The 48951-nt window shown below is 50.1% G+C and carries 55 protein-coding genes and 8 pseudogenes; 25 read left to right on the top strand and 38 right to left on the bottom strand.

The annotated features are described in order from the left end of the window. From JCM10550_RS23495 to JCM10550_RS25290, 3 genes are all read right to left on the bottom strand, one after another. On the bottom strand, positions 1–457 hold a 457-nt coding region (locus JCM10550_RS23495), incomplete at its 3' end, for a hypothetical protein (protein ID WP_245619254.1). A 280-nt stretch (positions 458–737) separates the two neighbouring features. Then, positions 738–1304, bottom strand: a complete 567-nt coding sequence (locus JCM10550_RS25295) for a beta-ribofuranosylaminobenzene 5'-phosphate synthase family protein (protein ID WP_281175412.1) — start codon at positions 1302–1304, stop codon at positions 738–740. Positions 1305–1324: 20 nt separating this feature from the next. Further along, positions 1325–2293, bottom strand: a complete 969-nt coding sequence (locus JCM10550_RS25290; RefSeq protein ID WP_281175411.1) for a beta-ribofuranosylaminobenzene 5'-phosphate synthase family protein — start codon at positions 2291–2293, stop codon at positions 1325–1327. A gap of 191 nt (positions 2294–2484) precedes the next feature. Here JCM10550_RS25290 and JCM10550_RS13860 point away from each other — a divergent pair, with 191 nt between their 5' ends. From JCM10550_RS13860 to JCM10550_RS13850, 3 genes are all read left to right on the top strand, one after another. Continuing rightward, on the top strand, positions 2485–3153 hold the full coding sequence (locus tag JCM10550_RS13860; RefSeq protein WP_245619252.1) for a DJ-1/PfpI family protein: 669 nt from the start codon (positions 2485–2487) through the stop codon (positions 3151–3153). A gap of 539 nt (positions 3154–3692) precedes the next feature. Next, positions 3693–4004, top strand: coding sequence for a hypothetical protein (locus tag JCM10550_RS13855; protein ID WP_245619250.1), 312 nt, complete (start codon positions 3693–3695; stop codon positions 4002–4004). A gap of 22 nt (positions 4005–4026) precedes the next feature. Next, positions 4027–4290, top strand: a complete 264-nt coding sequence (locus JCM10550_RS13850; RefSeq protein WP_062399986.1) for a type II toxin-antitoxin system RelE/ParE family toxin — start codon at positions 4027–4029, stop codon at positions 4288–4290. 218 nt (positions 4291–4508) lie between these two features. Here the strand turns inward: JCM10550_RS13850 and JCM10550_RS13845 are convergent, their stop codons facing one another. Both JCM10550_RS13845 and JCM10550_RS13840 read right to left on the bottom strand, forming a co-directional pair. Beyond that, the gene (locus tag JCM10550_RS13845; RefSeq protein ID WP_062399982.1) at positions 4509–5090 is read right to left on the bottom strand and encodes a hypothetical protein; all 582 of its coding nucleotides are present in this window, start codon (positions 5088–5090) and stop codon (positions 4509–4511) included. 154 nt (positions 5091–5244) lie between these two features. After that, positions 5245–5658, bottom strand: a complete 414-nt coding sequence (locus JCM10550_RS13840; protein WP_157200299.1) for a hypothetical protein — start codon at positions 5656–5658, stop codon at positions 5245–5247. Between the two features lie 826 nt (positions 5659–6484). Here JCM10550_RS13840 and brxF point away from each other — a divergent pair. From brxF to JCM10550_RS23480, 16 genes are all read left to right on the top strand, one after another. Continuing rightward, complete coding sequence (gene brxF, locus JCM10550_RS13835) at positions 6485–6934, top strand: BREX-3 system P-loop-containing protein BrxF (RefSeq protein WP_218185229.1); 450 nt, start codon at positions 6485–6487, stop codon at positions 6932–6934. Then, on the top strand, positions 6927–10565 hold the full coding sequence (locus JCM10550_RS13830; protein ID WP_062399977.1) for a DUF6079 family protein: 3639 nt from the start codon (positions 6927–6929) through the stop codon (positions 10563–10565). Before brxF ends, JCM10550_RS13830 begins: the two co-directional genes overlap by 8 nt. A gap of 67 nt (positions 10566–10632) precedes the next feature. Next, positions 10633–10905: a hypothetical protein gene (locus tag JCM10550_RS20835; protein WP_218185228.1), complete on the top strand. Its 273-nt coding sequence runs from the start codon at positions 10633–10635 to the stop codon at positions 10903–10905. Then, positions 10902–11594, top strand: a complete 693-nt coding sequence (locus JCM10550_RS20830) for a DNA methyltransferase (RefSeq protein ID WP_218185227.1) — start codon at positions 10902–10904, stop codon at positions 11592–11594. Before JCM10550_RS20835 ends, JCM10550_RS20830 begins: the two co-directional genes overlap by 4 nt. Before the next feature lie 5 nt (positions 11595–11599). Then, positions 11600–13168: a DNA methyltransferase gene (locus tag JCM10550_RS20825; RefSeq protein ID WP_218185226.1), complete on the top strand. Its 1569-nt coding sequence runs from the start codon at positions 11600–11602 to the stop codon at positions 13166–13168. Further along, on the top strand, positions 13165–14388 hold the full coding sequence (locus tag JCM10550_RS13820; protein WP_218185225.1) for an ATP-dependent endonuclease: 1224 nt from the start codon (positions 13165–13167) through the stop codon (positions 14386–14388). Before JCM10550_RS20825 ends, JCM10550_RS13820 begins: the two co-directional genes overlap by 4 nt. Before the next feature lie 255 nt (positions 14389–14643). Next, positions 14644–14898: a hypothetical protein gene (locus tag JCM10550_RS20820; protein ID WP_218185224.1), complete on the top strand. Its 255-nt coding sequence runs from the start codon at positions 14644–14646 to the stop codon at positions 14896–14898. Between the two features lie 91 nt (positions 14899–14989). Continuing rightward, entirely contained in the window at positions 14990–15883 is an 894-nt protein-coding gene (locus JCM10550_RS19895; RefSeq protein ID WP_062399975.1) for a DEAD/DEAH box helicase, read from the top strand. Positions 15884–16346: 463 nt separating this feature from the next. Then, positions 16347–16724, top strand: coding sequence for a helicase-related protein (locus JCM10550_RS19890; protein ID WP_172673923.1), 378 nt, complete (start codon positions 16347–16349; stop codon positions 16722–16724). Then, entirely contained in the window at positions 16721–17497 is a 777-nt protein-coding gene (locus JCM10550_RS19885; RefSeq protein ID WP_062399972.1) for a hypothetical protein, read from the top strand. The genes JCM10550_RS19890 and JCM10550_RS19885 overlap by 4 nt, the downstream gene beginning before the upstream one ends. Positions 17498–17535: 38 nt before the next feature. Continuing rightward, on the top strand, positions 17536–17832 hold the full coding sequence (locus tag JCM10550_RS19880) for a hypothetical protein (RefSeq protein WP_062399969.1): 297 nt from the start codon (positions 17536–17538) through the stop codon (positions 17830–17832). Beyond that, entirely contained in the window at positions 17810–19150 is a 1341-nt protein-coding gene (locus JCM10550_RS13795; protein ID WP_083475535.1) for a PglZ domain-containing protein, read from the top strand. Before JCM10550_RS19880 ends, JCM10550_RS13795 begins: the two co-directional genes overlap by 23 nt. A 135-nt stretch (positions 19151–19285) precedes the next feature. Further along, a complete protein-coding gene (locus tag JCM10550_RS13790; protein ID WP_062399965.1) occupies positions 19286–19990 on the top strand; it encodes a hypothetical protein in 705 nt (234 codons plus the stop codon). A gap of 390 nt (positions 19991–20380) precedes the next feature. Next, entirely contained in the window at positions 20381–20809 is a 429-nt protein-coding gene (locus tag JCM10550_RS23490; protein ID WP_245619248.1) for a hypothetical protein, read from the top strand. Between the two features lie 48 nt (positions 20810–20857). Beyond that, positions 20858–21106 carry a hypothetical protein gene (locus JCM10550_RS23485; protein ID WP_245619246.1) on the top strand — a complete coding sequence of 83 codons (249 nt, stop codon included), beginning with the start codon at positions 20858–20860 and terminating at the stop codon, positions 21104–21106. After that, positions 21103–21240, top strand: coding sequence for a hypothetical protein (locus JCM10550_RS23480; protein ID WP_245619244.1), 138 nt, complete (start codon positions 21103–21105; stop codon positions 21238–21240). Before JCM10550_RS23485 ends, JCM10550_RS23480 begins: the two co-directional genes overlap by 4 nt. A 142-nt stretch (positions 21241–21382) precedes the next feature. On the opposite strand, the gene JCM10550_RS20815 is transcribed toward JCM10550_RS23480, so the two are convergent. From JCM10550_RS20815 to JCM10550_RS13755, 7 genes and pseudogenes are all read right to left on the bottom strand, one after another. Then, complete coding sequence (locus JCM10550_RS20815; RefSeq protein ID WP_218185223.1) at positions 21383–21712, bottom strand: hypothetical protein; 330 nt, start codon at positions 21710–21712, stop codon at positions 21383–21385. A 71-nt stretch (positions 21713–21783) separates the two neighbouring features. Next, the gene (locus JCM10550_RS13780) at positions 21784–23220 is read right to left on the bottom strand and encodes a sodium:proton antiporter (RefSeq protein ID WP_218185222.1); all 1437 of its coding nucleotides are present in this window, start codon (positions 23218–23220) and stop codon (positions 21784–21786) included. 335 nt (positions 23221–23555) lie between these two features. Continuing rightward, a complete protein-coding gene (locus JCM10550_RS13775; protein WP_157200297.1) occupies positions 23556–24335 on the bottom strand; it encodes a hypothetical protein in 780 nt (259 codons plus the stop codon). 49 nt (positions 24336–24384) lie between these two features. Further along, entirely contained in the window at positions 24385–25233 is an 849-nt protein-coding gene (locus JCM10550_RS23475; protein WP_062399958.1) for a hypothetical protein, read from the bottom strand. 177 nt (positions 25234–25410) lie between these two features. Next, entirely contained in the window at positions 25411–25950 is a 540-nt protein-coding gene (locus tag JCM10550_RS13765; RefSeq protein WP_218185221.1) for a DUF4352 domain-containing protein, read from the bottom strand. 358 nt (positions 25951–26308) lie between these two features. Next, positions 26309–27040, bottom strand: coding sequence for a hypothetical protein (locus tag JCM10550_RS13760; protein ID WP_062399954.1), 732 nt, complete (start codon positions 27038–27040; stop codon positions 26309–26311). Beyond that, positions 27030–27302: pseudogene (locus JCM10550_RS13755) on the bottom strand (V-type ATP synthase subunit D); the annotation flags it as partial. The gene JCM10550_RS13760 and the pseudogene JCM10550_RS13755, both read right to left, overlap by 11 nt. A 37-nt stretch (positions 27303–27339) precedes the next feature. Between JCM10550_RS13755 and JCM10550_RS13750 the strand changes: the two are divergent. Then, the gene (locus tag JCM10550_RS13750) at positions 27340–27525 is read left to right on the top strand and encodes a hypothetical protein (RefSeq protein ID WP_062399950.1); all 186 of its coding nucleotides are present in this window, start codon (positions 27340–27342) and stop codon (positions 27523–27525) included. Positions 27526–27814: 289 nt separating this feature from the next. Here the strand turns inward: JCM10550_RS13750 and JCM10550_RS13740 are convergent. Further along, positions 27815–28206 (bottom strand): annotated as a pseudogene (locus JCM10550_RS13740) (V-type ATP synthase subunit D); the annotation flags it as partial. 332 nt (positions 28207–28538) lie between these two features. Here JCM10550_RS13740 and JCM10550_RS13735 point away from each other — a divergent pair. Beyond that, complete coding sequence (locus tag JCM10550_RS13735; protein WP_172673921.1) at positions 28539–29264, top strand: PEGA domain-containing protein; 726 nt, start codon at positions 28539–28541, stop codon at positions 29262–29264. Here JCM10550_RS13735 and JCM10550_RS13730 read toward each other — a convergent pair. From JCM10550_RS13730 to JCM10550_RS13660, 20 genes and pseudogenes are all read right to left on the bottom strand, one after another. Further along, complete coding sequence (locus JCM10550_RS13730) at positions 29220–29906, bottom strand: V-type ATP synthase subunit D (RefSeq protein ID WP_062399944.1); 687 nt, start codon at positions 29904–29906, stop codon at positions 29220–29222. The genes JCM10550_RS13735 and JCM10550_RS13730 overlap by 45 nt on opposite strands. A gap of 6 nt (positions 29907–29912) precedes the next feature. Next, positions 29913–31310 (bottom strand): V-type ATP synthase subunit B, encoded by a 1398-nt coding sequence (locus JCM10550_RS13725; protein WP_062399942.1) that lies wholly within the window; start codon positions 31308–31310, stop codon positions 29913–29915. Beyond that, positions 31307–33069 (bottom strand): annotated as a pseudogene (locus JCM10550_RS13720) (V-type ATP synthase subunit A). Before JCM10550_RS13720 ends, JCM10550_RS13725 begins: the two are co-directional and overlap by 4 nt. Further along, positions 33060–33365: pseudogene (locus tag JCM10550_RS13715) on the bottom strand (V-type ATP synthase subunit F). Before JCM10550_RS13715 ends, JCM10550_RS13720 begins: the two co-directional pseudogenes overlap by 10 nt. A gap of 6 nt (positions 33366–33371) precedes the next feature. Continuing rightward, positions 33372–34441: pseudogene (locus JCM10550_RS13710) on the bottom strand (V-type ATP synthase subunit C). Between the two features lie 20 nt (positions 34442–34461). Continuing rightward, entirely contained in the window at positions 34462–35040 is a 579-nt protein-coding gene (locus JCM10550_RS13705; RefSeq protein WP_062399940.1) for a V-type ATP synthase subunit E family protein, read from the bottom strand. Between the two features lie 10 nt (positions 35041–35050). Beyond that, positions 35051–35299, bottom strand: a complete 249-nt coding sequence (locus tag JCM10550_RS13700; RefSeq protein ID WP_062399938.1) for an ATPase — start codon at positions 35297–35299, stop codon at positions 35051–35053. Between the two features lie 3 nt (positions 35300–35302). After that, on the bottom strand, positions 35303–36613 hold the full coding sequence (locus JCM10550_RS13695) for a V-type ATP synthase subunit I (protein ID WP_245619243.1): 1311 nt from the start codon (positions 36611–36613) through the stop codon (positions 35303–35305). Continuing rightward, positions 36610–37281, bottom strand: a complete 672-nt coding sequence (locus tag JCM10550_RS23470; protein WP_245619241.1) for a hypothetical protein — start codon at positions 37279–37281, stop codon at positions 36610–36612. The genes JCM10550_RS13695 and JCM10550_RS23470 overlap by 4 nt, the downstream gene beginning before the upstream one ends. Further along, positions 37274–37597 carry a hypothetical protein gene (locus tag JCM10550_RS13690; protein WP_062399936.1) on the bottom strand — a complete coding sequence of 108 codons (324 nt, stop codon included), beginning with the start codon at positions 37595–37597 and terminating at the stop codon, positions 37274–37276. The genes JCM10550_RS23470 and JCM10550_RS13690 overlap by 8 nt, the downstream gene beginning before the upstream one ends. A 272-nt stretch (positions 37598–37869) precedes the next feature. Further along, complete coding sequence (locus tag JCM10550_RS13685) at positions 37870–38265, bottom strand: hypothetical protein (RefSeq protein ID WP_062399934.1); 396 nt, start codon at positions 38263–38265, stop codon at positions 37870–37872. After that, the gene (locus JCM10550_RS19130; RefSeq protein WP_157200295.1) at positions 38244–38396 is read right to left on the bottom strand and encodes a hypothetical protein; all 153 of its coding nucleotides are present in this window, start codon (positions 38394–38396) and stop codon (positions 38244–38246) included. Before JCM10550_RS19130 ends, JCM10550_RS13685 begins: the two co-directional genes overlap by 22 nt. Further along, positions 38393–38545, bottom strand: coding sequence for a hypothetical protein (locus tag JCM10550_RS19875; protein ID WP_172673920.1), 153 nt, complete (start codon positions 38543–38545; stop codon positions 38393–38395). Before JCM10550_RS19875 ends, JCM10550_RS19130 begins: the two co-directional genes overlap by 4 nt. Before the next feature lie 178 nt (positions 38546–38723). After that, entirely contained in the window at positions 38724–38939 is a 216-nt protein-coding gene (locus JCM10550_RS13680; RefSeq protein WP_062399932.1) for a hypothetical protein, read from the bottom strand. Between the two features lies 1 nt (position 38940). Beyond that, positions 38941–39216, bottom strand: coding sequence for a hypothetical protein (locus JCM10550_RS13675; RefSeq protein ID WP_062399930.1), 276 nt, complete (start codon positions 39214–39216; stop codon positions 38941–38943). 108 nt (positions 39217–39324) lie between these two features. Beyond that, a complete protein-coding gene (locus JCM10550_RS23465) occupies positions 39325–40518 on the bottom strand; it encodes a type II secretion system F family protein (RefSeq protein ID WP_245619239.1) in 1194 nt (397 codons plus the stop codon). Positions 40519–40650: 132 nt separating this feature from the next. Continuing rightward, complete coding sequence (locus JCM10550_RS23460; RefSeq protein WP_245619237.1) at positions 40651–40821, bottom strand: hypothetical protein; 171 nt, start codon at positions 40819–40821, stop codon at positions 40651–40653. Continuing rightward, positions 40818–41186, bottom strand: a complete 369-nt coding sequence (locus JCM10550_RS23455) for a hypothetical protein (RefSeq protein WP_245619235.1) — start codon at positions 41184–41186, stop codon at positions 40818–40820. Before JCM10550_RS23455 ends, JCM10550_RS23460 begins: the two co-directional genes overlap by 4 nt. After that, positions 41183–42720, bottom strand: a pseudogene (locus JCM10550_RS13665) (type II/IV secretion system ATPase subunit); the annotation flags it as partial. The gene JCM10550_RS23455 and the pseudogene JCM10550_RS13665, both read right to left, overlap by 4 nt. Continuing rightward, complete coding sequence (locus JCM10550_RS13660) at positions 42716–42988, bottom strand: hypothetical protein (protein WP_062399926.1); 273 nt, start codon at positions 42986–42988, stop codon at positions 42716–42718. The gene JCM10550_RS13660 and the pseudogene JCM10550_RS13665, both read right to left, overlap by 5 nt. A 156-nt stretch (positions 42989–43144) precedes the next feature. Between JCM10550_RS13660 and JCM10550_RS23450 the strand changes: the two genes are divergently transcribed. From JCM10550_RS23450 to JCM10550_RS19125, 4 genes are all read left to right on the top strand, one after another. Next, the gene (locus JCM10550_RS23450; RefSeq protein ID WP_245619233.1) at positions 43145–43486 is read left to right on the top strand and encodes a hypothetical protein; all 342 of its coding nucleotides are present in this window, start codon (positions 43145–43147) and stop codon (positions 43484–43486) included. A 106-nt stretch (positions 43487–43592) separates the two neighbouring features. Continuing rightward, positions 43593–43982 (top strand): hypothetical protein, encoded by a 390-nt coding sequence (locus tag JCM10550_RS23445; RefSeq protein ID WP_245619256.1) that lies wholly within the window; start codon positions 43593–43595, stop codon positions 43980–43982. 3 nt (positions 43983–43985) lie between these two features. Beyond that, on the top strand, positions 43986–44681 hold the full coding sequence (locus JCM10550_RS13650) for a KaiC domain-containing protein (protein ID WP_083475531.1): 696 nt from the start codon (positions 43986–43988) through the stop codon (positions 44679–44681). A 109-nt stretch (positions 44682–44790) separates the two neighbouring features. Then, the gene (locus tag JCM10550_RS19125; RefSeq protein ID WP_062399924.1) at positions 44791–45021 is read left to right on the top strand and encodes a hypothetical protein; all 231 of its coding nucleotides are present in this window, start codon (positions 44791–44793) and stop codon (positions 45019–45021) included. On the opposite strand, the pseudogene JCM10550_RS23440 reads toward JCM10550_RS19125, so the two are convergent. From JCM10550_RS23440 to JCM10550_RS23435, 5 genes and pseudogenes are all read right to left on the bottom strand, one after another. Beyond that, positions 45003–45673: pseudogene (locus tag JCM10550_RS23440) on the bottom strand (metallopeptidase TldD-related protein). The gene JCM10550_RS19125 and the pseudogene JCM10550_RS23440 sit on opposite strands and share 19 nt — an antisense overlap. Further along, positions 45673–46308: a hypothetical protein gene (locus tag JCM10550_RS13635; RefSeq protein WP_157200293.1), complete on the bottom strand. Its 636-nt coding sequence runs from the start codon at positions 46306–46308 to the stop codon at positions 45673–45675. The pseudogene JCM10550_RS23440 and the gene JCM10550_RS13635 overlap by 1 nt, the downstream one beginning before the upstream one ends. Further along, positions 46301–47658: pseudogene (locus tag JCM10550_RS13630) on the bottom strand (TldD/PmbA family protein). The gene JCM10550_RS13635 and the pseudogene JCM10550_RS13630 overlap by 8 nt, the downstream one beginning before the upstream one ends. Before the next feature lie 80 nt (positions 47659–47738). Next, on the bottom strand, positions 47739–48074 hold the full coding sequence (locus JCM10550_RS13625; protein ID WP_062399918.1) for a PKD domain-containing protein: 336 nt from the start codon (positions 48072–48074) through the stop codon (positions 47739–47741). 201 nt (positions 48075–48275) lie between these two features. Then, a complete protein-coding gene (locus tag JCM10550_RS23435) occupies positions 48276–48572 on the bottom strand; it encodes a hypothetical protein (RefSeq protein WP_062399916.1) in 297 nt (98 codons plus the stop codon). Positions 48573–48951 lie beyond the last annotated feature (379 nt).

The raw sequence follows: 48951 nt of genomic DNA, 5'->3' as shown, positions 1-48951 counted from the left end.
CCAGGCGGCGGCGGACGATGTCGGCATCGGCGGTGGTGGCGTCGCTCCGGGAGAGGCGCTGTTTGACGCGGTTGGCCCGGCGGGAGAGCAGGGCGGGGGGGTTCACTTCGTTCAGGGTGACGTAGACACCGTGGACATCGGTGAAGCGGTTCATCGCCGCCGCCCGCTCTGCCATCTGATCAAAGTCGTTGAAGTAGCCGCTGTGCACGCCACCGTCGCCGAGGGCCCGGAGTTCGACGACGTCCCCGTCAAAAAAGAGGAGGGAGAGGGCATTGCGGATGGCGGTTTTTCTTTCGCCGACCGCAGCGGATACGGGTTCAGCCGCGAACGGTTCACTGGCGGTTCCGGACAGAGCGATGGTGGTACATGGTCTCCTGATGGGGCTGCCGTTTTTTGTTCCGGGTTCTGTTCCGGGTTCGGATTCTGTTTCGGTTTTTGTTTTTTCGATTTCGTTCATGGGATTCTTCTCCTGTGCAGAAACACAGAGTGTCCACTATCGATGTGGGGATAGCAGCGGGGCATACAGAAGAAGTCTGTGATGATATCACACGCATACACACACTTCTGCCAGTCGGTTGCCCGGTGGCGACTGACGTATGAAACTATTACTTAAGGTAATATTAATCTGTCCTATCAATGGATGGTTTTTGGAAAAAATCGTGGTGGGAGAGACATGCTCTGAAGAGTGCTGGTATCGGTATAAAAGAGGAGGAGGCGCCGCGAGTTAAAAACAAAATTCAGGGGGGGGAGGCCCGAATCTCTGCCCCCCCGTGGTTCCGGGCCTGAGTGAGGAGAACCGACCCTCCGGTCTCTGCCATCACCTGTTCTGCAGCTCTGAGAGAGTCCTGCATACCGGTGTCGCCGATGGCATAGACGGTCGGGCCAAAAGAGCTCAGCCCGACTCCTGCGGCATCGGTGGTCATGAGCGTGGCGATGAGGTCGTGGATGAGAGGGGACTGCAGGCGGTGTTCGACCTTTTTGAGACCGAAGCCCTGAATGGTGTTCACTGCCGTCCCGAAGAGGTCAAGGTCTTTTTCGATAATTCCGGGGAGCATCTGCATCAGAATGGTGTGACAGATTGCCTGCACATCGCCAACGGGCACCGGGCAATACTGCCGGAAGATGTCAACTTCGGCCTCCCCGTTTGCACCTTCAGGAATGGCCGGGGGGGTCGCGAGAAGAATCTGCCAGTCCTCGGGGGGGAACGGGTGCCGGAAGAGGACCGGTGCGGGTTTCACCCCGTCTGATGCGGAAGACGGTCTGAAGTCAGACTTCTCCTGACGGGCCAAAACGGTGTCCGCCATCAAGAATAAAGCCGCCGGACTCAAAGGCCGCAGTCCCGATACCTGATGTTCCCCCCTCTCCCGGCAATCGCCGCGATCTCTCTGACGGGGGGGAGGGGGGGACGGTAGAGTTCGCAGACGGCACGGGCGGTGGCAAGGCTGATCTGGGTGCCGCTCCCGAGGCCGATGTGTCCGGGATACGTGCGGTGCAGTGTGATTTCGGCACCAGCCTGCACTCCCAGTGCGGCGAGGGTATTTTCCACGGTCTTTTTTATACGGTCCGTGTTTTCGCTGTCGCCTCTGACCCGTATTTCATCGCTTCGTTTCGCCTCGAGGACGACGGCCGGGTCTTCGAGCGAGAGGCCGATGCCGCCATCGACTCTCCCGGAGCTCCCGTTCATGTCGATGAGGCCCATGTGAATCCGTGCCGGTGCCTCCACAATCACCCTGGCCTCTTCGGTGAAGTTGGAGTACGGGAAGGTCTCTCTGATGCTGATCAGGGGTTCTTTGCCGGTGATGATACGGTAGCGGCGGGAGAGCAGAGGCTCATGGCGAAAGACCCCGAGGATATCGCTGATGCCGGTGCCGGCCCGGCACACCTTCACGTCGTCAAGTTCACGCCGGGCCTCGATCTGGTGCATCCGCATTATTCGCCCGATAGGGATGTCGGCTTGCATCAGGTCGTCTTTGAAGGAAGGTTCAAGACGGGAGAGAGGGGGGGTATCTGATGTGGCATAGAGGAGAACCCTTCCGTCTGCACCCTCGTTTAACGTAACAATGCGATGGTTGACCGGCTCTCCCGCAGGTATCCCGAGGGACATTGCCGCGTGGCTGTCGGCGGGCACGACCTCCTGGGAGAGGGTATGCACCGTCACCTCGCAGTCCAGGGCATTTTCCAGAAGGGTGGTCACCGAACCATCGGTGCCGAGGAGGATCTTATGCATCGGCGAAAGCGTGCCGACTTCTGTTTCCAGCTTCCGGAGTTTATCAGCGATATTGAATGATTTCATAGGTCTTCAGGGTAAGAGCTTCAGGAGGTGTTCTGTCTTCAGACAGTTAATGGTATGGCCAATCGGGAATCAGATATCCGGTAAGGTTTCCGGCATTATGCTTTGAACCGTCCCGGCTGTCGTTTCCGCACGTTTCCATTCATTTTTTAATGGGAACGCTCACGTATTACCTACCGCAAAAGGGTGATAAAATGGACAAAAATGTATACCTCTATGTATGCCCGAATCTTGCTGACTGTGAGGCAGCTCTGGCGATAGCGATGATATCAGATCTCAATACCGACATCCCCCCCAAAAAAAGAAGTTACCATATCATCACCTTCGGGCTTACCAAAGAGCCGGTCACAACTACCGGGGGCATTACCATTCTTCCGGATGCTGATGTTGATTCTGTCAAACTCAGCGATGCGGCGATGGTCATTCTTCCCGGTTCATCGCAATACGAACACGATGATCCCACGCGGCTGGTCCCGCTCATCCGGGACTGCATCCACCATACTATTCCGGTGGCAGCAATATGCGGTGCCACGCTCTTTCTTGCCAACCACGGGTTTCTCGATACGGTGCGGCACACGAGCTGCGGCGCGGGGGGGTGGCTGAAACAGCGTGCCCCGGATTATCACGCGAGCACCGGTATGTGCCTGCGCCGAGTGTATGTGACGGGGGGGCATCATCACGGCAAACCCGCTGGGTTTTGTCGATTTTGCCTACCATATCATACAGACGCTGGAGGTGTTCCCGCCGGAGTTTCTGGAGATCTGGTATGCGGCGGTGAAAAACGAGTATCTGGATGCGGATCAGTTTTAGAGGGGGGGAGAGGTTGGTCCGAGAGGGATGAGGCGGGATTCTACATCGGTTGAAGGGCAGTAGATAACGTGAGGGACGGCCATCCCTCTTATGCTCCATGACAAAGCTGAACACGTCTTCGGTGTGCTGTCTGCTTGTCTCTTTTCCCCCCCGTTGCAACCAAATCACGTGCTAATCACGTGCTAATTATCCTTAAACCGACATTCTGCCGGAAAAAACGCATCCACACAGACGGCCGGAGCGGGGGGGCGATCACCTTCAGAGACACCCCATACATCCTCTCAGAATTGTTTCGAATGGCGACCCCCCCGTATTAGTCCGGAATTCACCGTTTGTTCGGGGAATAACCGGCAGAGTGTCCGGATATTTCCGGCATAGGAGAGGGGGGGTCATAAATGAGGCAAAAATACGTTCATTTCACGCCCCGATTCACTAAAGAGAGGAATGGTATGACCTTGCAATGGGGGGGATTATTCTTGTAATGCCACGGTTATCCTTGCAATGGAGATCATGTGAACTCCGCCCATTCCTGCGCCTGCCCTGGGCAAAGGCACGAGTGTTCGTTTGGAACCGGTTCGGGTCGGGCAGACGGATGGGCCCGGCAGAAAAACTGAGGGATGGATGTTCCATAAAATTAAATAATTTTAATGAAGATTACCTAATCAGGGGAACCAGTATGGGTGTCAAAAGCTTCAGCATAACAGATAGTGTCTATGAGAAATACTCCGCAGAATGCAAACGTCTTGGTCTTAATATGAGCAAACAGATTGAGAATTTCATGAAGTTCCAGCTCGAAGAAGAATTTGCCGTGAGAGAGGAGTATATTGAAAAGCTGGCAAAAATCCGAAAAGAACGGTTCACACCGGTGGCGGATTTCGAGAAACACTTTAAAGAAAGTGTTTGAGATTATTCCGGGAGGGGGTTGTGTGTATCGTCTGTATATTTCTGAAACACTTGAGGCAAAACTCAGTAAACTCAGGAAGACGGATAAGAATACCTTCACCATCATTTCAAAGAAAGTGCACGAGATTCAGATCAATCCTTACCACTTCAAGCCGCTCCGCCATGATTTGAAGGGAATGCGGAGAGTTCACATAAACAAATCATTCGTTCTGATCTACGAAATCATAGAATCCGAGAAGGCCGTCCGGCTCCTGGATTTCAGTCATCACGATACTGTTTACCGGTAGAGTTTATAACTCATTTTCATTCCGTCATCCGTTTGACAGCATGGTAATCCAGATGAAAAAGATAAGCGATTGGTATTAACTCAGGGCATTCTCCGGGTGAAAAAGAGAGGGAGTTTTTGCAGCCCCGCTGCAATACGCGTTGTGCAAAACCGGATGGGAATCGAAAGACTGGATCCTTTCAGAACCTCTATCGACCATCCCTGCACGCTACGAAGCATTCAGAAATAAATCGAATTTCCGAAGATAGCAAATCCGCCGTCTGCCGTCTGAATGATTGATGTAACGTATCGATCATTCCCGATATTAAACGATTGATCCCATGTGACCTCGCCGTCATTGTCAAGCCTGACGACCTGGAGGGGGGGAGTGCCGCGATGGCCGGACTCATGCAGTTGGTTATATTTTGGGTTAGAATACCCGGCATATGCATATCCGCCGTCTTCAGTCGCGACGATGAACGGGGAGGCCTGCACGGGCCTTTCCGCGATCAGTTCGCCTTTTGCAGAGAGGGAGACTTCGGTTGTCTCTGTTACAAAACTATATTCCGGGCCTCTGGTAATAACTTGTTCGGTAGCATAGATGATGTCATATGTGCCTGCGGGGGAGAGACGGACGGTATAGAGACGGGTAAGGAATTCGCTCGGAAACGTCCTGTTCCATACGCGGTCTCCTTCGGCATCAAGCATGGTGACCCACGCACCTTCACTGCAGGTTCCTCCGGTGACAAAGCCTCCCGTGGGTGCTGCGATTATCGTTCTGGCGTTCTTGTCCGGAGCAAATGCGGTCTCCCAGAGGATCATTCCATTCTCGTCAAGTCTGACGGAATGATTGCCCCCCCACTACCGCATATCCGCCGTCCGGTGCCCTGACCAGCACCAACCGCTCCCCCCCCGTTCGCTTTCGTCACCGATTGATGTGTTCCAGAGGGCGTTTCCCCCCCTACATCCATCCGTGTTAAAACTCCCGAATGTCCGGCGACGACATAACCGCCACCCGGAGCCTCGACAAGTGATTCACCCCCCCATTCCTGATTTGTATCAGTGGTGATATCTGATACAGCGTCACCCCCCCTGCATCAAAGGTAAAAATGCGGGGGATTAAACCCTCTGTGCCTGCGACTGCGTAGCCACCATCACGCGTCTGGATAATCGCTGCACCGGTTATTTTTGGGTCGCCATCAATGATCGTGGTCCACTGCCTGTTCCCGTCTGCATCGACTTTGAGGATCCAGAAGCCAGCGGTTATATCTCTTTTGCCGTACTGTCCGTTATTGACACATCCGGCGGTGAATAGTATGGTTAGTATGAAAAGAACGATGATGATCACGGTGGCCGTATTCCGTATTCTTTGGTGATCCTGGTTCAGCATACTCTAAATTTTTGTTCTTTTGGTATAGATTAGTACGTTCGCCGAATATTCAGTGATCTGATGAACAATAAGGGATGAAAGGGATATTTTTCGCCGGGCTGCCGGGAGACAAAACCCATACATCTTCTCAGAATTTTTACGAATGACGACCTCGTATTAATCAATAATTCTCTGTTTTTTGGGGGGGGATATATTTCATCACAAACACAAGGGAGGTGAGACAGTCAATGGGAAAAGGTGGTGGCGGTGGTGGTGGTGATGGCCGCAGTTCAAATGATGACCGGTCAGATTCAATGAATCCAAACAACTCTGCATACGATGATGCGAGGGATAATCGTTCAGATCAACTGAACCTAACAATGAACGATTCCAGGGGGGGAAGAGGAAGATGATGAGGACTGAAGTTCTCATTCTTTTTTAAGGGGGGGAGATTCCGGGTTCAAAATTTGGATTATTTAAATAACAGCTCTGTTGAATCCTTCAAATATAACAACAGATTAAACCGCTTTCGTAAGTTTATGGAAATTTATTTTGATCTTGATCTCCCTGACCTGACACCAATTTCACTTTGATAATAAATGTAGGCAACAGGGTTTCAACAGAGCCAGATTTTCAAATCTTGTTAATCCAAATTTAATGTATATGTTTGGGGAATCCCCCCCCAACTTGAGAATGAAATAATTTTAGGCAAAATTTGTAAAATTATATGTCTTATCTGTATGTGGAATTTTTTAAAGCAGACTAACTTATTGTTGATACTGGCACATATTAATAATAGCTTTCGTTTATTCAGGATTCAAACAATATTGGAGATATAATCATGCTGTTGGACAAACTACTGGGTGAGAATCAGAATAACCACTATAAAATGCTCGTAATTATCGATAACAATAATCAATATGAGCGAATTACTTCCAGACTCGACGGCGATGGTTGGAGTTGCTATGATGTTACGAAGAATGTGATATCCTTAATAGAGGATATTCCGGAAAATAAAAGAAAAGTTCGGGTTGGTTCCAAGATCAAGACATGGTTCAGTCAGCTTCCTGACAAGGTCATTCTCTATAATACCAATATTCTCTATTCGCCTGAGTTAGGCAAACTCAATCCCATCGGGGCCTTCAAATACAGATCAAGAACAAAGGAGATCATTGTTTTTGTTGAAGGCCACATTTCCGGAGACAGAATCCAATATTCTGAATACGGACGACCTGACTTTGTTGAAATGGATGTCAGTGAACTGATTCATGCAAAACTGGAGGATATAGATGACTAAAATTTGTGACCTGGTTAATTTTGAAAAAATAAAAGACGTCATTGATATCGATGCACTGGGTGATGAAGAAAGTAAGAAAGGGCTGGTTGAAAAGTATCTTATTTCTTCAGCAATAGAGGACCATCTGGTTGATTTATGCAATGATTTTGCATCCGAAACCCATAAAGCTGCACAGATAATTGGTGGATATGGTTCAGGTAAATCACATCTTCTTGGATTAATAATCTCAATATTATCAGATACCAATCTTGTGCAATATATTCAGAATGAAAACGTCCGTAATGCATCCAAAAAAATTGGCCGTGATTTCATCGTTGTTCACTGGGAACTTCAGCCAAATGATGTTGAACTTTCTGAATATTTTTATGACGCAATCGAACAGCAACTATCAGAAAATTATGGAATTGAGTACCGGTTCAAAATTGATGGTGTTGTTGACCATAAAAAGAACATTCTTGATTTACTGTATGAAATCAAGAAAAGTCAGCCTACACGTGGATTGGTAGTTGTTGTAGATGAAATCTCTGATTTCCTGAAACAAAAGACCAAAGAGAAAATTACCCGGGATATTCAGTTTCTCCGTGTCCTTGGACAGGCAGCTCAGGAATGTGATTTTACCTTCATCGGTGCGATGCAGGAGCATATTTTCACCAATCCCAAATACGTAGATGAGGCAGAGAGTTTTGGAAGGGTTTCAGAACGGTTCCAGATAATTACGATAAAACGTGAAGACATAAAGAGGGTTATTGCCAAAAGGGTTGTTGGCAAAAGTCCAGAGCAGAGACTGGAGCTTGAAAGCCTCTTCTCTGAGTATGAGAAGTATTATCCCACAATCAGAAATAATCTGGACGATTATATCAACCTCTACCCTGTTCATCCATATGTAATCCAGATATTTTCGGAACTTCCCTATTTTGAGAAACGTGGAGCCATCCAGTTCACCATGCAGGAAGTTGAATCGATTCTGGGAGAAGATTTCCCTTCCCTTATCACCTATGACCGAATCTTCGATGAGATTAATTCAAAACATACGGTGAAACATCTGGATAGTGTATCACCGGTTGTAGATGCGGTCCAGACGCTTGATAGTAAAATTGATCTGCTGGATGCCCGACACCAGAATACAGCAAGAAAACTGGTAAAAGCGCTTGCAATTTTGAAATTGTACGGAAAGAGTACAAATAATGGTGCAACCGTTCAGGAACTTTCAAACACGCTTCTGCTCCTTCCACAAAATCAAATCATGGAGGCGACCGACGAGGTTGAACTGGTATTGACCAATCTCCGGAAGGTCACGGATGGGCAGTTTATCAGCAGAAGTAAGGATGGGTATTATTTCCTGGATCTGGAATCAAAAGTTGATTATGAACAGGTCATCGAGAGAAAGACAGATAATCTGTCTGAAGATGCTCCCGATCACGAAATTCTGGAAATTGTAAAGGATCAGTTATTGCTGGAGACAAATGGGACTTCGTCTTCTTTTGCCGATACCTGCCGCTGGAATTCACGGCGTTCCTTCAGGGAGGGGGGGCAGTTCATTTATGAGAATGGGAAGGGTGATATTGTTCATAAGAGCGGTGATTATCAGATTGTGTTTGCCTCACCGTTCTGTGCCAATAAGCGGTACCGTCCCGCTCAGGACTGTGTAGTAATTGAAGGGACACTTTCAGCAGAAACACAGAAGGTGCTCAGGAGACTTGCTGCAGCACGGGCACTTATTAATGATAATTATCAGCGAAGTATCATCCAGAAATACCAGGTCAAACTCAGGAAGCAGTTTACTGAGATGCTGGTGAGTGATTATCTTCAGTTTGGGACCATTGACGATGGTTCTGGGAAAAAGAAGATCACCTCACTGATTTCACGGGAATTTTCTAATTTTGAGGAGTTATTCTCAGAGATTAAACCTGATCTGTTTGATGATTATTTTGATGAGAAATATCCGGACCATCCGCGATTTGGTCAGCAGATTACCCGTGACAATATTAAAGGTGAATTTTCGAGGATTTTCGCAAACCTTACCGTACGCAGCGGAACACAAACTGCACTTGTTTCGAATACAGCCTCACTCCTGAATGCGATGAATCTGGTCGATGAAAGAGGGAACCTTTCAACCGGGAATTCTGACGTGGCTCAATCGATCATCAAAGAGGCAAAGAATAACGCCGGGCAAAATGTTGCGGTCCAGGGATTTGTTGATACCTATGCGGAGAGTCCATATGGATTTGATCCGGTAATGACCCGCTTCGTTTTGGCAGTTCTTACCTTTAATGGTGAAATTGCCCTGAAGGCACGCGGTGGAAAGACTATAACATCATCGGATGTGGAGGGTGTATTCAAATCCGGGTTTGATGCCTTTGAAAATATTCCATACCTGACCCTTGAAAGTGAGTTTGACATTCAGCCCGTGATCAGCCTCTTTACGGTTCTTGGAATCTCAGGAGATCCTTCCCGGAAACTGCGGAGTTCTTCAAAACGCTCTGAAGCAATCCAGGCATTCAGGACGAGATATCTTGAAATTATTGATATGGTCACATCTGTGAATCGGAAAATTGAGTCACTTTCTCTGGCTCCGTGGAATCCGTTGGATGTTGAATCCCTCAGAGAGAAACATGAACTGCTGAATGAGATTCCCATTGGTATATTCGACAAAGTTCGCACACCCAATGATCTCAAGAAAATTGTCTTTGATAAAGAAAAGATTGACAAGATTGCAGATGCAGTTTCCCTCTTACACAAACTGAATGCATTCTATGAGATATATACCTCGGATATTGAACGTGAGGCTGGTTATGTCGTTGAAGTGAGAAGGATTCTTAAAGAGTATCCTGACATATTCATCGCTGACACGCTTCTGGAGGGAATTGAGGATGCATTTGCTCTGATGAAGAATCTGGACCTTGTGATTGAACCCGACGGGTACAATCAGTTGCGGGGGGGAAAACTGCAACAGATTATGCGGAAGTACCGGGCAATTTACTACCAGGCCCATGAGATGTATGTGGGCGGAAAAGTGGACTGGTCCTGCCTCTCGGATGTGTCTTCTGGCGAAACCTATCAGAAACTCAGGATGCTGAAAAGTGTTGATATTCTCAATCGTGTCCGGTTTAATAAGATTGAGGATGAACTGTCGTCGCTGAGCCGGCTTCGCTGTACGGGCCTGAATGCTGACATTCTGGAGAAAAAGGTACAGTGTCCAAACTGTTCTTTCCCGAACGGACTGAAGGTCTGGGACATTGGCACGAGAATCGGAGCGATTGAGTCAGAGGTCACATCTATTTACACCGACTGGGAGGAGACAATTCTTGCAGAGGTTGGAAATTACCGGGATAATATCCAGTTCCTCTCTCCCAAAGGACAGTCTGCGGTTAATGAACTGATACAGAACGGCAGGCTCCCGGACCAGATCACAGGGACGCTTGTTATTGCCCTGAATAATCTCTTTAAAGAGCTTGAGATGGTTGAAATAACACCGGAGCAGTTTGTTGAATCGGTGTTTGGGTCAACAACGGTGATGGACTATAGCACGTTTAAGGACCGTCTTGATGCCTGGAAGCAGGCACTGGTTGCAGGAAAGGATCTTGACAAGACCCGGATCACGCTGGCACAGCAGAGAGACGACGAAAGCTGAGATGCTTAGCTCAAATTTGCACATGAATTGGAATATCGAAAACGAGTATGGTGAGGAGTGAAAAACAATGGCAGGCTATGGTAAATATGCAGGAAAATCAGAAGACGAACGGCGCAAGATGTTTGAAGAGGAATGTGCAAAACATCCTCTTGCAGACCAGCTGGAAGAACTGAAAAAGATTGAGGGATTTCCCATCGGAAAGGACGAAGACATCATCGCCCTCTCTGACACTCCATACTACACTGCCTGCCCCCCAATCCCTATATCAATGAGTTCATCGAGGCCTTCGGGACATCCTATGATCCCGAGACCGATGACTATGAGCGGACACCGTTTGTGAGTGATGTGAGTGAGGGGGGGAAGAATGAACCGATTTATATGGCCCATTCATATCATACCAAAGTTCCATACAAGGCGATAATGCCGTTTATTGAGCATTATACTGAAGAAGGAGATATTGTTTTTGATGGGTTTTGTGGTACCGGGATGACTGGTGTTGCGGCTCAGTTTTTAAATCGTAAAGCGGTCCTATCTGACTTGTCACCAGCAGCAACATACATTGCTTTCAATTATAATATGCCTGTAAATATCCGTGAATTAGAAACAGAAGGAAAACAAATTGTTACTGAATGTGAGAGAGAATGTGGTTGGATGTATGAAACCCTTCATACAGATGGTAAAACAAAGGGAAGAATCAACTATACTGTCTGGTCTGACGTACTTATTTGTCCCTATTGCAACCAGGAACATATTTTTTGGGATGCAGCCGTTGATAAGAAAGAAGGCAAGGTAAATGATGTATATTCCTGTCCATACTGTAGTGCAAATCTTACGAAGCGTGAATGCAAGCGTTCTTTTGTAGATTTTTTAGATGCTAACATCAACCAACAAATGACACAGGCATTACAGGTGCCGGTTTTAATTAATTATCGTGTTGGAAAGAAAAAATACGAAAAGATTCCTGATGAAAATGATCTAAATTTGATAAAAAAATCGAGAAGAATGAAATACCATATCATATTCCAATAAATCGGATGCCCAATGGCGATGAATCGAGAAGAAATGATAAATATGGCATAACCCACGTTCACCACTTCTATACTAAGCGAAATTTGTGGGTACTTGCCGCCCTTAAGGATAAAATTGATAAATCAAAAATGCATGGGCAATTGGGATTAGTTTTCCAATCTGTTTGCGCAACACTTTGCACAAAACTTGCACGATATAATATGGGACACCGAGGTAATGGACCGGTTTCTGGAACACTTTATGTTGCATCATTAATCGCTGAAACAGATGTATTAAAAGTTTTTTCTGGGAAAAGTAATGATTTCCTTAGGGCATTTAAATCATTAAATGGAGGCAATTGTATCTCGTGTTCTTCTATTACAAATGTTAGGAATATTGATAATAATTCTGTTGATTATATTTTCACAGATCCTCCTTTTGGGGGGGGCAATCTAATGTATTCTGAGTTAAATTTCCTCTGGGAATCTTGGCTAAAAATTTTTACAAATACCAAACAAGAGGCAATAATAAATAAAACTCAAATTAAAGACCTCAGTGATTACAAAAAATTAATGCTTGATAGCTTTAAAGAAATGTATCGTGTATTGAAGCCAAATCGCTGGATAACTGTAGAATTTCATAACTCTAAGGCATCGGTATGGAATGCAATCCAGGATGCACTTACAAAAGCCGGTTTCATCATTGCACAGGTAACGGTTCTTGATAAAAAACAGGGCAGTTTCAAACAGGTTACATCTGCCGGTGCCGTGAAAAACGATCTCGTTATTAATGCCTACAAACCCCCCCGGCAAAAATTCGAAGATCGCTTCCTTAAGAAAGCCGGTGTCGGTCTTGAGAAAGATTTTGTTGCTGAACACCTATCTCACCTGCCCATAGAACCAAATATCGAGCGGACCGAGCAGATGCTCTTCTCAAAGATGCTTGCCCACTATATCCAAAATGGCTTTGAAATTCGTCTCAATGCGCCTCAGTTCTACAATATGCTCAAGGACCATTTCAAACTCATCGATGGGTATTGGTTCCTTGATGATGAGGTTTCTGCATATGATGAGTGGAAAAAGGAGCATGGTCTTCAGGCAATCGAAGAGATTGCAAAGGGCCAGCAGACGCTCTTTGTGAGTGATGAGAAATCAATGCTTATCTGGCTCTACAATTACCTATCTGAACCAAAATCGTATAGCGAAATCTATACGGCGTCAATGCAGGTAATTTCAACGGTGGAAGACCAGCTTCCGGAACTAAAGAATCTGCTCGAGACAAATTTCATCTCTGAAAACGGGAAATACCGCCGACCAGAGAGTGAGGATGAGCGGAGTTCTGTTGAAATTGGCCGTGAGAAAGAACTCCTGAAGGCGTTTGAACGGGTCCTTGAAGAAGCCCAGACCGGGAAAAAGAAGATCAAAGAAGTGCGTAAGGAAGCAGTTGCACTTGGGTTTACCAAGGCTTACCAGGAAAAACGGTATCAGGACATTCTGACGGTTGCAAAGCGGCTTGACAAGAAAATCCTTGAGAACAACAGTGAGATCAATGACTTTGTCGAAATTGCTGAACTGAAGGTTGGCGAAGGGATATGAGGATAAAAAATATCCATATTCACAACTTTCGTTCGGTAAAAGATACCACCTTTCATCTTGATGACTATTCTGTTCTAATTGGTGCAAATAATCAGGGAAAATCCAATATCATTCGGGCATTGAGAGTTTTTTATGAATGTGACAAATTGAAATACAGAAAACCTGACGATTTTCCAAAATTTGATACTGATGACAGAGATAGCTGGATTGAATTAGAGTTCCAATTGACAGATGACGAAAATGAGACTCTCAAGGATGAATATCACCTTCCGGATAATACCCTGAAAGTAAGAAAATATTTGCAATCATCTGCCGGATTGGTGAAAGGCAACCAAAGCAATATCTATGGATACACTCCAGAGGGAATCTCTGACACACTTTTTTACGGTGCAAAAAATATATCTCAGGCAAAATTGGGAACAGTTTTGTATATCCCGGATGTGATGACAACAGAAGAGGCGTTCAAACTAAAAGGGCCATCTCCCTTTCGGGACGTGCTCAATTTTGTTGTGGGAAAAGTTGTAAAAAAGAGTGCATCATATTCAGCATTACAAAGCTCATTTCAAAAATTTGATGACCAATTTCCACATGACAAATCTGCTGACGGCCATTCTGTAAAAGGGATTCAGGAATCATTGAATGAGAATATCCGTGAATGGGATGTGGAATTCAATCTCCATATTAATCCTATCGACACTGATGAAATAATAAAGAGTCTCGTTACGCATTCTCTCACAGACAGCGATCTTGGAAAGGATGTTGACATAAAGCATTTTGGGCAGGGCCTTCAAAGGCATCTGATTTATACGATTCTAAAAATGTCAACCGAATATGTTGACGAAGACGAGCCAAAAAAGAAGGAATTCAATCCTGATTTTACTCTCATCTTATTCGAAGAACCGGAAGCGTTCCTCCATCCCAGTCAGCAGGAGATCCTGAATAACAGTCTTCATACCTTATCAGAAATCGAAGGAAATCAAGTTCTCGCTACGACCCATTCACCCACTTTTGTGAGTAAAAATATTGAATTATTATCATCTCTGATCAGAGTTAAACGGAAAGAAGGAGGTATATCAAATATTTATCAGATATCAGATGCTGAAATGGATAAACTGGTGTTGAATAATGATGGTTTGTACAAACATTTAGAAGTCACATATAATGATCCACAAACACCTCCGGAAGATAAAACAGCATTAGGGGGGAATGCTTCATTCTGATACTGAATTAATCAGACTTCAGAAAGAATCGATTCGGTATTTATTGTGGCTTGATACCGAGAGATGTTGTTCTTTTTTTCGGACTGTGTGTTAATCTGTGAAGGGCCTACAGAAAAACGGTTTATCGATTACATGATTCGAACAGGATGGAATCAGGAATTTGGTTCAAAAAAAGTGTATGTCCTCGAAAGCGGAGGGAAATATCACATACACAAATTTATGAATCTTTTCAATTGTTTGGGGATTCGACATTCTGTGCTTTTTGACCTGGATAGCGACAAACCGCACCAGAAGTACATAAATGATTATATAAACCATACAAAAAATGAGCAGACATACAAAATTGACTCATTTAATGGAGATATTGAATCCTTTTTAGGTGTTCATAAACCCCCCCGCGGCACAAGAAATGACCTAAAACCGCTGAATCTCATGTGGCAGTATCATGATGGGCAAATTGACGAAGCAAAGATTACTCAATTGAAGAATAAAATAATTGCATTAATATAATTGAGGAGTTGGTTTTATTTTTATTGGTGATGTCGTAACCAGCACAACCTATCCGGAAAAAGGAACCGGAACTGTCATCAGCATCAACGAAGTGTTTGGTGAAACCTATGCCGATGTCTTCTTTGAGAAGTCAATGGAAAAACTCACCCTTCCTGTCTCAGATCTGATGGTCCGGGACACGCCCGATGCGGCCTTTTCTGCCGGCAGGTTTGTGTCAGCGGACCAGTTCCTCCTTCGGTTGTTACATGATCAGATTACCGCAGCATCCACACAGGGACTCATCCAGTCTGCTGCCAATTTCAAGATCATTCCACTTCCCCCCCACCAGATTCTGGCAGTAAATTTTGTCCTTGACCAGTTCAAACCGCGGGCACTCATTGCCGATGAAGTGGGTCTGGGAAAAACCATTGAAGCAGCACTGATATTTGAAGAACTAAAAGCCAGAAATATTGCTAAACGGGCACTTATTGTAGCTCCGTCCAGTCTCTGTCTGCAGTGGCAGGACGAGATGAAATCAAAGTTTGGAGAAGACTTTGCCATATATGACCGTGATACTATCAAAACGCTTCAACAATTACATGGCCAGGAAACAAACATCTGGAAACTCACGGATACCATCATCACATCAATAGACTACCTCAAACCCAGGAATATGAATGAGGAACTCGGTGAAAGAACGAATGAAAACCGTATGCGGCATAATACCAGTGTCTATGAGGCAGCAGTACATGTGGGATTTGATGTTGTCATCATCGATGAAGCTCACAAGCTAACAAAGGATGAATCCGGGAATGAAACCGCACGTTACCGGCTTGGAAAAGCATTGGCAGAAGCGACCCCCTTTATGCTCCTTCTCTCTGCAACACCGCACCAGGGTGATACAGCAAAATTCAGAAATCTTCTTACCCTGATAGATCCCTACCAGTTTTACAAGGAATGCGATATTACCCCCGGACAATGTCCGGAGTGTCACGGTCCGGAATAACAAACGGGCAGTTGTTGATTTCAAAGGAAACCGCATATTTAAACACCGTCTCACATCACTCAAAATAATTAACTGGGATGAAAAAGACGACAAAATCGAAACTGAACTGTATGAATCCATCACGGATTATGTCTCGCATTTTTACGATCTTGCGGTCAGAGAACAGAACAGAACAATGATGTTTCTCTTGTTGATCTACCAGAGGATGGCAAGCAGCAGTTCACGTTCAATATACACTGCACTTTCCAAAAGGCTCAACATTCTGGAGGATACACATACCGAATCCTGTGAAACTCTTCAAACGAATATAGAATTCATAGACGATATTGAAGAGCATAATCCCGAACATCAGCTTGCAGAATTGTCTCAGTCTGCTGTATGCAAAACTGTTTTCAGAGAGAATAGTGCCATTGAACTGGAAATCTCTATGCTCAGGAACTGTGTGTCTTTAGCGAAGAGAGCAATGACCGGCAGAAATGATGCCAAGTTCCGGAAACTGCTTGATATTCTGGATGAGTTCAAAATCCGTGAGAATGAGCCAACTCTCAAGTTCATCATCTTTACCGAATTTGTTGAAACACAGAATTATCTCAATGAAAATCTGCAGAATCTGGGATATACAACCGCTTTGATTAACGGTGGTTTGTCGCTGGAAGAGAAGACAAAAGAGAAACTGAATTTCCAGAATTCAGCACAGATTCTGATATCAACCGATGCAGGAGGAGAAGGTATCAACCTGCAGTTCTGCCGGATAATGATTAATTATGACCTTCCCTGGAATCCAATGCGGCTGGAACAGAGAATTGCAGAATTGATCGTATTGGGCAGGATCATGATGTGAAAATTGTTAATTTCCTGATTGGAGAGACTGTTGAACAACGAGTCCGGGAAGTAATTGAGACAAAACTTGAAAAAGTGAAAAGTGAATTCAACGACGGGGGGGAAGACAAGCTTGCAGACATATTAAGCACGCTAGAGGATGAATTCAGTTTTGAAAAGATTTACATTGATGCCGTACGGAAACGGAAATTTGAGGCACAGGACCTTGATGCAATAGCAGAAGAGATCTACAATCGTGCTAAAGAAATTATCGCCAGCGGTGATTTGACACTGCCATACTCAAACCTCGATGAAAGCCTGGGGATTTCTGAACATGACCTCTGTCAACAGGGACACTGGGTAAGGCGTTTGATTGAGTCTTATCTCACCATCCAGAATAAAGAACTCACCGAGTACAAAAAGAAAAACCAGGTCTACTATTTTGAGGATCCCAAATCACGAAAAAAGATTTCAAATGTTATTTTCGATCAGAATCTGTCTCTCGAAAATGAAGAGTATGAATTATTCAGTTTTGCACACCCGTATATTAAGGGAATAATTTCAGAACTCGATTCTTCTCTTGACGATTCAAAAGCCTCAAAACTTGTTATTGATGAAAGCAAATTTTCAGCCAGAAGGGCTATCTTTTCAATTATACTCTTACCATTACCAACAACCTGGATCCGGAAAAGCGGTATATTATTCCCATTTTTATGGATACTAAAGGGAAGTTCAACAGTCGCATCTCACATTATTTTTCAGATGCTTCACACATTCAGGCACATACTCTTGTAAGCAATGTAATCCCTCTGAATCTGCAGTCATTTCCTGAAGTGGTTCAAAGCAGTGCAAATCAAAATGCTGAGAGTATATTCTACGAATATAAAGTGACCCTGGAAAATAACCTCAAAAAAAGGGAAGAGAAAATGCAGCAATATTTCCTTGATAAGGAAACTTCAATTCGGAGGATTGCTGTTCCAAATATTCGTGACAGCAAGCTCAGGGAACTATCGCATGATAAATTCCGCCAAGAAAATCTCAATTTGCAGAAGAGACAGCTTGTTCCGGCGTTGCCTGTAATCAAATTGCATATGTGGAGTTTCAATAATGACAGACAAACATTGGTATAAACAGTTGCTGGAAAAACTCCGCGAAGCATATAATGATATTATCATAATTGTCGACCCTGATAATCTGGTTTCGGCTGATGACCTCAGGAATAAACTCAGTCAAACGTACGTCATCCATCACTACAAAAATGATATTGAACTCGAAAAGGCACTTTATACTTTGGATAACAAGCCTGTTCTCATAATTTTGTCTGAAAATAGGCAGTTGCAGTATCATATTGAGAGACAATCCGAACGAATAGAATGGAGTCTAACAGATGTTTTTCCGAATATTGACACGACAGTAATCAAAGAATTTCCTCTCAATTTACTGGACATAATTTATCGGGAATATACTTCTCAAACCATTCCTAAAGGTGTTTTCAATGAAGATGAAACACGGAACCTTGTTCAGGAATGGGTTGAAACCGGAACAAAAGGCATTGAGATAAATGAACTCATTGAAACCATCAGGGTTCTTCTTGCGGATGAAAATCCGAATTGGATGGAAGTAGCACAATACTGGGGGGGGAAGCTCCTGTACATTTGCGACACCAATGACATTACGATTGATGAATATTCTGAACTTGATTCTGCCATTTGTGAAAAATTTGAGACTCACATCTTATCTCATTACAAAGATCAGTTCTTTGCAACAACTCACGAAGGTCCGGTTACCATTAACAAGGTCATGGAATATATTGGCCATCAGAATGAAGAGAAGAATGCTCTTATCTGTTTTGACGGAATGGCATTCCAGGAATGGTATCTGATAAAGGAGTATCTCGTACGGCATGGAATTAACGGGTTTAGGGAACACTCTCTCTATGCACTTCTTCCAACATTGACACATACTTCACGAAGAGCACTGTATTGTGGAGAAAAGACTATTGAGAATTTAACATACGAAGACAAGGGTTTTCGTAACTATATAATCAAAAACTGGAAAAATTTCGATCCAAACGCAATACATTTCTATTATAATGCAAAGCCTGAATGGAATCCGAATTACATAAATTACGACAATATTGGAATTATCATCAATATTGTTGATGATTGTGCTCACGCTGAAAAATATGTTGGAAATTCGAAGCGATTAATGCAGAAAAAATTGTCCATTGCGATAAATGAATCCAAATTATTTGAAATTTTTCAAAATTTGTTAGACGAAGGTTATCGAATATTTGTTGGATCAGATCATGGAACGATATGGTGCAGGGGCAATGGTTCACGTGCTGAAAAATATCTGAAAGAAGATGGAGCACGTAGAGCATTGCTTTATCCCAATGAAGAACTTGCTGATGATTTTGTCTCCCATAAAATGTCCACAAATATTTGAAAAATGACATTTTCGGTTCTAGTGTAGTTGTATTTCCAAAAAAAGGGAGATGTTTGGGAAAGAAGGGGAATATGTCATCAGTCATGGTGGAATTAATATTGAAGAAGTAATTATTCCGTTTGTTGAGGTGACGAAGTGATAGGATTTGATCGACCATTGCGGCCGCATTGGATATATGAAAGTCTCCTTTTGGCAAAACCTGGACAAAAGCTATCTGAACTCACTCTTCCATTTGAAGATATTGCCTGTGAATTGACCGGGAAAGAGGGAAAACGTAAGGTTCGAACGGTATTATTCCGTTGCTTCATCAGAGATCCTAATAATCGATATTGCGTTAGGAAAAATCTTGAATTAAAAAAATTAAGTGAGAAATATGATCCTGAGTTTATGAAACCAATATACTTGATGTATCTCATCGGGAATACCGATACTCTCATCAAAATATCTCGTCACATATTCAGACTATATGACTTTGGTGATACGATTAATCAGACGCTCTTAAAGGAAAAAATGGTAGACTCGTTTGGTGAACGGGATATTGTTACACGGGCATTGCGTTCATTCGTCCAGACGCTCGAGCATTTTGGAATTGTTGAACGATCTGATAATGGAGTCCTCCTCAAACAAAAATTAACGATTAACGAGGAGCAGATGCAAATTATGTTCCAGTTATTTGCAAAAGAGATTCATCATACACCGCAGGTATCCTTGAATCATCTTCCGAAATCGATTTTTAACTATTTCCAGGGTCCTGATGTGAAAGAGGTTGCGCAAAAATATAATGGGGTTTATTGGGACTATCAACACCGGATGAGTGATGATTATCTGATGATGTTTTGATATGTATGTCATATAATATATTGTTAGATTATTTTTTATTCGGCTCTGTTGAATTCATCAGATATAACAACGAAAGCAACTGTCATTGGCACTCTAATAATTCGAACAATTCCAACAACCCAAACCTCACCCCCCCATCACCACCCCCCCACCCATGCAATCCACGGGCCGGGGTGAGCCACCCATCCCCGGAAGAAACCATCGTCCCAAAACCCACCCTCTCACCAAAACAATCCCGGAAAATTAACCCGCCGTTGACCGTATTAATACCCCATAATTAATACCCATACCGCCCCCCCCACCCCCCCCGTCAATTATTCAACACCCATCAATCATTCAACCAATCACCCCCCCATACCACTTAGTATCACAAAAACGAAAGACAAACATATGACTCCATCCGGTTTCATGAACAGAAAGCAGGAAATCCGGGACGCCTTTGTATACCTGCTCATTGTTCTTGCAACCTATTTCTCTTACCAGACCCTCATCGTCATCATGCACGAACACATCCACAGCATAACCGCATTCTTCCTTGGAAACATGGCCGATCCTCTTGCAATATACTGGGGGGGAAATCCCATCACCCTCACCGGCTGGGACGAAGGGGGGGTTGAATATTCAGCCCTCTTTGCAGCAGGAGAGGGTGTGCATGCTGCAATAATCGCGGTGATGCCGCTGATCTTCCACGCGATTGTTGTCACCGGGGGGGGATATATCTCCTGCTGTCCCGCACAATGCTGTCCAAAACTCTGCTGTCCCGCACGCTGCTTCAGAAAAAGTGGGCGTATCACCTCGTATTCTGGTTCATCGTCGTGAACCTGGCAGAACTGATTGCCTATATGCCGATACGGGCATTTTCCCTCCATGGCGACATCGGCAACATCAACCATGGCCTGGGACTCAACCCCCCCTGGATTACCCTTGTTGTGGGGGACTCCTCTTGTTTTGATCATGCTCTACTACCTGCTCCGGCACGTCCTTCCGGGAATGTATGTGATGGTTGCACGGGATTCACCCCCCCTCAAACAATACGTCGTCCTCATCACCATGGCCTTCTTCCTGTTCTTATTCACCAGTGGAATACGGATGGCACAGGCACAGGAATGTTCATGAGTCTCATCAGTTTTCTCGCATTCGCCCTGGTCATCCTGTCATGCAGGCCGGGCCTGCCATGGGTCGTTGCAGAAGAGCAGCAGTTCACGGAGAAGATAAAACAGGCAGAACAGGAGCGGAAAACAACAGAATAACAATGGATGTGCCGCTTAGACCGGAGAACATCGTATGACCAGTACCGGTCTTCCCTCATCTACCCAACGGAATAGAGAGTTCGGTTCTTTTTTGCTGCCGGAGCGGGATTTCAGCCGATGAACCCACCCGGTCAGATTTCAATCAATATCTCTCATTTTTGTGGCAGATCCTGTTTTGGGGGGTGACGATAATCAGGAACTCTCCGTCCTCAAGACGCGAATCACTTCCGGGCACGGCAAGCGTTCCGTCACGGTTCACCCTCATAAACGGTTCTGTTCCTTCAGGAGTTCCGCCCTCTTCCGGCTGTTCTCTCCTGTCGATGGCCCTGAAACGATAGCCATTGTCAAGCATGTCCAGCAGTTCATCCTCTTTTCGACCAAAAAGGCCGTAGGGAGTTTTCGTCAGAATATCAACTCTCCCTCCAAAAACCCATCTGTCCTGCAGATCCCGTTCCCTTCCGAATATGATCATCTGTTCAAATCCAAGAGAATCGGAAAATGCTTTCGCAGCCGACCCGATGCTGTCTTTATTAGAAGACGCGATCAGGAGCCACTGAATTTTCTGTTTAAACAGATGGGCATCGTCCGGAATTTCTTCATCCCCCCCAGATCAACCAAAGAACCGGTATAGGATTCAAACGGTATTTTTCCGGAGTCCGCGACACTCTGGAGTCCCTTACTGCCCGGTGCCAGCAGCATAACCGTTGCTCCTGCCGTATGCAGGGCCGATGCCAGATCAAGAGCCCAGAGTTGTTCCCCATAGATAGCAATGCCAGTGGGTTCCGGGTCTGCAATCTTCAGCACACGGGAGAGAACCGGAGTGCCCAGTCCGTAGATCACGACAGTCGCCAGTATCACAATGAAGACAACGGGAACCATCTCAGGAAAATCAACCCCCCCCACTTCGGTTAAATTCAGGGCGAACAGGGAAGCAGTAGCCGCCGCCACAATCCCCCCCCGCGGGTGCAGCGCTCCGATAAATATCCGCTGTGCATGACTATACCCCCCCAGACCACGGGTGGCCAGGAAACCCACCAGCGGTCGGACAACGAGTACATATACCCCCACCAGAGCCAGAGCGGGGGGGAGAAGATACTGGCCCATGGCAGAGAGATCAACCATGGCAGCCAGCATGATGAACAGAATACCGATGATCAGCGGTTCCAGGGTTTCCGTCAGGACGCGTATGCTGCCAAATGGTGTCAGGCGCTGGTTTGCGATGACAAACCCCATGGTTAACGCGGCAAAGAGACCCGCCTCTGAAAAGATCAGCTCTCCCACGGTGACAGCCACTATTACCAGCATCAAAGCAATGAGACTGCCCAGTCCTTTGGGTATATTGCGGGTACGATCCGAGTAGGTGTAGCACAAGGCTGCCACAATACCAATAATCACGCCCACCACCATGGTCAAAAATATATCCAGGAACGGGTCAGGATTTTCAGCAGTAATAAAACTGATCGCGGCCACCGCAAGAGCAGCGCCAATCGGGTCGATGATAATCCCTTCCCAGAGCAAAATTGTGCCTACCGGTTCCTTCGGGCGGGCAAAGCTCAGGATTGGCCCGACCACGGTGGGGCCGGATACCACCAAAAGAGCGGACAACAGAAATGCCAGCGGGAACGGGACATGAAAGAGTAACAGTGCAGCAACAGTGCCGATGGCCAGTGTCACAACCGCCCCCCCGACCGTTACCAGACGCCAGACCGAACGGCTCATACTGGGTTTCAGATTATTCAGACGAAGCTCCAGTCCGCCCTTCAACAATAAAATTCCCACACCGACGGTCACCAGGGGAAATAAGGCATCTCCAAAGATTTCCTGTGGGTCTACCAGCCCCCCCAGTACCGGGCCGACAATCATTCCGGCAGGCAAAAGCAGGAGAATCCCCGGAACTCTGAGGATCTTTGCCAGCCACTGCATCGAGATGCCAAGACCGATGATCAGGCCCAGACCGATATAAATCAATTCACTACTCATTCATTCCCTCCTGTTTCCGTTACCATGTCATCATTTTCATTTGCGGGTGGCCCGGGTATTCCCCATTCTTTTGCCTTCCGGCATCGTTTTTCAGAGGGAATTCTGTCTGAATATACTGATGCCCAATAGTTTTTTGATGTTTTCAATTTCAGCGGAAGTATATTTTCTCCGGTTTTTGATGTTTCATCTCAATCAAAAAATTCCTTCATGAGATTCATCCACCACACCAACAGAACTGCCGGAAAGCCTGACCACCGGTTTTCCTGTTACAGGCACCCCTAACACTCACGGATACAGCAGAATTCTGCCGGAAAAAAAGATAAGATCAAAAATTATCAGGCTTCTGCAACGGAAACCGTCCAGTTTCCGTCACAGATGACATTAAAGAGATAATTGTTGCTCTCGTTGATTTTCATCGTCACCACATCATCGTAGGCACCTTCGTGGAACGCCAGAGGCATCTCACGGTCGTTTTCCTGAATGTCATTTCCGGAGAAATCCATCAGGTGGACGCCGACAACGTCATTGTTTGCTGCAATGATGGAGAAGTTGTAGGTTCCCTCGTTGATCTGGAAGAAGGGTGTTGCCTTGTTGGCAGCTCCGGTGAATGTCTGGGGCACAATGCCGTTGATCTGCTGGGGGAATCCGAAATCAATGGTCCAGTTTCCGGTGGTCTCGACCTGCACGGTGGCGTCTGCATCCTCTTCAAGCATAAATGCCTGGCTCCAGTAGTATGCGCCATCCTTCATGGTCGCTTTCATCGACTCTTCAGAAACAGCTTCATTGAAAGTATTCTTCACGCTGATGTAGTCCTTCTCTGTCTCGACAGAGACAGTGCTCTCGGCAGTGGTCTCCTGTGTGAAGGTCAGAAGATTGGCACCCTTCGCAAGGGGGACGGTGATGGTGACGTTTCCGTTGCCGGTTCCGTCGAAGGTGGTTGCGGATGCTTCAATTGGCACTTCGGTCGGTGTGGCGGTCACATTGGCAGTGACTGCCGGGGGGGTCACGTTGACGGTCGGGGGGGTCGCATTCACGGGGGGGCGGAATTGTCGGTACATCCTGCGGTGATAATGCTGCCGCAAAGAAAAGAACCAGAAGGGCAACGGAAATTGCACTGATACGTTTACTCATCCGGAATTATTTGTTAACGAAGTATATTTAATTTTATTTTCGAAATGCCGGAAACGTATCGGGACGCAATCGCAATAGTCCCCGGCCGCCGCCCATCAGAGGCGGAAAGAATCCTAAAACCGGGGACAGCCGGTCACACACTCGCTGCATGGCATCGTTGCAACCCGTGCGATATACGGGGGGGCGAGGGGAGCCACACACCTGAGGAGCATCGGGCGTCCCAGCAGCCACTTTGCCAGCGGAACAACCACGGGAGGCACCCACGGCCGGATGGTCAGGCAGCGAAACGCGTCCACCCCGTCGGGCCCGAAGGCGTTTCCGGGACAGTGCTTCACGCAGAGCCCGCAGCCGGTGCAGAGCGGGGGGGGCAGGAACGACCGTTTCTTTTTCGGCATCACCATTCTGTGTTCCCGGAACCGCATGCCCGGTCACCACCCCCCCGCTGATAAAAACCCGTGGCCCGTATTGCGGGGGGGTGAGGAGCAGAGAGCTTTTGCCAATCTCCCCCAGCCCTCCGGCAGCGGCGATCTTTTTTAACCGGACGAGCCCCCGGACTCTCCCGTCGGTGATCGTTACCGGCAGATACAGAGGAACCGGCCGGGCGGGGGGGATACCTGATTCTTTCAGGAGACCGGACAGGCTGACCGCAGTTTTGTCCAGCGCCTCGGCGATCTTCAGCATCTCCCCCCCCGTTTTTTCTTTCGGCGGCATCCGGTAGACGGGAGCAGGAATCTCCCTGGCGAATATAATCACCGAGCCTGCACCGGGAAGAAATTCAGATACGTAATCCCGGTCGGGAGCGGGAATATCGGCAATACCCACCTCGGCGAAGACCTCGATTCCCTCCCGGTGGAAGAACCCATCCATGTCCGGACCATTCATCTATCCATCCCGTTTGACAGATTCAGATATAAAGGGATGGGAGACAGGAAAGGCCACCGGCAACCCTGCCGTGTGGAGAGATCACGATGGCTCACCAAGAGGCACGATAACGCATACGATCATAAAGATGGAAGAAATAGTGCCGGATAAAAAGATGTTATCCGGGAGATTCAGACATCAGCTCAGGCGAATGAATCCCAGAGGTTCATCCGGAAGGAGAGGTTCATATGCCAATTCGGCACTCTCCCCCCCAACCGGAACCATATAGACCATCCATCCGTGTATCTCTTCATTGGAAAGGAGAGTCGTTGGTTCCAGCACCGGATACCCTTCGAGCTCAAGATTTTCCTCATTATAACTGACCCCGGACACATATACCGGGAGATCAAAATACGGACTTACGGCCAGGGAATAATCATCAGTATTTTTGATACGGATATGAACCATCAGATACTCATACCCGTGAACGGGTTCTGAACTGAACAGATTACTTTCAGCATCACTTTCAGCAACAATGGTATCTGCACGGCTCCCCCTGATGACCCCCCCATCTACGGAAACCTGAGCATTTACCTGTGGATTTTGAACCGTAAGGGTTTCATCCGGTCCAAGAGTTACGACATCCATGGTATTCGCAACGGTCTCTGATGGCTGAGGATCTGATTCAGCAGGGGGGGGAACGGGAGTGGTAGCTTCCGGGGGGGGAAGATGAATCACCCGACCCCCCCACACACCCGGCAAAGAGAATACAACAGAACGCAACAAGAATAACGGAGAACTTTACCGCGGACAATGAAACAGCACCCATACTCATGACTTGGATATACTCGAAATAAACAATTTGTTTTCGTGATTTTTAAGGAACAGGAGAGCGGATAAATCCTTTCGGGAAGAATCCGGGTATTCAAAAACAGAAATTCGGGTTCATGCAGTCTTCACCGCGACAGGATATCCCCCGATGAAAACGGGAAATGAATCAACGGGAAAGCTGACTGCTCTTCCTCAATCGCCGTGTTTCCCGGATGAGTGCACGCACCGGCTTCATACACCCTTCAAAAAATGATGGGGGGGAATCCTAATTCAGGATATTTTCCGCATGTATCTTTCCGGGAACCGTTCTTACCAGACCAAATGATCCCCCGACAGACGGACGAACCTCAAGGTTGAATTGTTGGTTTGCAGGCAGTGCCGTCGTAGGCATGACACAAAGGGTAAAGGTATCATTTCCTTCAAGAACCAGATCATCTGATGGAGCACCATCAGCAATCGTCCAGTGTCCCGCCGTTGTGGTTTCACTGACTATCGGACTGCTCGGATTTAGGATTTCAACACCATTGCGGGTAGCAAACACCATCTGCACCCTGCTGAAATCCACCGGAGAACCACCGTCAGTAAGTCCGATGGTAAATCGTATGGTGTCAACCGCCGCTCCCCCCCCGTCGGTATCCAGACCGGATACCTCTCCGATTAATTTCAAACCGGATGGTTCCGCGTTGACCGGGGTGTAAACAACAGTCCTCGGGGGGGGAGTATCCGTCCTCACATATTGGTCTAAGTACCCCTCTAATTCAGATTCGGTAATCCCCTGCACATCGACAACGTCAGCACCCTCCACCCATATTCTGGCATCATATTCGGGTTCCATGAATCCAAACAAGTACTCATGCTCGACAACAGCAACACCTAAATCAGTATCTCCGACCTGTTCTGACGCTGAACCAGTTTCAATACAGCCACAGCTTGTTGAGACAATGATTCCCAAAAAAAGCAAGGACAAAACAAGCAACGATATTTTTTTACTGACCATTGAATGAGACATTCATTCCCCACCGGATATATCTTGTGAAATAAAAAAGAGACCAGGCCCTACTCTTTGCTTTGATCTTCTTCAGGCGAACCTTTTCGTTTCGTTCTATTTCGTCAGGTTGCATGGTGATGAATGCAGTGGCTTCCTTGAGCTCCGGAATAACCTTGAACTCAAGTGCGTTGACACGGCGTTTCGTACTTTCGATCTCATGTAAGAGACGTTTCATCGTCGTTTCAATCCCGACCGCCCGGACGATCCCTTCAGAAATATATATATCATTCAGAACATGATACTGATTCATGCAATCTTCACCACAACAATATATCGTTGATGAAAACGGGAACAAAATATCAGTGATTCTGCCGTTTTCCGAATATCAGCAAATGCAGGAAGATTTGCACGATCTTACGGTTATTGCAGAGAGGAAGGATGAAGATACCCTTTCCATAGCTGAGATGAAAAAGAGGCTCGGAAGAAGTGTATGACTGAATATTCAGTTGAATTCAAATCCAGTGCTGAAAAAGATTTACGCAGGATTGACACAATTCATCTCGAATCAATATTTTCCAGGATTGGAAATCTATCAGTTGATCCCATCTCCCACGAATCCAAAAAATTATCCGGCTCCGAGAATCTTTACCGAATTCGTTCCGGTGACTATCGCATTATTTATTCAGTAAACCATAACGAAAACACCGTCACGATCTATTATGTGCGTCACAGAAAAGTTGCCTACAGGAACTTCTAACGAATAATTACAAAAAAAAAAGAAAATCAGGCCTTACTCTTCGCCTTAATTTTCTTCAGGCAAACGTTTTCGTCCCGTTCCATTTCGTCAAGCCGCATTTTGATGAATGCAGAGGCTTCCTTGAGCTCCGGAATCACCGTGAACTTAGATGTGTTGACACGGCGTTTCGTGCTCTCGATTTCATTTAGGAGACGCTTCATCGTCGTCTCAATCTCAGCAGCCCGAATGATCTCAATAGACCAGTTCCTCAAAGGCATTCGCAGTCTCATCAATGACCGCGGATGTCCCGAGCACGCCATAGCCGCGCTCGGCAAGGTTCTTCCTGGACCTTGGAGGACTCAATCTCAGGGACCACAACGCCCATGATATTCTTCTGTTTTAAAGTGAGCTGGGGGGGGTTCTCACGGACAGACATTGCAACACCAAAGTTGTCATTAACTGGATTCATAAGGACACCATAAAATGGTGATTTGAAATCCTAATACAGGAGATTCACACTATTTATCCTTGAAGGAACGCTTCTTTTCAGAGCAAATGATGCCCCGGAAGACGGACGGATCTCAATATAGAACTCCTCGTTTGAAGTCAATGAATTCGATGGCTTAACAAGAATGGTAAATTTGTCTTCCCCGCCAAGGACTGCACCATTTGCGGATGCACCATCAGCAATTGCCCGGCTACAGCAACAATTATTGTGCATAAGATATATTACAAAAAAGAATGATTTCCATGAAATGGGGGGGGAAATGTGTGACTGAGAATACATCTGATTCTGAAACAAATAAAACCGGAAATATCATAGTTAACTCAATACCTGATGGAGTATCTGTTAAGCTTGACGGAAAGGATACAGGAAAAAAAACTCCTGCAACTCTTGAAAACATAACGCCGGGGGGGTTACATAAAGTAGAAGCAAATCTGCCAGATTGTCGTCAGATATCAAGAAATGTTTCTGTAAGTGCCGGCAATACTTCAACAATTTGCCTCAAAAAATATACTGAAGAAGAAGTAAATAAAATACGAAATATTGGGATATATATCGCATTGATCCCTATCATTTTGATTGCAATAATTCTCTACTTGATTTATGGATCCTTTGATGATTTGGCACAGATTATTCCATATATAGCCTGTTCGGGTGGTCTTGGAGCATGTGCGTACAGCATATTCGGATACACATACCATCTTGGGAAAGATGACTTTGACTTGAATTTCTGCTGTTGGTTTATGTTGCGTCCTATATTAGGAATAATATTTGGAATTTTTTCATTCCTTTTTGTTGCCGGCGGCCTCATGACACTTTCTGGTGTTCCTGCAAGTACAGAACTTTTCACCCCCCCACAAACAGTCATGTTTTACTGTGCACTGGCATTTCTTGCAGGTTATTCCGAGCATTCCTTTTCCGCCCAGTTAAAAGAACTTGGTGAGGCCCTATTTAAAAAAGCAGACACGAGTAAAGAAATTATAATGAAATAAAAAAAGAAAATCAGGCCTTACTCTTCGCTTGATCTTCTTCAGGCGAACGAGCTCGTCCCGTTCCATTTCGTCAAGCCGCATTTTGATGAATGCAGAGGCTTCCTTGAGTTCCGGAATAACCTTGAACTCAAGTGCGTTGACACGGCGTTTCGTGCTCTCGATTTCGTTTAAGAGCCGCTTCATCGTCGTCTCAATCTCAGCAGCCCGGATGATCTCATCGACCAGTTCCTCAAAGGCATTCGCAGTCTCATCAATGACCGCGGATGTCCCGAGCACGCCATAGCCGCGCTCGGCAAGGTTCTTTTTCACCTTGGACGCTTCGATCTCAGGGACAACAACGCCCATGATATTCTTCTGTTTTAAAGTGAGCTGGGGGGGTTTCTCACGGACAGACATTGCCGCCGCTTTTACCCCGATTGCTCCCTCAACGGTGTTGGCAAGGGCAATCATCTGCTGGGCACGCTCGTACTTCTCGCCGACTGCGTCCCGGCTTCCCTTCGCCTCTTCCAGCACCTTGAAGAACTCAAGGATCAGCCCGTCGCGCTTCATTTTAAGGATGTTGTAGCCACGCTCCGAGAGCTTGACCCTCCTCTTGAGGCCAATCAGCTCGGACCGGGTTGGTTTCACATCTTTCAGCGCCATGGGTGATTATGCCCCCCCCTGTTTGCGGTACTTCGGGTGGTATTTCTGAATCAGGTCACGGTCGATACGGACAAGCAGCTCTTCCGGCAGAGTGGACAAGAGTTCCCATCCGAGATCGAGTGAGTCCTCAATCGTCCGGTTCTCGTCATGGCCCTGGCGGACAAACTTCCCCCCCTCGAAGAGATCAGCGAACTCAAGAAGCCGCTGGTCACGATCCGAGAGTGCGTCCTTACCGACAATGGCGACAAGTCCACGGAGATCGTTTCCTTCCGCATAGCCTGCATACATCTGGTCAGAGACCTTCTTGTGATCGTCACGGGTCTTGCCCTCGCCGATACCGTTGTTCATCAGACGGGAAAGGGATGGCAGCACATTGATCGGCGGGTAGATACCCTTCCGGTGGAGATCACGGTTGACCACAATCTGGCCTTCCGTAATATATCCGGACAGATCAGGAATCGGGTGCGTGATATCGTCACCGGGCATCGTAAGGATGGACAACTGGGTCACGGATCCCTTCTCGCCCTTGATCAGACCGGCACGCTCATAGAGCGATGCAAGATCGGTGTACATGTATCCCGGATATCCACGACGTCCGGGCACTTCCTCACGGGCCGCTCCGATCTGACGGAGAGCCTCACAATAATTGGTCATATCGGTGAGGATAACCAGCACATGGTAACCCAGCTCGAATGCCAGGTACTCAGCGGTGGTCAGTGCCAGACGGGGGGGCGTGATGATACGCTCGACTGCCGGGTCATCTGCAAGGTTCAGGAACACCACAGCGTGTTCGAGAGCACCCGTGCGCTCGAAGTCAGCCATGAACTGGTTCTCTTCTTCCTTCGTGATACCCATTGCAGCGAATACCACCGCAAACTCCTCAGTGGAGCCGGGCACCCGTGCCTGACGGGCAATCTGCAGCGCAATTTCGTTGTGGGGGGGCAGACCGGATCCCGAGAAAATCGGGAGCTTCTGACCACGCACAAGCGTGTTTGTCGCGTCGATGGTGGAAATACCGGTCTGGATGAAATCCGCAGGTGACTGACGGGCGTAGGGGGGGTTAATCGCCGCTCCGCCGATGTCGAGGCGCTTCTCCGGAACAATCTCCGGGCCGCCGTCCTTGGGCTTACCTGCACCGGACAGGATACGTCCGAGCATGTCACGGCCGACAGGCATCTTGATGGTCTCGCCGGTAAAGCGGACACCAGAGTCCTTACCGATACCGGCAGTGGACTCAAAGACCTGAACAACCACGAAATCATCAGACGTATCGAGCACCTGACCACGCTTCACCGTACCATCTGACTGGACGATGTTGACAAGCTCTTCGTAGCCGACCGGCTCGGTCTTTTCTACAAAGACGAGCGGGCCTGCGATCTTGTTGATCGTGCGATATTCTTTCATTTCTGGTATGCCTCCCTGAGGGTGCCGACTTCAGCTTCCATTGCCTTGGTAATGCGGACAATCTCGCTCTTGTAGTCCTTCATGAACTTCACCTGTGGCAGATCGTTCTTCGAAACGATTGTCACGATCTTTGCCGGTGGCACGCCAATTCTCTGGGCGCCGTAAGCAAGTTCTGCGTAGACCTTGATGGACTTCATGATGTCATACTGCTTTTCCGTCGAACAGTAGGTGTCGACCGGGTCGAACGCATTCTGCTGAAGGAAAATTTCACGCAGCATACGAGCCACTTCAATGGTGATCTGCTCTTCATCAGGCAGTGCGTCGGAACCGACGAGCTGCACGATTTCCTGCAGTTCTGCTTCCTTCTGGAGGACTTCCATCGCCCAGACACGCAGACCATTCCACTCCGGTGACACATTCTCGTCATACCATGAGGACAGAGTGTCCAGGTAGAGCGAGTATGAGTTCAGCCAGTTGATTGCAGGGAAGTGACGGCGCTGGGACAGCTTTGCGTCCAGTGCCCAGAAACACTTCACGATACGAAGCGTGTTCTGTGTAACCGGTTCAGAGAAGTCACCACCGGGCGGGGGGGAAACCGCACCGATAACGGTAACCGATCCGGACTCATGGTTCAGAGTCTCGACATGACCGGCACGCTCATAGAACTCGGACAGACGGGCTGCAAGGTATGCAGGATATCCCTCTTCACCGGGCATCTCTTCAAGACGTGAAGAAATTTCACGCATTGCTTCTGCCCAGCGGGAGGTTGAATCTGCCATCAAAGAGACATCGAATCCCATATCACGGAAGTACTCTGCGATGGTGATACCGGTGTATACACTTGCTTCACGTGCGGCAACAGGCATGTTGGACGTGTTTGCAATGAGCACCGTTCTCTCCATCAGAGGCTTTCCGGACTTCGGGTCCTCAAGCTCAGGGAACTCGGTCAGAACTTCGGTCATCTCGTTACCGCGTTCACCGCAGCCGATGTAGACCACAATCTGTGCGTCAGACCACTTTGCCAGTGCCTGCTGGGTGACCGTCTTTCCGGATCCGAACGGACCGGGAATAGCGGCGGTACCGCCCTTTGCAATGGGGAAAAGACCGTCGAGGATACGCTGACCGGTGACCAGCGGAATGTCCGGATTCTGCTTTTCTGTCACCGGACGTGGAACACGTACAGGCCAGACCTGCATCATCTTAATCTCTTCACCAGTGTCGAGGGTGCAGACCACATCGTCGATGGTGAACTCACCGGACTTGATCTCGGTTACCTTACCGCCTTTCGACCGCGGGGAGACCATGATCTTGGTGAGAATGTTGGTCTCCTGTACTTCACCGATGACCATACCTGGTACCACGGTGTCGCCCTTCTTGACCGTCGGGACAAATTCCCAAAGCTTCTCATGCGAGAGACCGGGTGCGGTTACACCCCCCCGCTCAATGAAATTGCCCATCTTGTCAACAAGGACCTCCAGCGGACGCTGGATTCCATCATAGATACTGGTCAGAAGGCCCGGTCCGAGCTCAACTGCCAGAGAGAGGCCGGTGTTCGAGACAGGTTCTCCCGGTCTGATACCGGAGGTATTCTCGTAGACCTGATGATGGTTCTGTCTTCCTCAATCCTGATGACCTCACCCATAAGCTTCTCGTCTCCGACCTGCACCACATCATACATGTGTGCATTCAGACCGACTGCGGTGACAACCGGCCCGGAGATGCGCTTAAGTATTCCGTTCGAATTTTCTTTCACTTCCACAAATCAACACCCACTGCTCTCTTAATTTTATCACGCATTGATACCCCCCCGCCGACCTCTCCGCCGATTGACACGACGGTTGGCTTGACAGACTCGCCAAGCTCCGCCTGCAGCGCTCAGGAAGGCGTCCCCATATCGCTGCTGCGGATGACCAGTATCGCCACGGTCTCATCCGCCATCAGCCGGGTCACGGCATCCGTGAGTGAAGCGTCATCCTCGGCGGCCACGGTCTTTTCGACACCCGCAAGCCTGAACCCGAGAATAAAGTCACTGTTTCCGACTACTGCTATCTCCATTACCTATCACACCACCAGAAATTCGGCGATCGTCTCTCCGGGAAGTCCGGACTCCTTACCACGGGCAATCGCCCGGAGGTTTGCCACCTCGTAGCGCTTGCGCTTCAGGTAGACAAGGGTCGGACAGATAGAGAACGGATATCTCTTCGAGATACGGTCCATCTGATCGAGCATCACCCGCGTGAGAGCATTCTCCATCTCATGCAGCGGCATGCTCTTGTCAGCCGCATCCATCAGCTCCCCCCCAATGGGGGGGCCTTCCGGATACCGCTTCTTGATCCCTTCAAGAATCTCCTCCATGCTCTCTGAAGAGGCCAGACGAACCAGTTCATCAACCGATAAACTGCCGCCTTCGACCATCAGCACACGCACATCTTCCCGGACATTGCCCTTATGGAGGCGAACGACCGTCTTGATGTTCAGGAGGTCTATCTCAAGCTTCAGGTAGTCGCGGAACGGTTTCCCGCCCTTCACTCCACTTGATGTCTGCTTGAGAATATAGCGATAAAACGCCTTGAAAAGTTCATTTTCAAGATCGCCGAATGCACCCTTCTCCATTGCAGCAGGGAACTCACGCTCGAGTACCGGGTAGAGGGACCATGAAGACAGGGCCTCTACGATACGCTCGGGTGAATCCTCCGCCAGGAGACGGTCGAGAACGACACGGTCAAGGCTGCCTGCCGGGATAAGGACCTCTTTTATTTTCCCCCCCGCACGGACCCCCCCTGGGTCTTGCCGCGGAGAATGGTGAGGACATTATAGATATCCCAGTGCTGCAGGTAGCTTGCCGTGAACTTCTTGATCAGACCGGGCATGATACCGAGGACATTCTGGAACTCCTTTGCAAGGTTCCAGGAAAGAGCGACCTCAACAAGGTCAAGACCGGAGAACGATGAGGCAAGCTCATCAATCTCCGCCTTATACTCCATCTCCTCAATAGCACGGGTGATCTCGGGCAGGCTCATATTGAGCATCCGCATATATTCGTCGTGACCGATCAGCTTTGCCTTCCGGACACGCATACGGGTGCTCGAATAGATGTAGGGAGCAGGGCCAGTTGTGCTAACTGAACTCATGTATATATCCCCCCCCATACCTACCGAAACAGGATATCTGATGCATCCTTTAATCCGGACTCCCATACTTCGGAGATGAAGGTGGAGTAACTGCAGTCAAGCTGCAGCGCTCCGTCCGCACTCTCCGCGATGATACCGCCGGATATGTCTTTTGTTCCTGCCAGTGAGAACCCGGACAGGGTCTTCAGGCTCGATAGCGCGTCCTCAACCGCATGAACGTCACGTTCATTGCAGTAGAAGACTCCTTCGCCAAGCTCTTTTGCCGCGGACTTGCAGAGTTCGCGGACGGCCTTTCGGTGGAATTCCTCCGGCAGCGCCGCAATATCTGCGACGACCCGGGCGTAGACCTCATCGAGGACGTCCTTCTGGGCATTGAGCGTCTCACGCTTCACGGACAGATTGGCGGCGGCAACCTCCTGGGCCATGATATAGCCCTTCTGGCGATTAACCTCCTCTTCCACTGCCGTCTTGATCGCGATGACCTGCTCCTGTGCCTCTGCAAGGATTACGCTGACTTCCGCCTTGGCTTCGCTCTTGATCGCCTCGGACTCCCTGATGCCCTTGTCCCGGATTTCACCGACTACAGCATCCAATGCCATTCGTCAGTCCTCAGAATAAGAGCAGGAGTGCGATAACAAGACCAAAGATAACGACTGTCTCCGGAATAACCGTAAAGAGCAATGCGAGACCGAACATCTCTTTGTTCTCTGCGGTTGCACCAACTGCTGCGCCACCAATACCGAGCTGTGCGAGACCGGTACCCATACCGGCAAGGCCTACTGCGAGACCTGCACCAATTGCCTTAAATCCAACTGCCGATGCCTGTGCGACTTCAATGGTCATAGTTTCAACTGCCATATTTTAATCCTCCGTAAATTTGCGTAATTTTCCAAATGGGTTGTATTTTTTGCCTCCACCAGTGTAGAACTTGGTGAAGAATTCGACGTAGTGTAAACGAATTGAGTGTAAACCGCCGCCCATAATACCCAGTGCGGTATTGAGGACGTGGCCGATCAAAAAGATCACAATTCCGACTAAGATGATAACAATTCCGAAAATGCTCAGACTTGCGAGCTGTGGCTCAATGATCAGTTCGATTGCGATGTAGTTTGTGACCATTGCAATCGCAACGGATGACAGACCCACTGCGGCAAGACGTGTGTAGGACAGCACGTGACTGATAACGGTCGGAAGTTCCATGAGTTCAAGCACGGAATCCTGCCCGATTCCGACAACACCCACCAGAAGAAGAACAGCGCCTGCTATTCCAAATCCATTGATACCTGCAAAGACTGCAGGGTATCCGGCGAGCACCGGCATCAGCGGCATCTCGAAGAGAGACCACAGCATCAGAAGTATACCCCACATCACAAGAATCCAGCCGAGCTGGCCGAAGATAACTTTGCTCCGGTGTTTGCCCGGCTTCATCATCTTTGATGCGTTGTACATATGAAGCATTCTGCCGAGTGTGATGTGAAGAATACCGATCCAGGCGGTAAGAACGAGCATCAGCACTGCATCGGGCCCATGGCCGCTTGCATGGCTGCCGATATTCAAGTGACGATTAATTCCAATCGGGTCCCACGGAAGGGCAAACCCAAGGAACTCACTGTATATCAGACCAAAGATAATACTCGAAATACTTGCGTTTCTGAACACATCGAGAAGTTTTTGTCCTGCATCGTCCTTCAGGAATTTCCTGAGATAGTATCCGAGTGCGAGGAGAATAATACCGTATCCGACATCACCAAGGATGAAACCGAAGAATATCGGGAAGACGATAGAAACGAAAATGGTCGGATCAAATTCACCATACTGCGGACGGGAATAGATGTCCATCAGCATCTCGGTCGGCTTCGAGAAATCTGGGTTGTGGTACTCGACCGGAACAGCTTCTTCAACGGGGTCGAACTCGGCCTCGGAGATGAAGATTTTACCGTCGGTTGCCGACTGCAGATCTGACGTGAGTGCCGCTACCGTATCGGCAGGAACCCAGCCTTCTGCTACAAACGTCTCTTCTGTGGTGGCGAACCGAAGCGGTGCTTCCGCACGCTCCACTTCTGCCGTGAGAAGTTCATCGCATGCCACCAGAAACGTTGCGTTTTTCTCTTTCTGGGCAATAATTCGCCCGGAAACCGCCTCGAGGTCCCCCCTCCAGACGGGTAATCTCATGAGTATACCATACCGTCCGTTCCCCCTGCAGTGCCATCCTCGTCCGGAATCGGAACGGGCTGGAACCCTGCATCGAAGAGTTCCTTCTCGGTCTCTTCAGCGTTTTCACGGAGGACAACGGCAATCAGAAGATTGCTCTTATCAAATGCGGTGATGAACGTCTCATTCGGAACGCTGAGACTGACATGTGCAGGAACAAGCCCTGCAAAGACTGCAAAATTCTCAAATCCCTTCAGGTCGGCAAGGTTTGCCGGAAATACGGTAAAGGGTTTCAGTTCTGCAATCCGTGTCTCGTAATCACGAATGGTGCTCTCAAGCGAGATTCTCTCCTCGGAGAATGCGGCTGCTTCCTCTTCAATGGTCGACAGCTCGCGCTCGATACGCTGCCGGACCTCGGATGTCAGCACCTTCTGTTCGCCTGCATCCATGTCCTTGGAAGAGACACCATAGGTGTTCTCAATCGACCGGATACGAACGAGCTCGGATGATGATTCACTCGCTCCAGACAGAGGCATGCCAATCTTACATCCCTCCAGTCCCTGTGCATTCGATTCCACAAAATCTTCGATATGGAAGACGTTGTGGCGGTACAACTCACGTACTACGGCCTCAAGCTGGTCTTTCGACGCTGCAATAAGCAGCTTGCTCATCCTTTGCGCTTCAAACATTGAGCTTCACCTTGAAATGGTTCACGAGCTGGTCAACCGCTTCTTCAAGGTTCTTTTTCGAATCTGCCCGCACCGCTGCTGCCTGTTTTTCACCATCTGCGATGATAACAGCACTCTTTTTCACAGCCCCGGCGTGCGCGTCAGAAATCCGCTTGGCTTTGTACTCTTCAGCACCTTCAGTCTCTTTCGCAATCAGATTTTCGGCTTCCGTGCGCGCATCAGCCAACATTTTGGCTTTCTGCTCACGCGCAGCCTGAATCAAGGATCTGCTTTCTTCTTCTGTCTTTTTGATGCTTTGTAAGACCTCGGTCTTCATCCATCCCTCCTCTCACGGCAATACATTAACTCATGAAAAGGAAATGTATTAATGGTTGTTATTTTCGGCTCAGAACAGGGCCGTATGCCTCTTATCAGAGAATCAGTCGGATGGTATCTGTCTGTTTTAAAAAAGCGGGATTTTAGAAAATCTTCAGACCAATGTCCGGGACATACCGGAAGGGAGACCCGTCCCGGTCTGGTAGATTCGGGTTGGCATACCGACCCCCCACCCCCCGTCCGTCACTTCTGTTGTCTAAACGAACAGGTCAGTCATCTGCCGGGAGAGAAGAGATACTCGTCCATGGATGCAGACCCCGTCGGCAGAGGTCCCAACGGAAATACCCAAAGCGTCATCGTCTCCGGGTCAAACCCGGAGAGGGAGACAGATTCCCCCTCCGCCGCCATCTCCAGACGGGAGAGTTCCCCGGACGAACAGATCACATCCTGATCGGGGGGGTGCGTGCCCCGCACGATATCCGTCCGCGGCATGATACGGGGGGGGCGACCGAGAGCACCATCCGCAGACGCGATGTGCCCGGATGCCCTTCGGCAGCACCACCAGCGGCTGACGGTAGCTGCGCACCAGTTCACAGAGCAGCCGTGCCTGTTCGGGGTCTCCCCCCCCTCCGGTGCCGAGACGACGATCAGGTCTCCCCCCCGGTGCACCCCCCCTGAAAGACCTCGGCATCCGACGTCTCGATGGGCAGGGCGAAGGTCTCCTTTGACCGGGCGACCAGAAAAAAAGAGGTATCTCCCCCCCGGATGAGCAGGTAGCCGGAGGAGAGCGGGACCTTCATACCTCGGTCACATTCTCGGACTGACAGGACGGACAGACCGGGTGGCGGCCGACCGCCTCAAACACCGTCCCGCAGTCATTACAGCGATATTTTTTTCCTTTGAGTCCCTCGTCGAGTTCGACGTCAATGGGACCACCTGTTGAACACATCTGGTATCACCAGATGATCTTACGGCATCAGCGAATATAAGCCTGATCACCCCCCCCTTCGTTTCCCCCCGCGTTCAGGAAAGGATCATCACCGGATCGGTCTTGGAAGGGACCACCCCCCCGGCAAACCGCCAGGTGCTTCCATCCGCCAGAATTACGGAGAGCACATATTCACTTTTCACCGGGATCTCCTCTCCTGCCGGGAGAGAGACTTCGATGGTGAACCGTTCGTTGTCCTCCAGAAGCAGATCTCCCCCCCCGCAGGCACCTGGCGGATGATGCCCCCCCAGCTGCCGGCCGCAGGCGACGCCGCCACCAGCGGGTCGGCGGCGGGAATGGCAAGAATTTTGTCCGGCACCGCCACGGTCACCTGCACCGCAGAGAAATCAACCATATCACTGCCCGCCGGGATGACAAAGGTCACCCGTAAGGCACCCAGACTCTCCCCCGCGTTCCACGCCGTGAATGCTGCCCAGCGTTACGACCGTCGTCCCCCCCACCTGGCCGACCCCTTCATAAGCCACCGAACGGGTCTTCTCCGCCGAGAAATATCCCATATGCAGCAGAACCCCCCCTGCAAGCACCGATGCCGTCACAATGGCGGTAATCAGTATGATCGCCGCCTCAATTCCCATCATACCGTCTTCATCCGTCCGTGTCAGCCGTTTCATCGTCCCGCCTTTAGAATGCCAAGTTGAATATAATAAGTGAGATGACAAGCATTATCACGGTATGCTTCACTCCCGCCGGTATCGAGCCCTCGCCCATCTGACCTGCGATCAGACCGGAGAAGATGGCATTGATGATACAGGCATGAAAGAGCAGACGGGATATGATCGCGAGCGTGCCCGCCTCGGTGATCGCCAGCATCGAGGAGGGGGGGATATTCTCCATACCCCCCGCCGGCCCCCGATATCCCGCAGGGTGGAAAGGAAATTCCAGTCTAACACGATCACCACAAAGACAAAGACGGCAAAGGCGAGGTAGATGACGATGATGTAGATGATCATGTCAGCGAGACGTTCGCGTTTCAGGGTCTCGGACATCCTCGCATCGTTTGCGGAAATCGAAAGGATCTCGGCGATATCCCCGGTCATCTCACTCGCCTTGGTGATCAGCGTCACGTTCCGGGCGATGGCCGCCGTCTGCACCCGGTGTTCAAACCGGATGAGGGCATCCGTAAAGAGACCGCCCCAGTCCAGATCCCGTTTGATCCGGTGAATCTCATAGGAGATGAGGCCCAGATTGGTCTTCTCAAGGACCGCGATCGCCCGTGCCGGGGTCAGCCCGACCCGGTTGATGCCGGAGAGACGGGAAAGGAATTCCGGGATGCTCTCTTCAATACCACGAACCTTCCGTCTCCAGAGTTCAAAGAGCAGCGCATAGGGCACCAGCACGATCAGGAGGGCGATGATCAGGTGATCGTCGACCACATTCAGGTAGAGCTCAAAGTCCCGATACTGCGGCACCATCAGGTAGATGGAGGCGAGATAGCAGAGCATCAAAGGAACGCTGACATAAAACGTCCGCCTCACATCGGTCATAAACCAGGCGAAAGGGTGGCGGACGAATTCCCGGACATGCTTCCACTGGTCTTTGCGGCGGAGATGGGACAAGTGCATTTTATCGCTCTCCTGTACTACTACCCGCACATCCCGGTACTCGTGCAGCACCACCTGCCGGGTCGTCCGCCGCACATTATCGGTTTGCAGGGAGATCAGGTCCACAAAGATGATGAAGATCAGGGAACCGATGGGAATCAGCCCATAGATAATGGCACTCAGCTGGACCGTGGAGGTCTGCCCCCCCATCAGACCCAGCACCACCATGATAATGATCAAAAAGAGTGGACCTGCCACAAAGAGGGTCACATAGGACTCCGCCACCAGCTGGAGGGTGGACAGAAACTGTTTCTGCTCGAACTGGGCGTCGTCCTGATAGACCCGCACCCGCGAACCGAGGAAGTTCGCCACATTTCCCCCCGGACTCGATGATCGAGACAAAGTCCTCGAGAAAGTCCTTGAGTTTCTCGGACGGGGGGGTCGAAAGGGAGAGGTTGCGTATCGCGCTGACCACATCCATGCCGAAGTACTCGGTGTCCCGCATCACCTGCCGACACTCATAGGCCACCTCCCGTAGATGTCGGCGTTCTCAGAGAGGGATTTGAATATCGGGAGGATTTCCGCCCCCCCGGCCCCCCGGCGCATCGCATACATATAGCTGACCGCATTGTGGAGTGTCAGGTTAATCCGGACCGAGCGGTTGTTCTTCATCATCCCGGATAGCGGAGCAGCAGCTGATATATCAGAAGGGCGGCAGTGACAGAGAAGATCAGGGCAACAAGGCTGCGCTGCAGGATCTCCGGCAGAGGGGGGGGCTGACTGATCGTGACCGCAGGAATTGTGGTGCCAAAGATATTGAAGAGGCTGGTATGCATCTCGGGGGGGAAGAAGAGCATCATCGCGATCAGGTAGCCGATGATGCCGAGGACCGCCCCGAAGGAAAGGGAAATCAACACACAGTAGGTGAGATACTGCTCAATCGTCAGCCCGGCCCGTGCGGAGAAGAGGTCCAGACGCACCGCCCGGTACTTCTCCGGATGCCGCCGGATTGCCCAGTGTGCATACCAGTCTATGATCATATCATTGCCTGTTTCAGATCGTCAATCGAGGCCATCACGGAGTCCGCATCAATCCCATAGGCCATGAGAATGCGTGATACCTCAATATAGTCGATAATATTCTGGTCCTTCATCGCATTCAGCACCGCCACACGCCGGCCCACCTCACGGGTGAGGGCGTCATACGTCCAGCCCCCCCGCTGCTCCATGATGGCCGCATAGACGAGCGACCGCCCGCTGTAGCTGAACTGATCCGCCACCGGTCATAGGAAAAGACCGTGTTCACCCGGAGGTTGCCCGTGCCGGGATCAATACCCGCGATTTCCACGATCTCGGTTGACCGGCGGACCCGTTCCCGCCCGATGTAGGTGAGCGCCTGAATGCTCACGATGTCCAGCGCCTGCACCATATTCCGGGGGGGCACATTGAGCGGCTGGTTTTCCAGCCGGTGGATGGCGGAGTCCACATCATTCGCGTGCATCGTTGAGAAGGTGGTATGCCCTGTGTTCATCGCCTGGAACAGGGTCTGCGCCTCACTGCCACGCACCTCGCCCACGATGATATACTCCGGCCGCTGGCGCATCGCCGCCTTCAGCAGGTCGAACATATCAATTTTGGACGCGGAGGTATCGGTAATCGCATCGCGGGTGACCGATGCGATCCAGTTGTCGTGAAAGAGGGTTATCTCACGGGTATCCTCGATGGAGACCACCTTGGAGAGGGTGGGAAGAAAGAGAGAGACGGCATTCAGGGATGAGGTCTTCCCGGACGCGGTCCCGCCCACAAAGAGCAGATTCTTGTTATTCTCGATACCCAGCCAGAAGTAGGCGAGCGCTTCTGCCGAGAAGGTACCCCGCATTATCAGTTCAACCGGCGAGAAGGGTTCATGACGGAATTTGCGTATGGTAAACGAGGTGCCCCGCGTCGTCACCTCACTGCCATAGGTGAGCTGCAGGCGTGACCCGTCCGGCAGAGTGGCGTCGAGCACCGGGTTTGATATGGAGACGTGCTTCCCCGACCGCTGAGAGAGACGGATGGCAAGCGAGTTCAGGGATGCCTCGTCAAACCGGACATTGGTCTGCACATTCCGGTAGATACGGTGGTAGAGAAAGACCGGTACCCCCCCGATGCCGTCACAGGAAATGTCCTCCAGTTTCGCGTCCTTCATCAGCGGGTCAAGACGGGCCCAGCCGAGGAAGTTGCGGTCGATGTAGTACATGACCCGGTAATAGGACAACGGGGGGGTGAGGGTGATGCCGTAGTCGTCCAACAGACCGATGCTCTTGGAACGGAGCACCGCATCATGGTTCTGCCGCACCTCGTCATCGGTGAGAATGAGCACATCACGCAGGTCGGCGTGCAGGCGTTCGACAATTTCATACTCAAATTCACTCAGCTCGGGTTCATTGAGATGATATTCATACTGCCGGGTCACCCCCCCGTTCTCGACGATCATCACCTCGGAACAGCCGGGCACGATCCAGTAGCGCTCCACCAGAGTGTAACCTTCCGGGACCAGCGCATCCACAAGCGGCCCGTGGGTCTCGGGATCATAGGGGGGGGAGCCGTCTTCTCACCCGGTGCAGCAGACCCGCCAGAAGCCCGATCCACTTCTTTTTTTGTTTCGGGTCGGTGATCACATCAGCGGATGCTGCCGCACCCCCTGCCGTGGCGGGTCTCCCTGCTGTCTCCGGCAGGTCCCGGACATCAGGAATATCCACACTCTCCGGGGGACGGAATTCGAGGGATGCATCCGATGCCGATGTCACCGGTGTTGTCGTCCCTTCCACAGCCTCTGCCGGTATCCTGCCCTCTTCAGCCATATTATATCCTCCCTATTTCTCCGCTACAATCACGGCAAAAACCAAAACAGGTCTTCTTATCAAAACAATAGATCCCCCCCTGTGCTATAAAAATGTCCCAAAGGGAACATCACAGAACAAGATTAATGAATCTGTAAAGAAAGAAAGAGCAGTAGTATGCAGGATTCTCGAATGAAGCACATGCCAACAGAGATTCCTTCCTTCGACCCGGTCCTCAGCGGAGGAGTTCCTCTCGGGTCACTGATCCTTCTTCCCGGCGAGCCGGGCGGTGGAAATATGGAGTTTGTGTATAGCTCGGTCCTTCATCACGCCCAAAGAAAGAAAAACGGACAACAGGACAATCAGGACCGGATTCGCCACCCGGAGGAGATCGTCTACATCACCTTCACCAAACTTGCGTCTGCGATTCGCCGTGAAATTGAACTCTCCTTCCGGGCGGATGATGAGTCTTTGACGGGGGGCCGTACGCTTCATCGATCTTTCCAAGATCTACTTTGACGCCTCGGTCGTCCCAAGGGAATGGTACAGCAAGACTGATATCGTAGAGACCCTCCGGAGCAGGCACCGGGAACCGGAGAGCCTGCTCGCGGAACTCACCAATCAGCTGGGAACGATTACCGAAGGCAGTCTGATCGTCCTTGATTCCCTCACCGAAATCGCCACACAGGCGACCACCGAGAATGAATGGCACCAGTTCATCAGTTTTCTGCGGGGGCTGCAACGGGTCTCAAAGCACTGGAATACGACCTATTATCTGCTCATATCGAATTCCATCCTGGAACCACGGAGAATGGCAGAGATCAAGGACTGCTGTGACGCGGTGATCAACTTTGAATGGGAGGAGACCGGCGGCAGACGGCGGCAGCGGGTGATGTTCATCGAGAAGTTCCGCATCGTTATGCCTTCTCTTGAGGAGCATGACTTCGTAAAGTTTGCCGTCAGAATTACCGCCGACGGCGGGTTTGAAGTAAGCAATATCAGGATGGTGATATAGAACATGGAACGCATACCGTTTGGTATCAAAGGTCTGGACGAGATGTTCGGCGGAGGGCTTGTCCGCAAGAGCATCTGCTCTTTAATCGGCACATACGGCACCGGCAAGACGACCTTTGCCCTTCAGTTCATCTACGAAGGGCTGCGTCAGGGTGAGAAGGTGATATATTTCAGTCTGGAGGAGCGGGAGGACCGTATCTATGACATCATGGCTGACCGGCGGTTCAGGGTTGACAAGTACCGGGATGAATCGCTCTTTGTGATAAAACTCGATCCCACCGACTTTAATCTCTCCATCAACTCCATCAAAAAGGACTTGCCGGAGCTGATCACCACCATCGGTGCCACCCGAGTGGTCATCGACCCCCCCATATCGCTCTTTGAAGGTCTCTACGACGACCCGTCCGAGCGGCGCCGGGAGATGTTTTATTTTATCGAACTCCTCCGTGACCTGAATGCGAACTTCCTTTTGACCAGCGAGACCAGCACCACGGACTCGTACGCGAGCAAATACGGGCTGATCGAATACCTCTCGGACACTGTGGTCGTTCTCCGCTACATCCGGCCGGAGGACTTCACCGAAGTGCATATGTCCATCGAGGTGGTCAAGATGCGACGGAGCAATCACTCCCGCGAAATAAAACCCTACGAGATTCTTCAGGACCGGGTGAACGTCTACAACGAAGCGAGCGTATTCTGACACCCGTTCTCTTTTTTAAAAAATACGGGGGGGGCATGCCCCCCCTCGGTTCAGATATTATACGTTTATTCCCAGTGCATTGAGCAACAGCAGGATGACAAATCCCGGAATGCCGCCGAGTGCACAGATGAGGATGGATGCAAGGGAGACGGGGGATGTCCCCCCCCATCCCCCCCATGATATTAAAGAACTTGAAGGCCAGCAAAAGGATGATACCCACCACGGAGTTGATGATCAGTTTGCCGACATTCTTGAGGAAGTACCAGAGGGCCACTGCGATCGCAACGGCGATACCCAGTGTGAGTATGGTTTCAATCATTCCTATTTACCAATGATATGAAGGCTCTTGAACCTTACTTCGGGCAGGGTCATCCTGCCGATCTCCCGCTGTTCTTCACCGGCACCGGCGATATCCGCGAGCATCGCAAAGAGGTTGCCGGAGAGCATGCCGGAGCGGATGGGTGCGCCGTACTCGCCATCCTCCACCCAGGCGGCGTTGGAGAGTTCAACCGAAAAGTCACCGGTGATGGTATTGGCGGTATGGGCGCCAATCAGGCCATGGGCGAGCACCGCCTTCTCTTCGCGGACCGCCTCGCGGCGGGCGTCGAGTTTCAGGCAGTGCACGCCGATCACGGGAGCACCACCGGCGCCGCCGCGTACCGCACTGCCGGTTGAGGTCTCCCCGTAGCGGTATGCGGTACGCAGGTCGTAGGCAAAGGACTGCACCGTGCCTTCCCCGATGTAGTCGAGCCTGCGGGTGGCCACGCCGTCGGCGTCCCAGCGGGTTGCCTGGTGCCCACGTAGGGATCGTCGTAGACGACAAGGGAGGGATCCATGCAGGCGACACCCTTTTTGTCGGCTAAAAATGACCGCCCGGCATGGACCGTCCGGCCCGAGAGAGCGGGCAGAAGGATGCCGCCAATAAGCGATGACAGCGCCGTCGGGGGGGTGAGGACAACATCCGCGGTACAGGAGTCGATGTCCCCCGGCATCAGCAGTAGTCCGCCTGGAAAACCGCCTCTTCTGCCACCCGTTGGGTGTCGATATCCCGGAGGTGGCTGACATGGTCAAACTCATAGCCGGTCGAGGTTCCGTTAATGACCTCAAGCGAGGCGGAGGCCGACGTGCTCTCACGAGTGTAGAAGACCCCGTTTGTGTTTGCGATCAGGGAAGATCCCCTGCCAAGGGAGACACCGCCACCGGCAATATCCGCCGTGCCGCACTCTGCAGCCGTGCACAGGGAGGTGATCAGACCGGTTGCCGTTTCGGCGTCTACTGTGAGGGACGGGTCATACACGTCGATCTCACGGGAGAATTCCACCGGTTCCGGCAGACCTTCCCATGGCTGTGGGTCGGCGATACGTCCGGAGGCGAGAGCTGCCGCAAGACAGTCCTCCCAGCGGGCGGGGGTTGTTGTCATCGAGGCGCCGATACGCCCGTCGGTGATGGTGCGGATGGCCAGTGCCCAGCCGACCGCCTTCTCCGCTTCTCCCACCTGACTGCGACGCAGTTCAAGGGAGACGGAATCCGAGACCCCCCCGATATAGACCTCGGCTTCGTCTGCCTCATGTCCGGCCTTTGCAAGGATGGTCTCCACGAGATCCGTGTAGTCGGCTGCATTATGCATGGCGACCACCTACCACCGCGTTTCGTAAGAGAATATGCGGCGCCCCGTCGGTGACGGGCACACTCTGCCCGCCTTTGCCACAGTATCCCGGTGTCATCTTCCGGTCGGTTCCGCAGAGGGTGATGTTGTGCATCGTCGAGAGAATATCTCCCGACAGGGATACATCCCGCACCATGCCCTGCTGTTCGCCGTCTTCGATCAGATAGCCATATTCGGCGTTGAACTGGAAGACTCCCCCCCGGCCCGGATCCACCTGACCGCCGCGGGAACCTTTCAAAAGAATGCCGTTCTTACAGCCTTCCAGGAGTTCGTCCATCGTGGCATCCCCCCCGTTCTCAATAAAGGTGTTTGACATCCGGACGATGGGTGAAGCACCTCCCTCGGCACGGGCATGCCCGGCCTCACCGTTACCGACGGCGGCAAGGGTCTCCCGGCTGTGCAGGAAGTTTTTCAGCACGCCGTTTTGGATGATCTCGGTTCGCTTCACGGCACTGCCCTCGGCATCCACCGGCATAAACCCGAACTCCGGTAGGTGGGGGTCATCGATGACGCTCACCACGGTGTTGGCAATTTCTTTGCCGATCATATCCTTGATCACCGAGACCCCCCCTTCCTTGACAAGATCCCCCCCTCGCTGGCATGCCCGATGGCCTCATGGGCAAAGACTCCGGCAAGTTCCTGGTCAAGGATGGCATGCATCGTGCCACCCCCCCGTGCGGGTGCCGCGTCCAGGAGCAGCAGGGCACGTTCGGCTGCTTCCCGGCCTTTCTCCTCTTTGTGGCGCAGGTTCAGGCCGGTGATCGCATGTTCGCTCTCCCGTGCCTGCTGCATCTCGCCGTTTTTGCCCGCGACCGCAAGAATGGAGTAGCCCGACCGGAGCGATTCGTATTGATATTCGTTGCTGGAGGAGTCCATGAACCGCACCGTCCCCCCCTCGGACTCGATATAGCGGGCACGGGTATTGACGATACCCGAAAGGCGGGCGGCGGACTCTATCGCGGCCAGAAGTTCGGTTTTCTCTTCAAGGGATATATCACGCGGGTCCTCTTTTATGGCGGGAACCGGCAGGATGCCGGTCTTCACATCGGCGAGTTCGACCCGTTCTCCGGTGGCACGCGAGAGGGCGAGGGCATCCGCCACCGCCTGCTTAAGACCGCTCTCCCCCCCGGCATCCGAGAAGTTGTCGATCGCGACCATGCCCCCCCAGCCGGTGGCACCGAGGGCACGGACAAACGCCGTATCGCCAAACGACTGCCCGGCCGCCTCAATGGTCCCGTTTTCGATATCTATATGGGTGGATGTCCCGACCAGATGGCGGACATCGTAATATCGTGGTTCTTCTGTTGCCATGCGTTAAAACCTGCTGGAGCATGTATCTCCTGTATTTAAAAAAAGATATGGGAAACGATTCGGGAAAAAAGAGGAGTAAATTATTGTCTCCGCCGTGCCAGCAGGACAACACCCGCAAACCCGACAATGAGCAGGGAAGGAACGGCTATCGGGAACTCCGGGACTGCCGGGGTTTCGGTGGGTTCGGGTGTCTGCGTGGCAGTTGGTTCCGGTGTCGGAACCTCTGTTACCGAAATCATGGCGCTCCTCGTTGCCGAGCCGCCGCCATCATCGGTGACGGTGAGGGTTACCTGACATCTGCCGGGTGTTGTGTAGACATGACACCCGGAGACTGTCCGGTTTTGTTCATCAATGGTGCAGCCCGCATCGTCTCTGGTCAGATTTCCCCCGTCCAGTGTGGCGGTATGTGTATCCATGCCGGGATCAAAGAAGTGGCCCGTGCCTCAACGCTTGTACCGACAGATACTGTCTCTGGCACGGTAAACGAATCAATAGTGAGTGCAACATTTGCAACCGTTACGGATGCGGGTGGAACTGCTTTTATCGCCAGACTGTGCCAACAACCTGTGGAAACCTGCGTATAATTGCTCCCGGTGGGGGCGGTGCACTGTCCCTCATCATTCCATCCCCCCCATCCCACAATGCTGCCATCGTCCCGGAGCCAGATTGTGGCAACCCCCTGCGGAAACCTGGGTATAATTACTACCGGGGGAGAGCGGTGGCCCGCCCAGAATCATCAGAACCCCCCCATGCCACCATCGTGCCATCTTCACGGAGGGCCAGGCTGTGGCCACCCCCCCTGCGGAAACCTGCGTATAATTACTGCCGGGGGGGGCGGTGGCCTGCCCCCCCTTATTATTCCACCCCCCCCATCCCACAATGCTGCTGTCTTCCCGGAGGCCAGACTGTGCCAACCCCCCCTGCGGAGACCTGTGTATAATTGCTGCCGGGAGGGAACGGTGGCCACTCCAAAATCATTCCGTCCCCCATCCCACTATCGTGCCATCTTCTCGGAGGGCCAGACTGTGCCCACCTCCCTGCGGAGACCTGCGTATAATTGCTGCCGGGAGGGGGCGGTGGCCTGTCCGTAATCATTCTGTCCCCCCCATGCTACAATGGTGCCGTCATCTCGGAGGGCCAGACTGTGCAAACCCCCCCTGCAGAGACCTGGGTATAATTGCTGCCAGGGGGAGCAGTGGCCTGTCCATCATCATTGTCACCCCCCAAGCCACTATCGTGCCATCCTCCCTGAGTGCCAGGCTGTGCCAACCCCCCCCTGCGGAAACCTGGGAT

Source organism: Methanogenium cariaci JCM 10550 (assembly GCF_001315945.1).
GTDB lineage: Archaea > Halobacteriota > Methanomicrobia > Methanomicrobiales > Methanomicrobiaceae > Methanogenium > Methanogenium cariaci.
The sequence above is the reverse complement of the archived record's forward strand: the minus strand, read 5'-3'. Positions and strand labels throughout refer to the sequence as shown.

What these genes read in the sequence shown, in the direction of transcription:
- JCM10550_RS23490 (WP_245619248.1), top strand. Translation starts at nt 20,381, where the DNA reads ATGACTCCATCCGGTTTCATGAACAGAAAGCAGGAAATCCGGGACGCC.
- JCM10550_RS23455 (WP_245619235.1), bottom strand. Translation starts at nt 41,186, where the DNA reads ATGATCATAGACTGGTATGCACACTGGGCAATCCGGCGGCATCCGGAG.
- JCM10550_RS20825 (WP_218185226.1), top strand. Translation starts at nt 11,600, where the DNA reads ATGCCCAATGGCGATGAATCGAGAAGAAATGATAAATATGGCATAACC.
- JCM10550_RS13635 (WP_157200293.1), bottom strand. Translation starts at nt 46,308, where the DNA reads ATGCATAATGCAGCCGACTACACGGATCTCGTGGAGACCATCCTTGCA.
- JCM10550_RS13820 (WP_218185225.1), top strand. Translation starts at nt 13,165, where the DNA reads ATGAGGATAAAAAATATCCATATTCACAACTTTCGTTCGGTAAAAGAT.
- JCM10550_RS13750 (WP_062399950.1), top strand. Translation starts at nt 27,340, where the DNA reads ATGCAATCTTCACCACAACAATATATCGTTGATGAAAACGGGAACAAA.
- JCM10550_RS13705 (WP_062399940.1), bottom strand. Translation starts at nt 35,040, where the DNA reads ATGGCATTGGATGCTGTAGTCGGTGAAATCCGGGACAAGGGCATCAGG.
- JCM10550_RS13680 (WP_062399932.1), bottom strand. Translation starts at nt 38,939, where the DNA reads ATGGTTGATTTCTCTGCGGTGCAGGTGACCGTGGCGGTGCCGGACAAA.
- JCM10550_RS13840 (WP_157200299.1), bottom strand. Translation starts at nt 5,658, where the DNA reads ATGCTGAACCAGGATCACCAAAGAATACGGAATACGGCCACCGTGATC.
- JCM10550_RS19875 (WP_172673920.1), bottom strand. Translation starts at nt 38,545, where the DNA reads ATGTGTTCAACAGGTGGTCCCATTGACGTCGAACTCGACGAGGGACTC.
- JCM10550_RS23475 (WP_062399958.1), bottom strand. Translation starts at nt 25,233, where the DNA reads ATGAATGGTCCGGACATGGATGGGTTCTTCCACCGGGAGGGAATCGAG.
- JCM10550_RS13690 (WP_062399936.1), bottom strand. Translation starts at nt 37,597, where the DNA reads ATGAAGACCGAGGTCTTACAAAGCATCAAAAAGACAGAAGAAGAAAGC.
- JCM10550_RS19890 (WP_172673923.1), top strand. Translation starts at nt 16,347, where the DNA reads ATGACCGGCAGAAATGATGCCAAGTTCCGGAAACTGCTTGATATTCTG.
- JCM10550_RS13625 (WP_062399918.1), bottom strand. Translation starts at nt 48,074, where the DNA reads ATGGATACACATACCGCCACACTGGACGGGGGAAATCTGACCAGAGAC.
- JCM10550_RS13830 (WP_062399977.1), top strand. Translation starts at nt 6,927, where the DNA reads ATGACTAAAATTTGTGACCTGGTTAATTTTGAAAAAATAAAAGACGTC.
- JCM10550_RS13795 (WP_083475535.1), top strand. Translation starts at nt 17,810, where the DNA reads ATGACAGACAAACATTGGTATAAACAGTTGCTGGAAAAACTCCGCGAA.
- JCM10550_RS19125 (WP_062399924.1), top strand. Translation starts at nt 44,791, where the DNA reads ATGCCGCCGAGTGCACAGATGAGGATGGATGCAAGGGAGACGGGGGAT.
- JCM10550_RS13660 (WP_062399926.1), bottom strand. Translation starts at nt 42,988, where the DNA reads ATGGCTGAAGAGGGCAGGATACCGGCAGAGGCTGTGGAAGGGACGACA.
- JCM10550_RS13845 (WP_062399982.1), bottom strand. Translation starts at nt 5,090, where the DNA reads ATGATCCTCTGGGAGACCGCATTTGCTCCGGACAAGAACGCCAGAACG.
- JCM10550_RS20815 (WP_218185223.1), bottom strand. Translation starts at nt 21,712, where the DNA reads ATGATCATATTCGGAAGGGAACGGGATCTGCAGGACAGATGGGTTTTT.
- JCM10550_RS25295 (WP_281175412.1), bottom strand. Translation starts at nt 1,304, where the DNA reads ATGGCGGACACCGTTTTGGCCCGTCAGGAGAAGTCTGACTTCAGACCG.
- JCM10550_RS25290 (WP_281175411.1), bottom strand. Translation starts at nt 2,293, where the DNA reads ATGAAATCATTCAATATCGCTGATAAACTCCGGAAGCTGGAAACAGAA.
- JCM10550_RS23450 (WP_245619233.1), top strand. Translation starts at nt 43,145, where the DNA reads ATGCAGGATTCTCGAATGAAGCACATGCCAACAGAGATTCCTTCCTTC.
- JCM10550_RS13725 (WP_062399942.1), bottom strand. Translation starts at nt 31,310, where the DNA reads ATGAAAGAATATCGCACGATCAACAAGATCGCAGGCCCGCTCGTCTTT.
- JCM10550_RS23485 (WP_245619246.1), top strand. Translation starts at nt 20,858, where the DNA reads ATGGCGACATCGGCAACATCAACCATGGCCTGGGACTCAACCCCCCCT.
- JCM10550_RS13695 (WP_245619243.1), bottom strand. Translation starts at nt 36,613, where the DNA reads ATGAGATTACCCGTCTGGAGGGGGGACCTCGAGGCGGTTTCCGGGCGA.
- JCM10550_RS13650 (WP_083475531.1), top strand. Translation starts at nt 43,986, where the DNA reads ATGGAACGCATACCGTTTGGTATCAAAGGTCTGGACGAGATGTTCGGC.
- JCM10550_RS13855 (WP_245619250.1), top strand. Translation starts at nt 3,693, where the DNA reads ATGGGCCCGGCAGAAAAACTGAGGGATGGATGTTCCATAAAATTAAAT.
- JCM10550_RS13700 (WP_062399938.1), bottom strand. Translation starts at nt 35,299, where the DNA reads ATGGCAGTTGAAACTATGACCATTGAAGTCGCACAGGCATCGGCAGTT.
- JCM10550_RS20835 (WP_218185228.1), top strand. Translation starts at nt 10,633, where the DNA reads ATGGCAGGCTATGGTAAATATGCAGGAAAATCAGAAGACGAACGGCGC.
- JCM10550_RS23460 (WP_245619237.1), bottom strand. Translation starts at nt 40,821, where the DNA reads ATGATGAAGAACAACCGCTCGGTCCGGATTAACCTGACACTCCACAAT.
- JCM10550_RS13860 (WP_245619252.1), top strand. Translation starts at nt 2,485, where the DNA reads ATGGACAAAAATGTATACCTCTATGTATGCCCGAATCTTGCTGACTGT.
- JCM10550_RS23470 (WP_245619241.1), bottom strand. Translation starts at nt 37,281, where the DNA reads ATGTTTGAAGCGCAAAGGATGAGCAAGCTGCTTATTGCAGCGTCGAAA.
- JCM10550_RS13675 (WP_062399930.1), bottom strand. Translation starts at nt 39,216, where the DNA reads ATGAAACGGCTGACACGGACGGATGAAGACGGTATGATGGGAATTGAG.
- JCM10550_RS13730 (WP_062399944.1), bottom strand. Translation starts at nt 29,906, where the DNA reads ATGGCGCTGAAAGATGTGAAACCAACCCGGTCCGAGCTGATTGGCCTC.
- JCM10550_RS19130 (WP_157200295.1), bottom strand. Translation starts at nt 38,396, where the DNA reads ATGAAGGTCCCGCTCTCCTCCGGCTACCTGCTCATCCGGGGGGGAGAT.
- JCM10550_RS13780 (WP_218185222.1), bottom strand. Translation starts at nt 23,220, where the DNA reads ATGAGTAGTGAATTGATTTATATCGGTCTGGGCCTGATCATCGGTCTT.
- JCM10550_RS13760 (WP_062399954.1), bottom strand. Translation starts at nt 27,040, where the DNA reads ATGGTCAGTAAAAAAATATCGTTGCTTGTTTTGTCCTTGCTTTTTTTG.
- JCM10550_RS23480 (WP_245619244.1), top strand. Translation starts at nt 21,103, where the DNA reads ATGAGTCTCATCAGTTTTCTCGCATTCGCCCTGGTCATCCTGTCATGC.